This is a genomic window from Streptomyces sp. SID8352, assembly GCF_009862265.1.
Taxonomy (GTDB): Bacteria; Actinomycetota; Actinomycetes; order Streptomycetales; family Streptomycetaceae; genus Streptomyces.
Genome location: NZ_WWGX01000096.1, coordinates 1 through 57,671, shown reverse-complemented (window position 1 = coordinate 57,671; position 57,671 = coordinate 1). Strand labels below are relative to the sequence as shown.

Below are 57,671 nucleotides of genomic sequence, written 5' to 3'. Positions count from 1 at the left end.
AGGCGGGAGCGGCGGATACGCAGCGGTGCATGCGTGGCCAGGAAGACCGCTCGGGAAGGGCTGACTGCTTCGGTGTTGATCGTCGCAGCTGCCGTTTCAGGCTTCCAGCACAAAAAGCCGCGAAGGTCAGCCATTCTGGTCCTCCGAGATGACGATGTCGGACACGTAGTGCGAGGGGCGGTCGGGGTCGTGAAGGCTCAGGATGCGCTGCGCATCGGCATCTTGCTGCAGAACGAGCCAGCCCTCGTCTTCACCGCGCAGGAGAGCAAAGGACAAGGCAGGGCCAGCTGATCGTGCTCCTGGGTCGGGGATTCCCAAGGCCGTGGCGTACTCACCGCCGGGAAGCACCGGTAGGGCTGTGCGCAGGGCCTGGGCGGCGTCAACGGCGTTGACGCGTTCCCCGATCCCCCACATCGTCAGCATGGTCTGTTTGATGGCTGCCGTGCAGTCCGGCGACAGGGGCCCCTTGCCCGAGGTGGGCAGCAAGGGAGTCGCTCCGAAGCCCAGGGCGGGGGCCCAGTGCACGAAGCGATTCCAGCGGGTGTCATTTTTGGAAGCGGTGCCCGCTTCGGGGTTGAGGTCGACAGACTGCTCAAGCTGAGCGATATCCCAAGTGGCGGCTTCGCCCAGGGGGTCTCGGGACAAGAACCACACGAGCGTACGGGTCAGGTCCCGCGGACCGGTCTGCGAAGGATCCTGGGCCAGTCCCGCATTGAGGTCACTGTCCAAGACAGCACGGCGAAGGCAGGCAGCGAACGCGGCGAAGTCCGTGCCGTCCACGCTCACAGCATGTCCAGCGAGCCGGATGTGGTTGTCTTCCTCTGCGATCAGCCCCAGGTCCCTCAGGGTGCGTACGGTTTGATCGAAGGTCTTGTTCTCCTTTCCCTCGGTGAGCGAGGGCGGAGCCAAGAACGACCGTGCCCGGTCGACGGGCAGTGGTTTGCCTTCTGCGGCAAGCAGTCGAACCACGGCCCACATAAAGGGTGGTACCGAGGCTTCCACATTCAGCAGGGCCATCAGAAAGACTCCAGGGCAGTACGTACCCACAGGTGGGCGCGGTGGATGGCAATGAGAGGGGCTTGGGGGCGGTCCGGATGCGTCAGGGACCGGGGATGCAGCAGGTACGTCACATCCTGGGACTCAAAACGCATCGCCGCTTCCGGCCCCATGACGGAATCCTCCGGGTCCATGAGCCAGACCAGGGGGTTGGTGTAGCGGTCGAGGAGGTCTCCATCGGAGTCCACGATGAGGGGATGCGGGCGCACGTCGCGCTGCAGTCGTCGGGTGGAAAGGCGGCTGATTCCCGGACCGCCCACGGCCGACATCCCCCGTGCCGCCAACCGCTCGAGCAGTTCGGGTATGAGGTCGTTGAACTCTTGTTGGGTTTCCCAGTAGATGGAAAGACACGAAAGGTCTGTCCTGAAGCGCTGCAGGGGATCTGCGCTGCTGGTGGGCCAGGACGGCACCGGGGGCCGGGGTTCCACGGCCAGTCGGTAGTAGCCGGCAGCACTCCCGCGCGCGGGGCCGTTCTTACGGCAGTGCGGGCACCCGCGGCAGGTGACTGCAGTGGGCAAGGTGCCCCCCTGGTACGGCACGCGATAATGCTCTGCCAGTGCCTCGCCCCAGCAGCGTTCACTGCGCAAAATGGTGCGCAGTCGCCCGCCCGCACTGTGCTGGTCGGCGATGATCTGCTGACGCACCTGGTTGAAGTGGGCGCCAAAGTAGTCAAGGTCATTGGTTTGGCCGTCGGCGAGGATGATGTCGAACTGCTTGCCCAGTGCGGCATAGAACGCATCGGATCGCTGCTGCCAGGCTGCGTCGGTTTCCTCAGGTGCGCGCACAGGCGGCTCAGGGATGGTCACCGTGATCAGGCCGGCTCTGACCATCAGGTTGAGGATGCGTTCGTTCCAGGTGCGATGTTGGTTGAAGCCTTCGTGCATATCGGCGGGCAGGGAATCAAGGCTGATCCGGTAGGCGCCGCTGGGGGTGCGAATGCGGTCGCGCCACATGGCCCGCCATCGTTTCCAGGCACGCTTGGTCGTCAGTTGCGGATCGCGGTTGAGGCGTTCGGCCAACTCCTCATCGCCGGGGGCGGTGGCCATGTAGGCGATGCAGGGGTTGCCGTCGCGCCCTGCGCGGCCGACTTCCTGGTAGTAGCGATCGGTGGTTTCCGGCAGGCAGGCGTGAACGACGGTGCGTACGTCGGCGAGGTCGACTCCCAGACCAAAGGCTGAGGTGCCGACGACCACGTCAAACCGGGTCGGGCTGGGCCCGGCAGGCGTGGAGCCCGCCCAGCCTTCCAGGGCAGCACGACGATCATCGTCCTTGGAGTCGCCGGTCACCTGGGTCACGCGGCGGAAGCCCACTGAGCGAAGCCGCTCAGCCCAGGCTTCGGCGTCCTTGACGCGCGTCGTGTACAGCGCCAGCGGCTTGGGCAGCATGGCGACGGCCTCGATGACGGCTTCCTGCCGCGTTTCCGGGTCCGGGCAGGTGTCGACGTAGTAACTGGGCTCGTGGCGCAGTTGCGCCGCCCAGACCACCTGCGCCTGTCCTGGTTCGGCAAACAGTTGTTCCAGCAGGATGACCTGGCGGCTGGTGAGGGTGGCGCTCATGGCCACGGTCACCGGGGCCTGCCCTGCGGGGGCCTTGTGCAGCCAGGTGCGCCGGTGGCTGGCCATGGTTTGAAAATCGGGCCGAAAGCCTGTGCCCCACTGCTCGACCAGGTGTGCTTCATCGATGATGAAGTACTGCAGCAGTCCCGCCTCGGCAGCATCCTCCAGCGGTTTCTTCAGCGCCGTCACCACTGCTTCGGGCGAGGTGAACAGCAGGCGCTGGCGGCCGGTGCGGACGTCGTCGCAGATCTGCTGCTTGACCTCCTGCGGCAGGCCGCTGGTGTAGGCGTAGCGTCCGGTCGGGCTTCGTTTGCCTTGCCGTTCAAGGGTGGCTTGCGTTCTGGCTTCCATGTCCAGGGCCAGGATGACGGTGGGCACGACCACAACGGACACGCCCCCGCGGGCACCGGCCAGCAGGGCTGAAGCCTGTGCGACCGCGGTCTTGCCGTGTCCGGTGGGCAGGCACGCGATCGTCGTGGTGCCGGCGGGGGCGAGTGCGACCGCTCGGGCCGCCTGCTGCTGTCCGACGGAGACGTACTCCTGGTATCCCAAGGCCTCGTGCCAAAAGGGATCGGCAGGCTGAGGTTCAAGGTGTCGCCGGAGCGGCGAGTCCTCTCCGAGGTAGACCTGTTCCAGATCCTTTTGAGCGCTGTCTTGTGCTTCGGGCGTCAGCGCTCGCGGGTGCCACGGTTGGGCGAAGACCCGCAGGCCTCGCGCGGTTGGAAGGGTCCGGCAGGCCATCTGTTCCCACTGCTCGCGGCTGGGCAGTGCCGGATCCAGGGGGACGGCGAGTCCGGTGTGGTTTCCCCTGACGGCAGCCTCCAGCAGCACCTGGCGGGTCAGCGCCGCAATGTCGCGCCAGGCGACCGCCTGGGTGTGCTCTGCCGCCTGGTCGGCCAGGGCGTCCTGCAGCCGTCGCAGGGTGCCGGCAGCCGGCTTCGACGGTATCTGGGGCCATGCGGCAAACAATTCCTGGGCCTGCGCCCACGCATCACTCATGGTGCTCCGCCTTCCGGAAGCCGCCGCGCACGATGCAGGTGGCAGCCACCACGCGCACCGAGGGGCGGATGAGCCCCTCCACGAGATCGCCTGCCACGGCAACATCCAGCAGATAGCTCTCGGTATCCCCCAGCAGATGACCGGCTGCCTGGCGCGCCTGGGCCTGGGCGGTTGCGACGGCGAGTTGCTGACGTGCCTGCTCCTGCGCCGTGGTGCACCTGCTCACGAGGTCGGTCGCCTGGAACAGGTGGGCCCGGGCCGCGCCCTCGGCCGCTTGTGCCGCATGCCGGTACTCCTGCCAGCCACCGAACACAGCCAGCAGTTGGCCCTGGTTGGTGACGTTGTAGTTCTGATCTCTCTTCGTTTCCTTGCCGTCCTTGTCCTTGCCGTAGGGGGCATTCAGCCAGGCGCAGACCGCCGGGTCGGCCAGAGCCGTGGGGTGCCCCGCGCGCGTCCACACCTTGAGGGTGAACGGGGGCATGAGGCGATCAGCCTGACGCCTCAGCGCGCGCCGGGCCTCCGGTACGTCTTCGAGGCGGCGCAGTGCGGCACTGATGTCCGCTTCCACGAGATACTCGAGTCCGAAGTAGGCCTCATCGGCTCCGCGACAGGCGGGGTCGAAGCGGCGGAAAGCTGTGGCCTGACCGCATTCATCGGTGAAGACGATGTCGGCGAGCAGGTCCACGAAGGGGTTGCCCGCGCGAAACAGCCTGGTTCCCGGGGCCCGCAACGCGGTGGACCGGTTGAAGACTCCCTGTGTCATGTCGGCATGCATGCGCTCGGCAGCTGCTTTGTAGCGGCGTGGGTCGATCAGCGGGCGTGAGGAAGCAACGTCGAAGTAATCGCGCTGGTGGCCTGCGACGGTACGCGTGCCGTGCCGGAAGCCCAGGCCGCCGTTGTTTCGGTCGGCGTAGTGCACCAGGTCCGTCCGCAGACGTGGCCAGTCTTGTTCCAGGCGATCCAGGGCGGCAGCAATCTGCCGTGTCTGCTCCGACGCCTCATGTACGGACTCCAGCATGTCCATGGTGTCGATATCCCGCTTGGCCTGGCGCAGTTCTTCGCGGATGCTGGGCGACAGCGAGGTCAGCCGCCCCGGACCGTCGACGAGGGCTTGCCCCCACACACCGGGCAGCCCATCAGCAATGATGTCCTGCAGGGTAGAGACAGATGCGGTGAACAGGTCGTATCCCTCGTGCAGCACACGCGCCCACGCGCCGCAAAACGCCTCATCGCCTTCGCGGTCGCCCACGCGGAACTGCTGCGCCGGCCGGTTTTGGCGCAGCGATTCCACCCCGCGGTAGCGGTCCACGCGTCCGATCCGCTGCTCCAACCGGTTGGGAGACCACGGCAGTCGCACGTGCACCACCGTGTCGGCGAGTTGCAGGTTCAGCCCGTCCTCGGCGGATGCGTCAACGACAAGGATCTGGGACTTCGTGGTGTCGCCTGCCGTGCGCCAAGCCAGCACGGCCTGCTCGCAGGCGTCCGATCCGACGTCGAGGGTGTGCAGGCCCACGACGGCCGCGGGTGCCTGCTCGCGCAGCGCATCGGCGACCTGCCCGGCCAGGCTTCCAGGGCCGCAGAAGATCACCGCCCTGGTTCCGGGGCGGACCACCGACAGCAGCGCCTTAGCCAGGACCGTACGGGCCGATACACCGGAGTGGTCGGCGTACTCCTGAATGTAGGCGTCCAGCAGGTCACTCTCGCCGGGCACCGGGGCCGGCGCGGCAAGGTAGCCGCGTTCCTGATCGGTGAGTCCTGCCTGGTCGGCGGCTCGACTGTCGTGGTGCACGCGCCAGCGCAAGGTAGAGAGCACGTCCTTGAACAGGGCCCCGGCCCGTGAGGCGAGTACCGCCAGCGCCATGCCGTAGGCGGTCTGCTGGGTTTCGTCGGCTTCGGTGTCCAGCAGGTGATCAGCGATCAGGGTGCGCCATTGCAGCAGCAGCGCCTGGGCCAACTGGTGTTCCCCGGATTCCACCGCGAGCAGGCGCGGGCGGGTACGTCCCCGCACTTCGTAGGGCACCAGGTCCGATGCTTCGTCGTCGCGCAGCACGGAGGCGCGGCGGTGGCGGATCACTCGTCGGTGCAGGCGGTAGGTCTCACTGAGGTGAGCCCTCAGCGCCTCGACGCGCACTTCCAGTTCCGGGGCCTGCTCCTCGTCCGCCAGTTCGTCGTCGTCGGTGAGCAGCGCCAGCACCTCGGTGGCCAGACCGTCGAAGTGGCCATCGTGGGGCACCAACTCACGCAGGTTGTGGATGGTCATCGGCAGCAGTGCCGGGAAGTAGGCATCCAACTGGAAGGCGCCGTCGGCGAAGTCTTTGCGCCGCCGGTAGCGCTCTTCGAAGGCGGCACGGTCGTCCCAGCGGTACAGGTGTTTATCCAGGAGGTGCAGCAGGCCCAGGTGGGTGACGTAATGCGAGGTCACCGGGGTGGCCGACAACAGCAGCAGGCGCGTGGCCGAGTGGGCGATGCCGCACAGTTCGCGGTAGGGCGACTGCGTCGGCTCGGTGATCGTCTGGACGAGAAGGTGCGCCTCATCGACGATCAGCAGGTCAGCGTCGCGGTAGGTAGCCCACTTGTCGGGGGTGTCGTGAGCGGTGAAGGTGATGCGTGCTTCGGGGAAGTCATCGATGAAGAACTTCTCCAGCATTTCGCTGCGCCATTGCCTGACCAGGGGCGCCGGCGCGAGCACGACAACTCGCGCGCGAGGGTTGTCGATCAGCGTCTGGCGAAAGATGTAGCCGGCTTGGACGGTTTTGCCCAGGCCCACCTCATCGGCCAGCAGGTAGCGCTGCACGGGGTCGGAAAGGACGGTCAGCGCGGCCTGGATCTGATGGGGGTAGATCTCGGCAGCAGAAGACAGCAGGGCCGGGATACTTCCGCTGGCGCCGCGCTGGGCGATGAGGCCGTGCAGCATCGGCAGGCGGGCATCGTGGAAGTAGCCGGATTCGTTGCCTCCCGCGCCCAGTGTTGCCACCGGGTTCCTCACGGGCTGGTCCCAGCGCACGTGCAACTCTGTCGTGCGCACCGGCGGATGCACGTTCGGATGATTGGGGAACCGGACGTAGTACACGCCTGGGTCGCTCCCCTGAACCCGCCCCACGAACCAGACGCCCGTGCTCGGGTCACGCCGATACACGCGGGTCTGGTCGGGCAGGCTGACCGGCGTGCACAGGTGCGCAGCCACCCACTGCGTGTGAACAACCGGTTCCGCTATCGACTCGAAGAAGTCGACCTTGACGTTGTCGCCCTCGACTGCCGTGACACGCCCAACCCCCGGAGAACCGACAAACCGAACAAAATTCCCCACCCTTGGCCTTGACATCACACTTCCTTCAGGGGGCGCTCACATCCGGCAGGCTGAAGCGTAAACGGCACCTCTGACAGTCACCCCGCCCGGGTATGCCAATCCGGTCTGCGATCACGAGAGTAGGGTCTCCGCCTTAGGGTGATTTGTGCCGTCTCACGCCGCCCCTCCCCTGTGTCGACGTTCACTCACGCTAGCGGTGATCACGCCATTCGTGGTCTCTCTGATCGGGTTGGCCGCTCGTAACGTGCCGCAGGACGCCGGGCGGGCCGACTCGAGTACTTCCTGCCGCCCGCAAAAGCTGGCTCTCTTTGGGTGTGTCGACCTGCCCGGTGTCCGTTCGCGGCTTGACTCAACAGAGGCATGAGCATCGGCCACCCCACGCTTCTCGAAGTCGGGATGTCACCTGCGGATTCCACTGACCCGACGTCCGAGAGAGAGGACCGCCGATGATGCTGATCGGTATCGATCCGCACAAGTCGACCCACACGGCCACGGCCGTGGATCCCGAGACCAACCGCGATCTGGCATCGATCCGCATCGACGTGACGCTCTAGGAGTACCAGCACATGCTGGACTGGGATGCCAGTGGCTCGAGCGGCGATGGGCCGTCGAGAACGCCAGGGGCCTGGGACGCCATCTGACTTCATGGCTGCTTGCCCGGGGGCAATGCACCAGAACGACTGGTCGCGCGCCGAGTCGTTCGCCGAACGGGCCGTTAACCTGCTGGACGACGCGTTCACCCGGGCCGCCTGCGGCACCATCCTGATCAACAAGGCCGATTTCTTCGCTAGCCAGAGCGACAACCGGCGGCAGGAATTCCTCCAGCGCGGGAATAAGCACTTCGAGGTGGCCTCCCTCGGACCGGGCGATGTCGCTGGCGGAGAGCGTCACGGAGTGCGACGTCCCGGAATAGTCCACGCCGATCGCCGAGTTGCTTCACGAGCGGAAGCTGATCTACAGCGGCCTGCGCCTGGACCTCCGATACGACCTGGCACTGGACTCGGTCCGCCGAGCCGACGTGCTGTCCCGCCGATGGAGAAACCTGTCGGAGTAGGGCCTCCCCGCTGAAGGTCCAAGGGGCCGACTCCCGACGGAGTCGGCCCCTTGGGTCTGAGTTGGAGCGCCCTCATCACTCCCGGCTCCGCTCACCATCCATGCGCCGAGCGTGGAATACCGGCATTGCCATGCTCGTGACGGCCGCAATCAATAGGGTTGCCCGCGGAAGGCTGGTTCGCGAAGGACGTGGATCGCCTCCCTGTGGCACCCCCGCCCCACCGATCTGATCGATGCGGCATCCTCCTACCGGGACCTCACAATGAGGCTCCGTAAGGACCCCGAGACCGGCGTCCCGCACTACTGGGTGCATCGAGGAGGACAGGGCCCACCGTGCGGAAAGGCGCATGCAACGCAGCGCACATGACGGCCAGCGCAGCGCGAACTGCTATCGATTGGTGCATGGCACGACGGTGTCCTGTACTGATGCCTTGGAGCCGGTCCCCGCAGCGGGCACCCCAGCGCTGGGTCGCGTGCGTACAAGCCGGGGGCGTTTTGAAATCCCGGGTGGCCCGTTTCGGAGGCGTCCGCGTTAAGGCGCTGACCTGGGCCTGGAGCGTTTTCGGCAGATCCCACGGAGGCGAGGGCCTGGAGGGACCTTGTCGGGGGTCCAGGGTGTGGATCCTCGGCCAGGTTGGCAAGCCCGCTGGGCAGGATCCGGTGGGTGCCCGGTGGTGCCTGTGGGCGTTGGTTCCTGACCAGGGACAGCGTAGCGGATGGTGTTGGGGCGGGGGTCTGCCCCGGGGGACGTGCGGTGTGTGAGATGCGCGGTGGCGGGGCGGCGCGGGCGGTGGGTGTCGTCGGGGCGGCTCGGGGAGCCCAGGACTTCGCTGCTGTGATGCGGCCCGGTCGGGGTGGGGCCGGGCCTGGGGAGCTGAGGGACCGGTGGGCGTCCGGGGCGTGTGTGCTCCGGGAGTGGGGGCGCTGCCCCTCGTGGCCGTGGCCGTGGCCGTGGGCCCGGAGCCGGGCGGCCCGGCTCCGGGGGTGTGGGGGGTCAGGCTCGGGGGGTGAGCCTGTCGCGGCCCTCGCCGTGCACCTCGGGCAGTGCCGTTTCGCGGCCCGTGAGCGCGAGGAGCAGGGCGAGGGCCGGGCCGCTCGCCTCCGGGCCCTCGCCGAGGACGAGGTCGGTGTCCGTCGCCCTGAGGCTGAGCGTGGTCAGGAGTTCCCTCGCGCCGCCGAAGGACGCCGGGGTGCCCGCCTGGTGGCGGAGTGCCCGGACCACGGCCTCCCGGGGATAGGCGCGGGTGAGGCCCAGCGGGCGGCGGATGTCCTCGCCGTGGACGATCTCCTCGACGACGCGGCTGTCCAGGGGGCCCGGAGGGGCCGTCGTCCGCGCGGCCACCGCGCGCAGCCGTGCCAGCGTCTCCCGTGGCGTCGCTCCGCGCTCGCGGGTCACCCCGCGGGCGTTCTGGCGGTGGAAGTCGAACCGCGCGCGGACGAGGCCGGCCACGAAGCCCGGACGGGTCGTGCGCGCCGAGTCGACCAGATGGGCGGCGACGTCGTGGACCGTCCACCCCTCGCAGAGCGACGGCCGCTCCCAGCACGCGTCGTCGAGGCCCTCCAGGTCCCGGATCAGCGCCGCGCGCTCCGTGTGGACGATCTCCCAGACTTCCCTCACGCGTTCTTCCCTGACACGTTCCGGATGCCGCATGGCCGTCGCTCCTCGGTGGTCGTTCCCTGCCCTTGCGGTAGGGGTGACTCCGGATCGGCGGCGAACTCATCGCTCGGGGCAGGCCCCGTTCCGGCGGGCCCCGTTCCAGCAGGCCCCGTTCCGGCTGGCTCCCCGTGCCCTGCGCCGCGGTTCCGTCCGGCGGGTGCGGGGATTCTCCTCCGAACCCCGTCCGGTCGCGGCCCCCGTCCCGTCGCGGCGGGGGCCGGGGGCGCTTCCCGGGGTCAGCCGGCCGAGGTGTCGTGGGGAGTGCCGGACGCGGCTGCCCCGGGGGCCTTGGTGCTCGTCAGGAGCATGGCCAACCGCGTACCCAGCGGGCCGAGTTCCGTTTCGTAGCGGCGGAAGACGGCGTTCTCGCGGGCGAGTTCCGTGCGTGGCGCCCTGCCGTTCCGGCGCTGGTCCTCCAGTTCGGTCATGGCGGTCAGGCGCTCCCGCACGAGGGTGATGATGGCGGCGTCGATCTCTTCCATGCGCGTGTGCTGCGCGGTGGACGGGGACGCGGTGCTCTGCTGTCGCGGCAGGGACAAGGGGATGCTCCTTCGCTGACGGTGGGGACGTGGGAGTGGGGAGGGGAGGGGCACGATGAGCGGGGGCGGGCGCGGCGCTACGGCAGTGGTGTCCGGAGGGCCTCCAGCCAGGTCCGCCATCCGGCCGCCCGTGCCGGCGCGCCGGTGCCGAGGGTGCTCTCCGTCCAGGCCGTGACCGGCGTCAGCCCGTGCAGGGCGTTGGTCACCCAGACCTCGCGGCCCGCCAGGGCGGGCAGCCGGCACCGGCGGGGCGCCACCTCGACGCCCCTTCGCCGGACCTCCTCGATGATCAGCCGTGCGGTGACGCCGGGCAGGGTGGGCAGCTCCGCCGCCGGGTGGCACAGCACGTCCCCCTCCCACCACAGCAGGGAGGAGTTGACGGCCTCGTGCACGACTCCGTCGGCGGAGACCAGGAGCGCCTCGTCGGCTCCCGCCGCCGCTGCCCTGCCCCGTACGGCGGCCAGGGTGCCCAGGTCGGGCCCCTTGTGCCGGGGGTTCCCGCGGGGGTCGGGGACGGTCGTCCCCCAGACCCGGGTCGTCTCCCGCAGCGGCGGCGCCGGTCGCTGCCGGTACAGCAGGCGGACGCCGCCGGGGTGGACGGTGTCCGGGTGGGCGTCCCCGGCCGCCCGCTCCAGTTCGACGCGGGGGAACCATGTGCCGGGGCCCCGCGGCAGCAGCCCCGTCATGGCGGCCCAGAAGGCGCCGAGAAGCGGTGCGGGGAGCCCGGCGAGTGCGGCGCAGGAGGCGGCGAAGCGCTGTTGGTGCCGGGCAAGGGCGCGTACGGCCCCGTCGGCGACCAGCCAGGAGTCCGCCGCGAGCAGTTCCGGGAGCGCGGCCGGGGCGAGGAGTCTGGTGGGCCCGGGAAGCCCCGGGGGCACTGATGGCGCCGGAGCGGCGGGGCCGCCTGCACGGAGCCCCGCGCCGTCCCGGTCCCGTACGCCGTCCCGGTCCCGCGTACCGCCACCGTTCCGCGCACCGTCCCGGTCCCACGCACCACCCGCGTGCCGCGTACCGTCCCGGTCCCGCGCACCGCCGCCGTCCCGCGCACCGTCCGGGCGGCGCGGTCCGTCGGCCCCGGCCCGGTCCCCCGGACCGCCTCCCGGTGAGCCGGAGACGGACCGCGAACCCGAAAGCCCCAGGGAGCCCGGAACCCCGGGGCCTCCCGGAGCCCCCGGAGACCTGAGCGACCCGGGCACCCCCGGCGACCCTGGCGACCCGGGCAACCCCGGCCACCCGGGCGACCCCGGCGAACCCGAAGGGCCCCCCTCCCCGCCCTCCACCTCGCGCAGCTCTCCCGCCCGGGTGAACACATGGAGCCGTTCCCCGGCCCCCCGCGCCGGTGCCGTGCTCAAGGGGACACCGTGCCCGCGACCGGGCGGGCGGCGGTGGGCAGTCCGCGGGGTTCCCGGCCGGGGAAGCCGGTGTCCAGGAGCCGCAGCAGTGGGGCCGTCTTGGTGATCGTCTCCTCGTACTCCGCGTCGGGGTCGGAGAGGGCGACGATGGCCCCGCCGACGCCGTAGCGGATGCCCGTGGGGGTGATGACGGCGGTGCGGATCACGATGCTCAGGTCGGCGGCGCCGGACAGGGAGAAGTAGCCGATCGCTCCGGAGTAGACGCCCCGGGGGCCCTCCTCCAGGGCGTCGATGATCTGCATGGTGCGGATCTTGGGGGCGCCGGTCATCGAGCCGCCGGGGAAGGCCGCGCGGACGCACTCCACGGCCGTCGTGTCCTTCCGCAGCCGGGCACGCACGGTGCTGACGAGCTGGTGGACGGTGGCGTAGGTCTCCACGTCGAACAGCTTGTGCACATGGACCGAGCCGACCTCCGCGCACCGGCCGAGGTCGTTGCGGACCAGGTCGACGATCATGAGGTTCTCGGAGCGGTCCTTCTCGTTGCTCCGCAGGTCCGCCCGGAGCGCCTCGTCCTCCTGGGTGGTGGCGCCGCGCGGGCGCGTGCCCTTGATCGGCTTGGACTCGGCCAGCCCGTCGGCGCCGATCCGCAGGAACCGCTCCGGGGAGGTGCTGAGGACGGACAGGTCCCCGAAGAGGAGGAGCGAGGCGAAGGGGGCGGGGCTGGCGCGGCGGAGGAAGCGGTAGCCGTCCCAGGGGTCGATCTTGGTCTCGCTGTGCACCATGTTGGTGAGGCAGACCTCGTAGGTCTCGCCCGCGGTGATGTCCTCCTGGCTGCGCCGGATGCGCTCCAGATAGGCCTCCCGGTCGTGGCGCAGCCGCAGGTCGTCCGCGTGGACGGACTGCGGGGGGACGACCGGGGCGGGATCCTGGCCCGCGAGGGCGCGCAGCCGCTCGGCCGTGGTGCGCAGCCAGCCGCGCGCCTCCGCCGCCGCCCCGCCCGCGCCGGGGGCGGCCTCAGCCCCGCCCGCGCCGGACCCCGCGTCCGTCCCGCCCGCGTCAGCTCCCGCGTCCGTCCCGCCCGCGCCCTCCGTACGGCCCGAGCCGCCCGGGGCACCCGCGCCACCGGCGTCCGCGCCGCCCGGACCACCGGCGGGACCCGTACCGCCCAGGTCATCCGCGCCACCGGCGTCCGCGCCGCCCGCACCACCGACGGCACCCGCACCCCCCAGGTCACCGGCGGCGTCCGTGGCGTCGTCCCCCGGCGCCAGCGCGAGCAGATGCGTCGTGCCGGTCAGATGGTCGAAGACCAGGGCCCGCGCGGCGAACACCATCGTGGCGTCGGGCTCCTCCGGGTGGTGGACGACGGGTCCGGCGCCGCACTGCGCCTTGAGTTCGTAGCCCAGGTACCCGACCCAGCCGAGGGCGAAGTCGCAGGGGAGCGGGGGGACGTCGACCCGGAGGGAGCGCAGGTCGTCGTCGATCCAGTCCAGGAAGTCCCGCCGGGTCGCGAACGGCTCCCCGGTGGAGCGGTTGCCCGTCATCACCGTGACGGTGCCCGAGGCCACGTCCGCCGAGGCGACGCGGGCCAGTTCGCCGGAGGCGTCGCCCATGATGGAGAACCGCCCCAGGCCGCCGTCGGCGCGGCTGCTGTCAAGCCAGAACGCATGGTTTCCGCCACGCAGCAGCTCCTCGAAGACCACCTCGGGGTCCCACGCGGTCGGCAGTTCCTCGGTGAGCACCCGCAGCCGTCTCGGCGGCGCGGCGGTTTCCCCGACGGTGGCGCGGGCGGGCCCGGCCGGGGCGGCCGAACTGCGTGCGCCGTGCTTCTCCTGCCAGCGGGCGGTGAGGTCGCGGAAGTTCCGGACCAGGCGTAATCCGTGCTCGCTGGAGATCGACTCGGGGTGGAACTGCACGCCCCACAGCGGCAGGCGGCGGTGGCGCAGGCCCATCAGGATGCCGTCCGGCGTCCAGGCGGTGGCCTCCAGGGTGTCCGCCGGCAGGTCGCCGACGGTCAGGGAGTGGTAGCGGACGACGTCGAAGGGGGAGGGGATTCCGGCGAAGAGGTCCGTACCGAGGTGCTCCACCGGGGAGACGCGGCCGTGCCGGGGCTCGGGGGCGAGGAGCACGGGGGCGCCGTTGAGCAGGGCGATTCCCTGGTGGCCGAGGCACACGCCGAGGACCGGGCGGTCCGCGGCGCGCACGATGTCGGTGCAGATGCCGAAGTCCTCGGGGCGCCCCGGGGTTCCGGGGCCGGGGGACAGGACGACATTGTCGAAATCCTGGAGTTGGCCGGTTCTCCACCCTGGCTCATCATTGCGGATCACGACTGGCTCCTGCCCGTTCGCCTCCGCGAGGAGATGGAACAGATTGAAGGTGAAGGAGTCGTAGTTATCCACCAGGAGAGTGCGCATACTCACCTCACGAGATCGCGGCAGGGACGAATTCGAGCCAGGATGTCGAAGTCTGGCCATGCCAGGCCGGCGCGCGATGGCGCGCGGGGAAACAGACGGGGTTCAAGCCAAAAGGGAACGGGGGGACCGAACGGGGTGAACTCCATCGGGTCCTGACGCGATCCTGGCGTGAACGGGGTGGCGGCGGTCCGCGGGACGGGAGGGCGGGTGACCGTCAGGTCGACAGTCCGTAACCCCGGGCATATCGGAGGGAATCGGCCATTCCTGGGCGTGCGAAGAGCATGATACTTCGCAAAATATCCGACATTTCCCCCCGATTCTGTGCGGCCAGGGAGTGCGGGAGCGGGCCCCGTCCCCTTTTCGACATTGGGAGACCGTACCGGGCTTACACGTTCTGTCAAATGCCATCTGCCCGGATCGCGACGGGTGTATATGCGCGTTGCACGGGAATCGACGGAGAGGGGAATTGGCCATTCCGTGAGATGGCCGTCACGTCGTGCCGCCGGTCTTGACAGTGTGCGCGTGATCGCTTTTAGGATGCGGAGCTGCTGAACCGACAGAGGTGAATCAGCCGTACGCCGGGGGGATGTCCGTTTCGTGATCAGCGATTTCGCAGAGTTCGGTGTCGAGGCAAACGAGCCGAATCCTGACAGGCCGGATACCGACGGCGGTAACTGGGTCGACGAGTTACTTCTCGGCGCCACCGCCGGCGACTCCGCTCCCGCGGTCCACCTGGGCGAAAGCCTGGACCGCGCCGCTCTCCGCCGCGAGGTCGACGCCCACCGGGCGGTCCTGGCCGGCGCCGGCCTCGGCCCCGGCGGCTCCGTCGCGCTCCAGCTCCCCCCCTCGCTCCCCCTGATCACCGGGATGCTCGCCGCCTGGCGCCTCGGCGCCCAGGTGATCCTGCTCGACCACCGGCTGACCGGCCATGAGACCGGCAGGGCGCTCGGCCGGGTCGCCCCGCAGTTCGTCGTCCGCCCGGCGGGCCCCGTACGACAGGGCAGCCTGCGCGGTTACCACGTGGTCGACGCCGTCGTCGATCCGTATCCCGACGGCCGCCCGGCCGCTACCGGACACGCCCTCGTCCAGCTCAGCTCCGGCTCGACCGGCCCCTCCAAGGTGATCGGGCGCACGGCCGCCGAACTGGCCGAGGAGGTCCGCCGCTACACCTGCATCGAGGGCATGCCCGGCCCCGGCGACCGCGTCGTCGTCCTCAACTCCCTGATCCACGCGATGGGCCTGATGGCCGGTCTGCTGCACAGCCTGCACGCGGGCATCGAGATCGTGCTGCCCGAGCGGGCGACCGCCGACGGCATCCTTGACGCCGTGGCGGCCCGCAGCGCCCCCACCGTCATCATGGGCGTGCCCTTCCACGCCCAGCTCCTCGGCTCGGTCTCCGCCCCGCCGCCGCTGCCCCAGCTGGTCCGCGCGATCACGGCGGGCGAACTGGCCCGGCCCGGCGTCGCCGAGACCTTCGCCGCCCGCTACGGCGTGCCGCTCGGCGAGGTGTACGGGATGACGGAGATGGGCGTCATCGCCACCGACCTCTCCGGCGAGCACCGCCCGGCCGCCGGCTGGCCGGCCCCCGGCATCGGCGTCAAGGTCGTCGACGGCCAACTCCTGGTGCGCCGCGCCACCAACCCGTACCTCGGGCTCAGCGACCCGGACCGCTGGTCCGACGGCTGGCTCCGCACCCGCGACGCGGCCCGCATCGACCCGGACACCGGGCTGCTCACCATCCTCGGCCGGCTCGACTCCCAGGTCTCCGTCGGCGGCCTCAAGGTCGACCTCACCGAGGTCGAGTGGGCCCTGTCCGGCCTGCCCGGTGTCCGCGAGGCCGTGGTCGTGCACGACGGCGCCATCGAGGCGTACGCCGTGCTGGACGACGGTGTCACCGCCGCCGCCGTGGAGGGGCTGCTGGCCGAGCGGGTCGCCGGCTTCAAGCGGCCGCGCCGGATCCACGCCGTCACCGCCCTGCCCCGGACCACCACGGGCAAGCCGGTGCGCGACCCGGCGGCCCTGCGCGCCGCGCCGGAGCGGGCATGAGCCGGGCGGCGGCGCGCCGGGGCTCAGCCGTCCACGCGGCGCACCGACACGGGCAGCCCCCCGGTCCCCGAACCCCCGGCGACGCAGAGCAGATGACCGGCGGGCACCGCCGGGGCGGCGCTGGTGAGTCCGGCGCCCGGGGCGGTCTCCCGCAGCACGGGGTGCTCCGCGCCCCGGTCCGGCACCCCGGAGGCGGGCAGCGGCACCGGCCGCAGCAGCCCGCCGCGGGACAGCCCGTTGCCGGTCACCTTGCCCAGCGCCTCCTTGTGCGTCCACACCCACAGCAGGGCGCGGGGCCGCGCGGCCGGGGCGTGCTCCTCGATCCAGCGCACCTCCCCGTCGCTGAACCAGCGGCGGGCGATCCCCAGCGCGGGCAGTCCGCGCACCGCCTCCACGTCCACCCCGACCTCGCCGCCCGTGCTGACCGCGACCGCGGTGAGCCCGCGGGTGTGGCTCACGCTGACGTGGACCGCCGGCGCGGGGCGGGCTCGTGACCCGCCGGGTGCCGCCGCCCAGGGGCGCCCGCCGGGCTCCCTTCCGACCAGCACCGCGGCGGCGCTGACCCCGAGCACCTCCGCGACGGCGCGCCTCAACAGGGCGCGGGCCTGCGGCCGTTGGTCCCCGACCGGGGCCGTGAGCCACACCTCGACCCGAGACACCGTCGTTCCCCCTCCCGTTTCCGTGGCCGGCGACAGCCGTGTGCCGAACACATAGGCGAACATCGAACAAGGAGTTCTGTCATGAGTGCCCCTGTGCGCGAATTCGTAGTGAACACCCTGGAAGCCATGCACATCGACGTCTCCGGGGTGACGGACGCCACCCCGATCGGCGACGGCGGCATGGAGCTGGAGTCGCTCACCACGGCCGAGCTGGTCATGCAGGTCGAGGAGGAGTTCGGCGTCAAGTTCTCCGACGACGACGTCGAGGGCATGCAGGACATGACCGTCGGAGGCTTCGTCGCCGATGTCGAGGGCCGCATGGCCGCGACGGGCGCGGCATGAGCGGCCCCCTCGTCGCCCCCGGCCGGGAGGACGTGATCGCCCTGCTGGCCCAGCAGGGCGAATGCGCCCCCGAGGACGTGGGCGAGCGCATCGACTCCCTGCAACTGGCCTGGCTGGTGCACGCGGTGGAGGAGCGCTACGGGGTCCGGCTCGACCTGGACGACGACGCCCTGGAGGCGATGGACAGCGTGGCCGGTGCCGTGGACGTGCTGGAGCGCGCCCTCGCCGCCGTCCCCCCGGGCGGGAGCGGGTCATGAGCGCCGGGGACCGGGAGGTCGTCGTCACCGGCCTCGGCGTCACCAGTGCCTTCGGCCGCGGCGAGGACGCCCTCTGGGCCGGACTCGCCGCGGGCCGGGCCGCGTTCGCCCCGGTGACCCGCTTCGCCGCCGACCGGTACCGCACCGACGCCGCCGCCACCCTGCCCGACGCGGCCGACCTCGACGCGGAACTCGCCCGCGTCGTCGACCACGCCTGCGCACAGGCCGGGCTCGGCGCCCCGGAACGGTCCCGGGCGCCACTGCTGCTCGGCCGGCACGCCGACCCCGCCGTCGCCCGCCGCCCACTGGCCGCGCAGGGCAGGACGGCGATCTCCGACACGGCCGCCGAACTGGCCCGCTCCCAGGGCCTGCGCGGCCCCGCCCGGACCTACACCAACGCCTGCGTCGCGGCGGCGACCGCCCTCGCGGAGGGCGCCGCGCGCGTCCGCGGCGGCCTGGAGGAACGGGTCGTCGTGGCCGCCGGCTACCTGGTCGACGAGGACAACTTCGCCCTGTTCTCCGCCGGACGGGCACTCGCCCCGGACGGCGCCCTGCGCTCCTTCAGCGCCGGACGGCGCGGACTGCTGCTGGGCGACGGCGTGGGAGCCGTGGTCCTGGAGTCCCGGGCCACCGCCGCCGCGCGCGGCGCCCGCCCGCTCGGCGTCCTCGCCGGCTGGGGACTGGCCGGCGACGCCCACCACGTGTGCCAGCCCCACCCCGGGGGCCGCGGCATGGCCCGCGCCATCACGGCCGCCCTGGACAAGGCCGGGCTCACCCCCGCCGACATCGGATACGTCAACGCCCACGGCACCGGCACCCCGCACAACGACGCCGCCGAGACCGCCGCGCTGCGCCGCGCCCTCGGCGACGACGTCGACCGCGTCCCCGTCAGCTCCACCAAGTCCCTCCACGGACACGCGCTGGAGGCGTCCGGGATGCTCGAACTCGCCGTCACCCTGCTGGCGCTGCGCCACGGGACGCTCCCGGTGAACGCCGGATACCGGGGCCCGGACGACGACTGCCGCCTCGACCTCGTCGTCGGCGAGCCCCGCCGGGCCGAGCCCCGGCACGCCCTCAGCCTGAACGCCGCCTTCGGCGGAGCCAACACCGCATGGGTGGTGAGTGCGCCATGACCCCCAGCCCGCACCCGCGGGACGCCGAGATCCTGGCCCGGGCCTCCTGGCCCGGCGCGGACGACACCGGACCGCCGCCGCCGCTCACCGGCTTCGTCGTCTCCGACTTCGGCCCCATGGCCGCCGAGGCCGCCGACCGCTGCCTCCGGGCGTCCTACGGGGACCGCGAGGAGCTGGACGCGGCCCGGCGGCTGCGCGCCGGGCGCACCGCCGTCGTCCTGGGCAGCCGGGGCGGCGACCTGGAGACCCACACCGCGACCGCCGCCGCGGTGGACGCGGGCCGCCCCGCCGCGCCCCTGCTGTTCTTCCAGTCCGTGCCCAACGCGATCGTCGGGCACATCGCCAAGCGCTGGGGACTGGCGGGCCCCGTCATCTGCTTCAGCCCGGACGGCGCCACCGGCGACCCGCTGGGCGAGGCCCTGGACATCGCCCGCTTCCTGGTCTCCGGGGGCGACGCCGACGAGGCGCTCGTCCTGCTGGTGGAGCAGGTCGGGGCCGACGGCGGACCGGGCGGCGCCGAGGCGCTCCTCGTCCGCCCCGCAGCACAGCCGATGGAGGCCGCGTCATGAGCCGTGAAGAGGTCTGGGTCACCGGCATGGGCCTGGTCACGCCCCTCGGCGTCGGCGTGCCCGCCTTCCGCGACGGACTGGCCGCCGGCCGCTCCGGGCTGCGTCGGCTGGAGGGCGAGGAGTGGGCCGCGACCGGCGCCGACGTCGCCGGTGTCGCCCCGGTCATCGACCCCCTGGACGTCCTGCCGCGCAACGAGGCCCGCTCCGTCGACCGCTTCATCCTGATGGCCCTCCTGGCCGCCGAAGAGGCCCTGGAGGCAAGCAAGCTGACGGTCGGGCAGAATGTCGACGCCGAGCGCGTCGCGGTGATCGTCTCCTCCGGCGCGGGCGGCCTCAGCACCTACGAGGAGCAGGCCGTCGCCCGGAGCGCCCGGGGCCGGATCGCGGTCAGCCCGGCGCTGCTGCCCGGCATGCTGCCCAACATGCCGTCGGCCCGCATCGCCATCCGCCACGGCATCCGCGGCCTCAGCAGCTCCATCGCCATCGCCTGCGCCGCCGGGGCGATGTCGGTGGCCGAGGGGCTGCGGCTGATCCGCGAGGGCTCCGCCGACGTGGTGGTCTGCGGCGGCACCGAGGCCTCGCTGGCGCCCTCCGCCGTCACCGCCTTCGGCAACGCCCGCGCGCTCGCCCGCGCCGGCACCGGGGACCCGGAGGCCGCCAGCCGGCCCTTCGACCGGAACCGGTCCGGCTTCGTCCTGGCCGAGGGCGCCGGAGTCCTCGTCCTGGAACGCGCCGCCCACGCCCGGGCCCGCTCCGCCACCCCCTGCGGCCGGGTGCTCGGCTGGGGCGCGACCAGCGACGCCCACCACCCGACCGCCCCGCGGCCCGACGGTGCCGGAGCGGCGGCGGCGATGCGCCTGGCCCTGGCCGACGCGGGCCTGGCGCCCGGCGACATCGGCTACCTCAACGCGCACGGCACCGGCACCAGGACCGGCGACCTGGCCGAGGCGCGGGCCGTCCGCTCCGTCTTCGGCGACGACGGGCCCGCGGTCAGCTCGATCAAGGGCCACATCGGCCATCCGCTCGGCGCGGCCGGGGCGGTCGAGGCCGTCGCGACCCTGCTCGCCCTGCGCGAGGGACGGCTCCCGGCGACCGCGAACCTCGACGACCCGGACCCGGAGTGCGCCCTGGACCACGTCCGCGGCGCCCCCCGGGAGGCCGCCGTCCGGGCCGCCGTCTCCAATTCCTTCGCCTTCGGCGGACACAACGTCAGCCTCGTCCTCGGTGCGGCGGGGGCGCCGGACTGAGGNCCCGCCCCGACCCCGCCCGCGCAGCAGAAGGAACGACACGTTGACCAGCTCCCCACCCCCGCCCCCCGGACCGGGAGGCTCCGGCGCCCCCGTCGGCACCCCTTCCCCCGGAACCCCTTCCCCCCGGGCCCCCGCCGGCACCCCCTCCGACGACCTGCTCCGCCGGTTCTGGTGGCTGCACGACGCCCGCTGGTACCAGGGCGTCGCCAAGCGCTTCGGCCAGGACGCGGCGAACGAGGTCAACGCCGAGGCCATCCGGTTCGTCGCCCGCCGGGTCGCGGCCGCCTACGCCCGGGAACGGGGGCTGCGGCCCGGCCTGTCCGCCGAGGAGCTGGCCACCGCCCTGCACGGCATCTCCCGGCTGATGACCGGCGACAGCGTCGAGGCGGCCACCGAGGTCACCGGCGAGGACACCTGGGAGACCTCGGTCACCCGCAACTTCGCCCTGGAGATGCTGGCCGGCGCGGGCACCCTGGAGGGCTACGACTGCCCCTGCCCGCAGATGCGGCAGGGCTGGTTCGAGGGGCTGCGGACCCGGGTCGGCGAGGACCGGGTGTCGTGCCTGCGCACCGGCGCGTCCGAGTGCCGGTTCCGGTCCCGCGTCACCCCCTCGGCCGCACCGGCCACCCCCTCGGCCACCCCGGCGCCCGCCACTCCGGCCCCGGCCACCCCGGCGCCGCCCACCACCCCGGCCGGAACGGCGCCCGCCAACCCCGCGCCCGCGTCCCCCGCTCCGGGGGCCGGGACCGGGGGCGCCATCGCCCCGGCGGCCGGGACCGGGACCGCCACCGCTCCGGCGGCCGGGACCGGGACCGGGACCGCCCCGGCCCCCGCCGCCGCCCCCGCACCCGCCCCCGGGGCGCCCGCCGCCCCCGGGACACCGGCCGCCACGGCCACCACCGCACCCGTCACCACCGCACCGGAAGAGGAGGGCGCATGACGGAGCACGGCAGCGGCGCGCCCGCCGCGTATGTCACCAGCGCCCTGGAGCAGTTCGGGCACTGGGGCGACCGCACCGCACTGATCCACGGCGAGCGCAGCACGACCTTCCGGGAACTGCTCTCCCTCGCCCACCGCATCACCCGCGTCCTGTGCGACGACGGGCTGGAACGGGGCGACGGACTGGTCCTCCTCGCGGCCAACCCGCTGGAGATGACCGCCGTCGGCCTGGCCGCGCACATCCTCGGCCTGCGCTACACCCCCGTCCACGCCGGCGGCGGCGACCGGACCGTCCGGCACATCCTCGACGACGCGGCGCCCGCCGCCGTCGTCCTCGCCGACGCCGGACCCGCCCAGCCGGCCCACCGGACGGCCCTGGCCGCCCGCGAGGCCGGGGTGAAGCGGCTCTTCTCCCTCGGCCCCGGCCCGGACCCGGACGTCACCGACCTGCTGGCGGCCGCCGCCGCGCAGCCGGACACCCCCGTCCCGGTCGCCGCCCGGGAGGACGACATCGCCCGGGTGATGTACACCGGGGGCACCACCGGACTGCCCAAGGGCGTCGCCTACACCTTCCACGCGCTGACCGCCGCCGCCGGGGCCTGGGCGGGCCCGCCCCCGCCGCCGGGACTGCGCTTCGTCGCCATGACCCCGATGGCCCACGCCGCGGGGGCCCTCGCCTTCGGGCTGCTGCGCCACGGCGTGCCCACCGAGCTGTTCGACGCCTTCGACGCCGGCACCCTGCTGGGCCGCGTCGGCGCGGCCGCCGCCGAAGGGCGGCTGGTCACCACCTACCTCTACCCGCCCTACCTCTACCGGCTCCTCGACCACCCCGGGCTGTCCGCCACCGACCTGCGCGGCCTCGCCGCCGTCAGCTACGGCAGCTCCCCCATGGCACCGCACCGGCTCGCCGAGGCCGTCCGGGTCCTGGGACCGAGACTGCGGCAGAGCTACGCGCTGACCGAGGCCATCGCCATCACCGGAATGGGCCCCGAGGACCACGCGCGGGCCGCCGCCGCCCGCCCGGAGCTGTTCACCTCCGTCGGCCGCCCCGTGCCCGGCGCCACGGTGCGGATCACCGGACCGGACGGCGCCCCGCGCGGGCCCGGCGAGGAGGGCGCCGTCGAGGTGTCCGGCCCCACCGTCATGGCCGGCTACTGGCAGCGGCCCGAGCAGACCGCGCGGGTCCTGCGCGAGGGCTGGCTGCGCACCGGCGACCTGGGCCGCCTCGACGAGGAGGGCTACCTCCACCTCACCGGCCGCGAGAGCGACCTCGTCATCGTGGACGGCACCAACTGCCACCCCAGGGCCGTCGAGGACGTCCTGAGCACCCACCCGGCCGTCCGCCAGGCCGCCGTCGTCGGCGTGCCCGACGCGCGCACCGGAGAGGCCCTCCTCGCCGTCTGCGCCGCCGGTCCCGAGGACCCGGCGGCGCTCGCCGGTGAACTGCGCGGCCTCGTGCGGGACGGCCTCGGCCCCGGCCACGTGCCGGCCCGGATCGAGTTCGTGGCGGACATCCCCACCGCCTCGTACGGCAAGCCCGACAAGGCGGCGCTGCGCGGGATGTTCACCCCCGCCGGCGGCGCGTCCCCCGAGAGCGGCCCCTCCCACAGGAGCGAAGGATGAACACGCACGCCGAACCCTGGATCCGTCCCCGGGAGCCCCAGGGCAGGGAGGGCTGGCTGGCCTCCCTGCGCAACCTGCTGCTGATCCCCGAGGACCTGCGCGACGAGAGCATCCCCAGGGCCGTCGCCCTGGAACTGCTGCAGTGCGGGCCGGAGATCCTCGACGAACTGCTCGCCGAGGGGCTGCCGCACGGCGGAGAGAAGGGCGACGAGCGCTTCGAGCGGTACGACCTGGTCAATCTCGCGCTCTACTCGGGCTCCGGCGAGTCCGTCCCCGAGAAGACCATGGCCTACGCCCTGCGCTGGATGCACGCCGACCCGGCCACCCTGTTCCGGCCCCGCCGCTGGGACTACTCCGTGGTGCTCTCGCCGCCCGCCGCCGACGACGGCGCGGACCCCGCGGGCATGGCGTGGAACCTGGCCACGCCCCGGCCCGAACTGCACGGCGGCTGGACCGAGTCGCTCACCATCGGCCCCGAGGCGGCCGTCCTCGGGGACAAGGACATCACCGTCGGCGGCACCACCGGGCTGACCGCCTCGGGCGTCCTGGTCACCTCGGGCGAGCGCCGCGAGATCCGCTCGCCCCGGCTGCGCGAGATCGTCACCTCGTTCGGCCCCGACCGGTACCGCTGGGGGCGCATGCCCGAGGAGTTCCAGTGGCGCGGCGGCGAGGTCCTCGCCCAGGGGTACGCCCCCTGCATCGCGGTCTGCCTCGAACTGGCCGAGCGCTGCCGGGCCGCCGGATTCGAGGCCCGCACCCGGCGCGGCTGGATCATGGGCATGCTCGACCTGGCCCACTCGTGGCTGGAGGTCGTGGACGAGGACGGCGTCGTCAAGACCGTCGACCCCGCCTTCGTGATCCTCGCCGCGCACCACGCCGAGGCCGCCCACCCGGCCGCCGCGGACGCCTTCACCGGCTCCCTGCTCAACCGCCTGATGCCCACGGAGCACCACGCCGACGAGCCGGTCAACGGGTACCGGCGCGACGGCCGGTTCGCCCACCCGCGCCACCAGACGGACATCCAGCTCTCGGCAGAGCAGCCCGCCCCGCACGAGACCGACGGAGCCGCCCGCGGCTCCGACAACGACTGAGAGGACGATCCATGGCCGTGTTGCAGGCCGACGAACAGCTGCAGACCATTCTCGACCGCCTGGTGGCGATGTCCGAGCGCGACTACTACGACCCCTACAAGCTGTTCCAGTGGCCCGACTCGCTGCCCGAGAACGAGTACTGGATGTCCCCCGAGCTGATGTCCGTCCACGGCACCAAGGTGGCGGAGTCGTTCACGGAGGAGCAGCTCTGGGCGATCAGCAAGTGGGAGAGCGTCAACTTCTACAGCCTGAACGTGGACGGCATCCGCGAGCTGATCACCGAGATCATCGCGCGCATCCACACCAAGGACTTCGCCGTCTCCTCCGAGTACTTCCACCACATGATCGGCGAAGAGAACGAGCACATGTGGTTCTTCGCCACCTTCTGCCTGAAGTACGGCGGAAAGGTCTACCCGGACAAGGGTGTCCAGCTGGAGATGAGCTCCGAGGGCGAGTCGGCGCACTTCCTCGTCTTCGCGCGCCTCCTCCTCTTCGAGGAGATCGTCGACTTCTTCAACAAGCGGATGGGCGACGACGAGCGGCTGCACCCCACCATCCGCCAGATCAACGCCATCCACCACCAGGACGAGTCCCGGCACGTCGCCTTCGGCCGGCAGATCGTCTCCCACCTCCACAAGCAGCTCCGCGAGAAGCTGAGCGCCGAGGAACTGGCCGGGCTGGAGCTGTACCTCAAGCGGTACCTGCGCAAGTCCGTGGACGGCCTGGTCAACCCGGCGGCCTTCCGCGACGCCGGCATAGAGAACCCCTACCAGGTGCGCAACGAGGTGCTGGCCGACCCGGCCTTCCACGACCTGGAGACCAGGATGCTCAAGCGCTCCATGAACTTCCTGGTGAGCGAGGGCATCTTCACCGACGACGTCCTGCCCGCCTCATGAGCGCCACCGACGAGAGGGCCGCGGACGGGGTCGACGCCGTCGTCCGCTACCTGCTGACCAAGCGCCCCGACCTGACCTCCATCGACCCGGACCTCGACCTCGTCGAGAACCGCATCCTGGACTCCCTGGGATTCGTCAACTTCCTTTATGTGCTTGAGGAACAGACGGGACAGGAAATCCTGATGGAGAACGTCAAGCCCTCCGACTTCCGTACTATCAACGCCATCCGAAGGAGGTTCTTCCATGAGCCCGACGAGTCCCGGGACTGACGCGGGCGCGGCCTCGACCCGGGGCGGCCTCGCCACGCTGGGTCCCGGCGCGCTGCGGCTGCGCGCGGCCCTCGACGGCGTGTTCACCGGCTGGGCGGCGGAGGTCGGCGCCACGGCCGTCCAGTACCCGCCCCTGATGCGCGTCGAGGACCTGCACCGGCTGGACTACTTCCAGAACTTCCCGCATCTGGCGATCCTCGGCGCGGCCCTGACGGAGGAGGCCGCGCCCGCGTACGCCACGGGCGAGCCGCGGCCGGACACGGTCCCGGCCTCTCACCTGACCGAGGCGGGGTACGCGCTGCCGTCCGCCGCCTGCTACAACGTCTACCTGGACGCGGCCGGCCGGGACCTCTCCGACGGCCCGCACAAGGTGACCACGGTGGCGACCTGCTTCCGCCGCGAGAGCCACTACGACGGGCTGCGGCGGCTGCTGGGCTTCACCATGCGGGAGATCGTCTGCGTCGGCACCCGGGACGACGTCCTGGAGCACCTCCGGCTCTTCCGCAAGAAGGTCTCGGAGCACCTGGCCGCACTCGACCTGCCGGTCGAGATCCAGGCGGCCTCCGACCCGTTCTTCGACGCGAGCGCGGGACGTGCCCTGATGGCCCAGCTCTTCCCGGTGAAGGAGGAGTTCGTCTTCGACGGGTCGCTGGCCATCGGATCGCTCAACTTCCACCGCAACTTCTTCGGGGAGCGCTGCGACATCAGCACCGGCGGGGGCGAACCGGCCTTCACCGGCTGCGTGGCCTTCGGCCTGGAGCGCTGGATCAGCGCCCTCACCGCCCGGTTCGGACTCTCCGAGGACGAACTGGCCGACCGGGTAGAGGCGGTCGGCGGTCGGTGACCCGGGTCGGACCGGTCCCGGTGGCGCATCCCGCTCTGGCGGAGCGGGTCCCCGCCGGGACCGGGACCATCGAGGCGTGGTGGGCCGACGGACGCGGCCTGCCCGCCCCGGCGGTGGACGCCCTCGCCTCCACCGCGCTCGCGGCGGCCGAACGCCGCCGCTACGGGGCGATGGCCGATCCGCTGGCGCGGACCGAGTTCGTCCTCGCCCGCTCCGTGCTGCGCGGCGCCCTCGGGCGGGCCCGCGGCTGCCCGCCCGCCGAGGTGCCCCTGGACACCGACGGCGGCGGACGGCCCCTGGTGCCGGACGCCCCGGACACGGACGTGAGCATCACGCACAGCGGCGGCGTGGTGGCCGTCGCCCTCGGCACCGGCCTGCCGCCGGGCACCCGGATCGGCGTGGACATCGAGCGCGTCCGCCCGGTGGCCCGGGACGGCGCGCTGGCCCGCCGCTACTTCTCCGCCGCCGAACGCGCCTGGCTGGACTCGCACTCCGGCCCGGACCGGCAGCGGGCCTGGCTGGACATCTGGACCCGCCGCGAGGCCTGGGCGAAGGCGCTCGGCACCGGCCTTCGCGGTCTCTCCGGCGTCCCGGACACCCATCTCGTCCCGGACACCCGTCCCGGCCACGGCCGGTGCCCCCTGCGGCTGCCGCGGGGGTTCATCGGCTCCCTGGTGGCCCTGATCCCGGGGAGGACCGTCCGGTCCTCCCTCCCACCCCCACCCAAACCCCTCACACCGAAGGAGCTCCCATGACCAACGGGAACGCCGAAGAGCAGCAGCTGTCCGTCACCGTGGTGGGCGGCCCCACCGTGGTCATCGACCTGGGCGGGCTGCGCTTCGTCACCGACCCCACCTTCGACGCCGCCGACTCGTCCTACAGCATGGGCCCGGTGGAGCTGCGCAAGCTGGAGGCCCCGGCGCTGACCCCGGACGAGCTGGGCCCGGTCGCGGCCGTGCTGCTCTCGCACGACCAGCACCCGGACAACCTCGACGGCGCGGGCCGCGCGTTCCTGAAGACGGTCCCGCTGGTGCTCACCACCGAGCAGTCCGCGGAGCGCGTCGGCGGCACCGGCCTGGCCCCCTGGGCCGAGCACGTCCTGGAGCGTCCGGGCGGCGGCCAGGTCGTGGTGACCGCCGTCCCCGCGCAGCACGGCCCGGCGGGCACCGAGCAGATGCTGGGCGCCGTCACCGGGTTCTTCCTCAGCGGCGAGGGCCTGCCGACCGTGTACGTCAGCGGGGACAACGTCTCCCTGGACCCCGTGCGCGAGCTGGCCCAGCGCGTCGACCACGACGGCATCGACCTGGCCGTGCTGCACGTCGGTGCCGCCCAGCTCGCCCCCTTCGGGCCGACGCTGCTGTCGATGACCGCCGAGCAGGGCGCCGAGGCCGCGGAGCTGCTGGGCGCGCGCCGGGTCCTCGCCGTGCACACCGAGGGCTGGGCCCACTTCACGGAGGGCGCGGACGCGGTCGCCGAGTCGTTCACCAAGGCCGGTTCGATCCGCCGCCTGGTGGTCGGGGACGAGGGCGCCCGGCTGGCGGTCTGACCCGCGGACGCCGGACGGCCGGTGCCCCCGACCCGGTGCGACGGGTCGGGGGCACCGGCCGTCCGGCGCGCGGGAACGGTCCCGCCACCGCGGGTGTGCGGCGGCGGGAACCGGCTTCGGTGTTCAGGCCCCCATCGCGTGGTAGCCGCCGTCGACGTGGACGATCTCGCCGGTGGTCGACGGGAACCAGTCGGACAGCAGGGCCGCGCAGGCGCGCGCGGTGGCCTCGGTGTCGGTGACGTTCCAGCCGAGCGGCGCGCGGGCGGCCCAGTCGTCCTGGGTCCGCGCGAGCCCCGGGATGGCCCGGCCCGCGGTGGTGCGCAGCGGGCCCGCGGCCACCAGGTTGGAGCGGACGCCGTGCGGCCCCAGCTCCCGGGCGAGGTAGCGGTTGGCCGACTCCAGCGCGGCCTTGGCCACGCCCATCCAGTCGTAGGCCGGCCAGGCCTGCGAGGCGTCGAAGGTGAGGCCGACGACCGAGCCGCCGGGGCCCATCATCGGCAGCAGGGCCGTGGCGAGCGCCGAGTAGGAGTACGCGGAGGTGTGGACCGCGGTGGCGACGTCCTCCCAGGGCGCGGTGAGGAACCCGCCGAGGCAGCTCGGTGGGGCGAAGGCGATGGAGTGCAGCACGCCGTCGACGCCGTCGAGGTGCTCGCCCACGGCCCCGGGGAGCGCCGCGAGCGCCTCCGGGTCGGTGACGTCCAGCTCCACGACCGGCGGCGGCTCGGGAAGCCGCCGGGCGACGAGTTCGACGAGGGACATCCGGCCGTAGCCGGTGAGCACGATCCGCGCGCCCTGCTCCTGGGCGACCCGGGCCGCGGCGAAGGCGATGGACCGATTGGTGATCACCCCGGTGATCACCAGGCGCTTGCCCGCGAGCAGTCCGCCGCCGGGAGCCCGCTCCCCGGCGGCGGGCGCCGGGGGAGTGCCGGGTGTGGTGGTGGTCATCGGTTCAGTGCCCCATTCCCAGGCCGCCGTCGACGGGGATGACCGCGCCGGTCACGTATCCGGCGCGCTCCCCGGCGAGCCAGGCGACCGCGTCGGCCACGTCCCGGCCGTCGCCGGGGCGCCCGGAGGGTATCTCGGCCAGATGCGCGGACCTGCGGTTCTCGGGGAGCCCCGCGGTCATGTCGGTGTCGATGAAGCCGGGGGCCACCACGTTCACGGTGATCCCGGCGGAGGCGCACTCCCGTGCCAGGGAGCGCGCCATGCCGACCATGCCGGCCTTGCTGGCCGCGTAGTTGACCTGGCCCGGGTTGCCGCGCAGTCCGGCGACGGAGGAGACGAAGACGATCCGTCCCCACCGGCCCCGGAGCATCTTCGGCAGGGCCCGGCCGGCGCAGCGCCAGCCACCGGTGAGATTGGTGTCGAGGACCCGGGAGAACTGCTCCTCCCGCATGCGCAGCATGGGCCGGTCCTCGGTGATCCCGGCATTGGAGACCAGAATCTCCACGGGGCCGAGTTCCTGCTCGACGGTGCTGAACGCGGCGTCGATCTGCGCCGGGTCGGCGACATCACAGGGAACGGCGAGTGCCTTTCCCGTCGGAGGGGTGCTGCGATAGGTCACGGCGACCCGGTCGCCGCGGTCGAGGAATTCCTCGGCAATGGCGAGACCGATTCCCCTGTTTCCTCCGGTGACCAGAACTGTGCGCGGCAAATCGGTCCTCCGATTACTGGTTGATTAAGGGCCCCGGCCGGCGGGTCAGCTCTGCACGTTCGTGCTCTGGAATTCCTTCATGTAGTACACGTTGTCGATCCGCACGGCGGTCCAGGAGACGATGATGCGCTGGCCGATCGGCACGTCCTCGGGGTCCGTGTAGGTGTCGCCCGGCCTGAGGATGCCGCCGAGGCCGTCGATCACGGCGATGTCGTCGGTCAGGCAGCGCACGCTGCTGGGCTTGCCGATCATGCGGGTGCCGTTGTACGGACCGGCGAAGGCGCCGGTGAAGTACGTGGCGATCTGGCTCCTGCTGGTGAGGTAGGCGCCGTTGCTCGGGATCATGTGGCCGTCGGTGGTGAACTGGGCGGCGAAGGTGTTCGCGTCGGCCGCGTCCCAGGCGGCGAAGAGCCGGTGCGGCACATCCAGAATGGCCTGCTGGGTGGGGGAGCACTTCGTCTTCTTCTTGGCGATGGCCGCGGCCTCGGTGTCCGAGTCGGTGGCGTTGGCCACGGTCGCGGCGCCGCTGACGAGCACCAGGGAAAGGGCGGCGAGCAGGATGCTGCGCGTACGTCTCATATGGAATCCCCCCGTAGTTCAGGCGAGTTGTTGTGCGAGCAGTCTAGGGGCAGCCGGAAAGAATGCAAAGTATTCGGCCAGGGCCCGTGGGGGTTTGCTGAAAATTTGCCCGCGGTGGCCGGGGACAAACAGTGTTCAGTATTCGGAATTCACTTTTCCGCTTGTTTCGCCGATACCGGTTCGACATGTACGGGAACTCCGTTGAATACGGCGGTCCCGGACAGCGGGTCGACCACGGTGCCGTCGGTGAGCGCGTTGATGCTCACGCCCGGTTCGGCCGCCGCCCGGGGGAGCCGGGTGCGGTCGCGGCCGTGGCCCCAGCCGTAGGGCATGCTCACCACGCCCGGCCGCAGCCGGTCGGTCGGCTCCGCCGGGACCACGACCTCGCCGGTGCGGGAGCGGACCCGCACCGGGTCGCCGGCGGTGACGCCGAGCCGCCGGGCGTCCTCCTCGCTCAGCTCCAGGGTGCAGCGGTTGGACCCGCCGGAGAGCGAGGCGATGTTGTGGGACCAGCTGTTGACGGACTTGAGCTGGCGGCGGGAGATCAGCACGAGCCGGCCGTCGTCCAGGTCGCGCATCCGGGCGGCGAGCCGCGGCAGGTCCGCGGTGATGGCGGGCGGGCACAGCTCGACCAGCCCGGAGGCGGTCATCACCACCTCGCGGCGGCGGGGCCGCAGCGGGCCGATGTCCACGCCGTTCGGCGCCTCCTTGAGCCGGGCCAGGTTCAGCCCGCCGGGGCGCACCCCGAACAGGTCGCCGACGGGGCCGAGGCGCAGCATCAGGTCGAGCCGCCGCTCCAGCGCGTCCGCGCCGGTCAGCGCGGCCTTCAGGTCGGCGGCCTCGCGGCGGGCGAGCGGGGAGCCGGGGCGGCCCCGGGCGGCCCGCAGCATCAGGTCGGTGAGCTGCTCGTCCACCCGTTCCCAGTCCCCGCCGGGGCCCTTGCCGGAGGCGATGAGCACCAGCCGGGCGAGGATCTCCGCCTCGGCGGGGCGCCCGGGCTCCAGGGCCCGCGCGGGCGGGGAGAAGCGGGCGTTGCGCCGCACCGAGCGGCCGGCCAGGACGACGTCGTAGTGCGGCGACTGGAGCGGCGACGGGGGCGGGAGGATCACCGAGGCGTGCCGGGTGGTCTCGTTGAGGTAGGGGTCCACGCAGACCATGAAGTCGAGTCCGGGCAGGACCTCGTCCAGCCGCTCGCCCTGGGGGGTCGCGAGCACCAGGTTGCCCGCGACGCACAGCAGCGCCCGCACCTGCCCCGGGCCCGGGGTGGCGATCTCGTCGGCGAGGGTGGCGGTCGGCAACTCGCCGTTGACCTCGGGGAGTTCGCGGACCCTGCTGTGCCAGCGCCCGGTGCGGAACGGCTCGGCGGGGCGGCGGGCCGCGTGCGGGGCCTCCCCGAAGAGCACCCCGCCGGGGCGGTCGAAGTTGCCGGTGACGATGTTGACGACGTCCACCAGCCAGCTCGTGAGGGTGCCGAACTCGGTGGTGCTGGTGCCCAGTCGCCCGTAGACGGCGGCGGTCGGCGCCGCGGCCAGGTCCCGGGCGAGCCCGCGCACGGTGTCCGCCGGGACCCCGCAGGCGGGGGCGATGTCGTCGGGCCCGAACTCCTTGACGAGGTCGGCCAGTTCGCCGAATCCCGCGAAGCCCTCCCCGGGGTCGGTGGCCAGCCCCTCGCCGAGCAGGGTGTGCAGGATGCCGAGCAGCAGCAGGGGGTCGGTGCCGGGCCGGACGGCTATGTGCTGGTCCGCGAGGTCCGCGGTGCGGGTGCGGCGGGGGTCGACGACGACGAGGCGTCCGCCCCGGGCCCGGAGGGCCTTGAGCCGCCCCGGGAGGTTGGCGACGGTCCAGAGGCTGCCGTTGGACTCGGCCGGGTTGGCGCCCAGGACCAGCAGGTGGTCGGTGCGGTCGATGTCCGGCAGCGGGAAGGCGAGCGGGTCGCCGTACATCCAGCCGCAGGCCGTGCTCTTGGGCATGGTGTCGAGCGTCGTCGACGAGTAGATGTTGCGGGTGCCGAGCCGCTCCCGCAGCACCAGCATGTACAGGGGGAGGGCCAGGGTGTGGATGACGGGGTTGCCCATGTACAGGGCCACCGCGTCCTTGCCGTGCCGCTCCGCCGCCGCGCGTAACCCCCGGTCGACGGCGGCGAAGGCCTCCGCCCACCCGACCTCGTCGAAGCCGCCGTCGGGGCGGCGTACCAGAGGTGCGGTGAGCCGGTCGGGATCGTCGTCGAACCGGCCGAGGGAGGCACCCTTCGGACAGAGGTAGCCCTGGCTGAAAACGTCGTCGGGGTTGCCCCGGACACGGGTAACGGTCTCGCCCGACAAGGTGATGCTGAGGCCGCACGTCGCCTCGCATAACGGGCACACGCGCAGTGCCGTCCGATCCATCCCAGCCCCCGAACCCATTGATCGACTGCGCGTGCAGTTTAACCGGAAGAGTGAACGTGCCGCCCTGGTTTCGGGCACGGAACGGCCCCGGTCCTCCGGGCGGACGGGCCCACCGCCCGGCCCGTCCGCCGCATCCCGCGGGCGCCGCCGCGAAGGGCGCGCCCGACCCGTCCGCGACCGCCGCGGGCGACGGGACGCATCCGGGCGCGGGCCCGGCCGGGGCGTTCCGGCGGCCGGAACCGGTCGCCGCCGGGCGGCCCGTGACGGGGTGCGGATGTCCGATAACCCTCCCCCCCCCGCCGGTCCGCCCCGGAGGGGGAGAGCGGGTGTCCGGCGATCCTTCCGCGACCGCCCCCGGCGTCCCCGGTCGTCGTCCCCGGGGATCTTCGCCTTCCGCCCCGGCCCGGTGGCCGCCCCGCTCGACCGGCGGGTCACCGCCGACCGCACGGGGCTGCGGCCGACCGGGGCCGACGGACCCGGCACGCTCCCCGGACGCGTCGCGCGCGGCGCGGGTCGGCGGGGAGGGCACCGCCGGGATGCCGGCCGACGACGGGACCTGGGGTCTCTCGTTTGGATCATGCCGGGCTCGCGGGGTCACCGGCCCCGGGGCCGAACGGTGGCCGCCCGGGGCGCCCCGGGCACCTCCGCGTGGCCGAGGGGGTCGCCACCCTGCACCACGACCCCGGATCACGACCCCGGACCGCGCCCCGGGAGCCGGTCCCGCCGGCAGCCACGGACTGTCGGCCGGTCCCGTCCCGTCAGACGAGCGGCACCTCGGTGAACCGGGCCGCCACCCGCAGCTCCGCCCCGACGCGCTCCGCCGTGCGCAGCAGCTCCGGGAGGATGTCCGTCAGGCACTCCTTTGGGGTGCGGCGGGCGGCGTGCGCGGTCACGGACACCGCGGCCACGGGCCGTCCGGCGCGGTCCCGCACCGGGGCGGCCAGGGTGCGCAGGCCGGGCTCCAGTTCACCGTCCACCAGGGCGTGCCCGGCGGCGTCCGGCCCCGGCAGCAGCACCAGTCCGGCGGCGGTCGCGGCTGCCGGGAAGCGGCTGCCGAGGGTGACGTGGGCGCTCATCACGCGGGGCGTGCCCGCCCGTGCCGTGTACTGGATCTCACCGCCGGAGTCCGCGAGCACCGCCAGCGCCACCGGCTCGCGGACCCGCTCGGCCAGCGCCGCCAGGTGCGGGTGCGCGATCCCGGGCAGTGAGCTGCGGGAGAGCGGCGGGAAACCCAGGGAGAGCACGCGCGGGGTGAGGACGAAGGCCCGGCCGCTCCGGGCCACCAGGCCCGCGTGGACATGGGTGATCAGGGCCCGCCGGACCGTCGCCCGGGGCAGCCCGGTCGCCTTCGCCGCCTCGGCGAGGGTGAGCGCGGGCCGCGCCTCGTCGAAGGCCGTGAGCACGGTCAGACCGCGTGCCAGGGACTCCACGAACCCCCGGCCGAGTTCCTGCTTGGACGCCCCCGTCCAGGCGGCCAGCCCCGCCGGGGCGGGGCCGGGGGCCGCGGGCGGTGCGGTGCGCAGCTCGTCCTCCATGGCCGCGACCGCCGTGCGCAGCCGGGGGAGGAGGGTCCGGCGCAGGTCCCCGGCGGTGTGCCGGCTGGTGTGGCTCACCACGCTGGCCACGCACGCCACCCGGCCGGTCCCCGGGTCCCGCACCGGCACCGAGACCGCGACCAGGCCGGCTTCGATCAACTGGTCGTCGAGCGCGTACCCGCGGGCCGCGGCCGTCGCCGCCCGTTCCTCGAAGTCGGCGTCGCCGGTGGGGTGTTCGCGCGGCGGTACGGCGGGGAAGCCGAGGTCGCGCGGGTCCCCGGAGCGGCGCAGGCGCCAGCGGAGCCAGGTGTCCTCGTCCCACTCGGCCGCGAACAGGGGCCCGGGGGCGGTGCGTTCGGCGGGGAGCAGATCGCCGATGCGGAAGCTCAGGGACATCGCCCGGCGGCGGGTGGCCTGATGGATGAAGCGCACGCCGTCACGGTCCGCGACCGCCAGCGAGACCGACTCGTCGAGCGCGTCCGCCAGCCGGTCCGCGCGGGCGCCCAGCAGGGCGGGGAGGCGCAGCGAGGCGAGGTAGGCGTTGCCCAGTTCCATCAGCCCCGGCGCCAGGGTGACCTCCCGGCCGTCCAGGCGGACGTACTCCATGTGCGCCAGCGTCGCGGCGACGCGGTCGACCGTGGAGCGGGCCAGCCCGGTGGCCCGCTCCAGCGCGCTGAGGCCGAGGGTGCCCCCGTCGGCGTCGGTCAGCCGTCGCAGCACGGCGATGCCGCGCAGCAGGGGTGCCACGGCCTCGGCCGGCGCGTCCGCCTCCGGCGGCGTCCCCGCCGGTCCGTCCGCGGCGGGGACGACGTCGTCGGTGGGGTGTGCGGGAAGGGTGGGCATCGGTTCTCCGGTACGGCGGGCGCGGCAGCCCTACCGTAATGCGACGGCGTCCGGAGGGTGCTCCGGCCCGGCGGCCGGGAGCGGGGCGCCGGGGCCGGGCCCTTCCGCCACGGGTGGGACCGTCCGCCGTGGGTGACCGCCGTACCCGGCGTCCGCGAGCGGTGCCGGGGCCCGATCGTCCGGCCCCACGACGGCGCGTTCGGCACGCCCCTGCCCGGCCCGTGCACGGGGCGGTGACGCGGCGCGCGTACCCGCGGCGGTGTTCGGCGCCGGTGGCCCGGGGCGGTGCGCCGGTGGTCGGGGCCTCCCTCAGGGTGGGGCCGGTACGGGTGGGACCGGCCGCCGTGGGGGCCGGTGCTCCCGGTGTCCGTGAACGGTGCCGGGGCCGTGCCTACGGCTGCGCGTCGGGGTGCCCGTGCCCGGCCCGTGCGCCCGGCGCGTGCCGTGGCGCCCGTACCCCGACCGCGTACGGGGACCGCCCGCCGTGGTGACCGCCGTACCCGGTGTCCGCGAGTGGTGCCGGGGCCGGTGGCCCGGTCCTCCGCGGCAACGTGGGCGGTGTGCCCGTGCGCTCGGCGCCCGCCCTGGGCGCCCGTACTCTGACCGCGTGCCCGGCACCGGATCCCCGGATCCCCGGATCCCCGGATCCCCGGATCCCCGGATCCCCGGATCCCCGGATCCCCGGATCCCCGGCACCCCGGCACCCCGGGATCGGCGCGGTTTCCGGCGGTCCCGCACCACCCGCACGCGGGGGCACGCTCCCGCACGCGGCCCCCGTCACCGCCGGGTGATCCGTATCCGGTGGTCGCCCTTCAGGTCGGCGGAGGCGACGGCGATGGTGATGCCCCGGCGCGGGTCCCGGAACGTCTCGCCGGGGGTGAACGCGGCGTCCGACAGCTCGGCGTGGACGTTGGGGCTGCGGGTGCACCCCCCGCTGTCCCGGCGGGAGTCGAAGACCCTCACCGGGCCCATCCCGGTGTCCACGCCCGCGTCGATCCGGTAGATCAGGACGCCCGGACGGCACACCACCTCGTCGTTGCCCTCGCGGGTGCGCAGCTCCACCGCGTAGCCGCTGCGTCCGTCCAGCGGGACGACCACCAGCTTGTCGCCGCCGTCCTTGCGGGCCAGCGGCGTCAGCGTGTACTCGGTCGTCCCCGGCGCCGACGCGCAGTGCACCTGGGAGGCGTCCAGCCAGCCCAGCTTCCACTTGTGCCAGCCGAGCAGGTCGTTGTCGGCGCCCCAGTCCTCGCTCATGATGTCCCAGTGGCCGACCGCGCCACCGCCGTCCTGGGTGTAGAGGTCGGGGAGCCCGAAGACATGGCCGTTCTCGTGCGGGAGCACCCGGTAGCCGGTGCGGTCGTAGGAGCCGGAGCCGTCGTCCTGGCGGGAGTAGACGAAGGACGCGTTGGTCACGGGCACCCCGTCGGCCACCGGCGCCTCGGCGTTGCCCGCGAAGGTCACCGACAGGACCGTGTCCAGGGCGGACGGGCCCGCGTTCGGGGTGACCAGCACGTTCAGCAGGTCGTACGCGCCGAAGTCCACCTTCTCGTCGGCCGCCGCCACCAGGTCCTGGACCAGCTTGCGGTACCCGGGCTCGAAGGGCGCCCCGCGCTCTATGCCGTACTCGGCGAACGGCTTCGGCATGCGCAGCCAGTCGTGGACGGGGGCCTCGGGGCGGTAGTCCAGCCGGCCGTAGGAACTGGTGCGGAACCACTCCTGGGTCTGCGGGAAGAACTCGGCGTAGCGGTCGAGGGCCTTGCCCTCGCCGGGCGCGTCGGAGAAGTCGATCATCAGGGTGAGGGCGCGGACCGTGCCCGTGGAGCGGGCGTAGCCGGAGGAGGTGGGGACGCCCTCCGACATCTGGATCTCGGGGCCGCCGGTGATCGCGCAGGGGGCCTGCCCGGAGACCCGGGGGAGGACCGCCGGGCCGGGCCCCGCCGACGTGGTGGCGCCCGGCACGAGTCCGCCGGTGCCCGCCGAGGTGCTGACCGCGAGGGTGAGGACGCCCACCGCGGCCAGCGAGACCCGCCGGCGGCGGCGTATGCGGCGGGCCGACGGCGCCACCGGGGGCTGCGGCACCGGGGGCACCTGCGGCTGCGGTGACACTGGCACCTCCCGGGACCCCGGCAGCCGCCCGTCGCCGGCCGCCCTTGGGCCCACCCTGTGCCGGGGCGGGCGCGGGCGCGCGCTGGGGAGACCGATCGTGGGTTTCTCACCGGTAGCCGCCGGACGGGTGAAGGGCCCGGGTGGCGCCGGGCCGCCCGGACCGGGCGGCGCCGCGCGGTTTGGGGCGGGCGGCGCCGCGCGGTCCGAGGGGCGCGACCGGGGGCGGGCAAGGGGCCGTGGCCCCCGGCCGGCGGGGGCGTCCCGCGCAGGCGGGCCCCGCGCCGCCGTCAGGCGAGGGAGCGCCCCTGGGGGAGCGGCGGGTTGAAGGGGGAGGTGGCGGCGAGGGCCCACCGCTGGGGGACCGCGTGGCGGATCTCGACCACGCGCTCGATGTCGAAGTCGACGAACTTCAGGGCCCCCGGCAGCTCCTCCGCGCGCCGCCGGTCCCAGTCGACGCTCGCCCTGCCGGTGAGCTGGAGGGTGTGGCCCCGATCCCAGTCCAGGAAGAGCAGCCCGCAGGCCGGGTTGAGATGGAGGTTGCCCAGGGTCATGTAGAAGGAGTTGCCGACGTAGTCCGGCCAGGACAGCCGGCGCTCCCCGGCGGTCACGAACCCCGGGGCGCCGCCCCGGTGCGAGGCGTCGGCGCCGTGGTCCGGGGAGTGGCTGGCGATGAAGAAGGTGTCCGCCGCGCCGATCAGGCGCCGCTGCTCCGGTGAAAGCACGTCCCCGGTCACGGCGGGCTCCGGGGCCGGGGGCGGAGTGCCCCCGGGCTCCAGGAGGATCCGGCGCTGGATGTACTTGGGGCAGTTGCCCAGCACCTGACCGGCGCGGAACAGCAGCACGTCGCCGTCCCGCCGGGCCGCCCCGTTCAGCCTGATCCGGCGGGCGGTGTGCGGGTCGACGGCGACCATGCCGATGTCCCGCGCGGTGCCGAGGGCGTCCCCCAGCGGATCGCCCGGCGCGGGCAGTGCGCCGACCAGCAGCCGGTGCCGGTCGACGGGGGCGATGAAACCGGCGTCCCCGGCGACGACGGACGCCCAGACGGCGCCCCCGGCGTCGGCACCGCCCAGGAAGAGCAGGTGCTGCCGCGCCAGGAAGTGCGCGAACGGCGGCTCGATCACATCGCGGAACATCGGCGTGCCCCAGCCCGGGTGGCCCTCGCCCGCCCGCCGCTGCACGGCCTGCTCGCCCTCGTGGTGCGGCGCGCTCGTCATACCCGTCTCCTCGTGTCCCGCCGTGCCACCGGGACGCGCCGGCCCCGGTGGATGTCCGTGTGGTGCGCGGTGTCCACGCCGTGCGTGCTCCCACCGCTCGTGCCGGCTGTGCTACCCATGCCCGGGCCGCCATCCCCACGGTGCCTGATGGAATGTCAACTCGCTTGTGAACGGGGGTGGTTCACTTGCCCGACGCTCCCTCCGGGCGGACCCCCGCCCCGGCATCCGGCCCGGCCTCCCCGCGCCCTCCCGCCCGGTCCGGCGGTCCTTCGCGGCCCCCGCGGGCCACCGACGGGTGTCGGCCACCCGGCGGCCACTCGGTCCCGTCGCGCGCCGGGCAGGCCGGGGGCCGGGCGGCGGTCGAGGCGCCGGGGGAGCGCGCCGTCCTCCCGATTGACGAATCGCGCACGGCCCATGAACGAGTTGCGTCCTGTCCATGGCCCGATCGGAACGGGTCGCGACCATGGCCGGGGAGCACGTCCGCGCAGCCAGGGGCCGGTGCGGGGGCAGCGGAACGTGTCCGACGGGCCACCCTGCGTACGAATCTCTCTGTAGAAAACCAGCAGCCTGGTATGTTCCAATGAACCCGGCTAGCGGATGCAAGGGGTGACATCCGCGCCCACCAGGGCGCGGCGGCCGCAAGGGCGCGGCCAGTTGGTCGGAATACCCCTGAGTCCTCGTCAGACGGGGGGTTTGGTCAATGACGCGTGTGGGCGTTCGGACTGAGAGCCAGACCGTTGTCCGATTCAGTGTGGCCGCGCAGTCCCACGACTGCGTGCAGATTGTCCGTGACCACGACGAAGAGCCGAGCGGTACGACCGTGAGCAATCGCTTCGGTGAAGTGCGGGCGCTGCTCATCGAGGGCGGTCCGCGCGAAATGATCAGACCGAGCCGTCTGCTGCAGACCCACAAGGAGGGCTATCTGAGCATATGCCGGCCCCTGGTCGGCGAGATACTGGTGTTCCAGGACGGGAAGCACGCCACCGCCTGCGGGGCGCAGCTCGTCTGCTACGACAGCTCCCGTCCGTACAAGGTCGTCATGCCGGAGCGGTTCCGCGCGGTGACCCTCATGATGCCGCGGCGCCTGATGGGCCTGACGGCCAAGGACACCGAGATGCTCACCGCCCGGGCGTGGCCCGGATCGCATGGTCTCGGGGCGCTCCTGTCCAATCTGCTGGTCGGCCTGGAGGAGCACGGCGAGTACGTCGACACCGGCATTGACCTGCTGGGGGGCTGTGTGGCCGGGCTGGCGGCGGCGCTCTTCGCGGAGCGGCTGCGCTCGATGGCCGAGGAGTCCGGGAACGGTCGCCCGACGCTGATGCTGAGCATGCAGGCGTTCATCCGGGAGCGGCTCTCCGACCCCGATCTCTGTCCCACCGCCGTGGCCCAGCGGCACAACGTCTCCCTGCGCTACCTCCAGAAGATGTTCCACCAGCACAACACCAGCCCGGCCCGGTGGATCAGGGACGAAAGGCTGGCCCGCTGCCGCGCCGAACTGGTCGACCCGCGTTTCGACCACCTCTCCATAGCGGCGATCGGCGAACGGTCGGGATTCTACGGGGCGTCGCACCTCAGCCGCCTTTTCAGGGACCGGTACGGAGTCACTCCCCGGGAATTCCGGAAGAGCCGCGGCGCGGTTCTCGCCGAATGACGCACGATGCGCTGTTTCCCTTCAAGGTTGTTCTCGATCTTACGGAAAGGCAAGGCATTGTCCAGCTTTGAATTCCCCGGAGAGTACTACGAGATCATGCGGGGGGATTTCCGTGATCTCGCTGCCGAGACGGAGTTCCTGTCCTCCCTCGCACCGGCCGGCGGGCGCGTGCTCGACCTCGGCTGCGGGACCGGTACCAACCTCCGGGAGCTGGGTGCGCGGGGCTTCTCCTGCCTGGGAGCAGACCAGAGTGCATGTTTTATCGAGTACGCGCGCGGCAGGGGCGGCGAGGGCGTCGAGTACGTCCACGGGCGGGCCGAGGACTTCGTCACCGATGACCGGTTCGATCTGGTCTACAGCCTCTTCATGACGCTCAACTACCTCCCCCGGGCGGAGCTGCGCGGGGTGCTGCGGAAGGTCCGGGGGCTCCTGCGGCCCGGCGGCCACGTGGTGCTGGAGTTCGGCCATCTGCTCAACTTCGTCGAGGGTTTCCAGCAGCACACGGTGGGCCACCACCGGGGCGACGACGGGGTGCTCATCACCCGCCTCGCCCGCCAGGCGATCAACCCGCACGCCGCGAACTGGCGCAACGAGGAGACGCTCCTCGTCCGCGACCGCGAGGGCCGGGTCTCCCTGTACGACAACTTCTTCGACCAGGCGGTCCTGACCGGCCCGGAGGTGCGGGACCTGCTGGACGACGCGGGGCTGCGGACCGTCGCGGAGTACGGCGGCTTCCGCAAGGAGCCCGCCCCCTTCCACGGGCGCGGCCCGCTGGTGATCGTGGCGACCGCGAAGGACGGTGACTCGGAATGACGAACTCCGGCAACGCGACGTCCTTCGGCGGGGGGATGGCTTCCCGCGACGGGACGGCCCCCGGCACCCCGACGCCCCCCGGCGTCTCGGTCCTCGACGGCGGGCCCCCCGTCCCCCTGGACGTCGCCGACCTCGGCGAGACCCTCGTACGCGCCGCCGCCCGCGAGCGGCCCGGTGAGCAGCGCCTCCGGTTCGTCCGGGCCGACGGCTCCGAGGAGGGCCGGTCGTACGGCCGGCTGCTCGACGACGCCGCCCGGATCCTCGGCGGTCTCCGCGCGGCGGGCGTGCGGCCCGGGGAGACCGTGGTCCTCCAGGTGGCCGACGACCCCGAGCTGCTGACCGCCTTCTGGGCCTGTGTGCTGGGCGGCTTCGTCCCCATGCCGGTCAACGCCGGCGCCACCGCCGAGCAGCGCGCGGCGGCCCCCGGGCTGCTGCACCGGGTCTGGGACGGCTACGGCGCCCCCCGCGTCGTCACCGGCCCCGGCCAGGAGCCGGCCCCCGCGATCACGGCCGACCCGCGCTGGGCGGGGGCGTGGCTCGGGAGCACCCGCGACCTGCTGGCGCACGCCCCCGACCGGGACCGGTACCGGGCGGACACCGACGCCCCGGCCGTGCGGCTGCTGACCTCCGGCAGCACCGGTGTGCCCAAGGCCGTCGAGCTGACCCACCGCAACGTGCTGAGCCGCACCGCGGCCACCGCGCGGGTCAACCGGCTGCACCACGGGACGCACAGCTTCAACTGGATGCCCCTGGACCACGTCGGCGGCCTGGTCATGTTCCACGCCCGGGACGTGTACCTGGGCTGCCACCAGGTGCACGCCCGCTTCGATTGGGTGCTCGGGGACCCGCTGCGCTGGCTCGCCGCGATGGACCGGCACCGCTCCGACACCACCTGGGCGCCGAACTTCGCCTTCGGGCTGATCAACGACCAGGCGGACCGGCTCGCCGGGCGCGCCTGGGACCTCTCCCGGGTGCGCTACATCATGAACGGAGGTGAGGCCGTCCGCAGCGGCGTCGTCCGCCGCTTCCTGGAGGTGCTCGCCCCGTTCGGGCTGCCCTCGGACGCCATGCACCCGGGCTGGGGCATGTCGGAGACCAGCGCCGGGGTGGCCGACTGCGAGTTCTCCGCGGTCGGTGCCGGGGACGAGCGCCACGTCCCCGTGGGCCGTCCGCAGCCCGGCACCGTGCTGCGGGTGGTCGACGACCGCGACGAGCCGGTGCCGCTCGGCGACACCGGCCACCTCCAGGTCTCCGGCACCGCCGTGACCTCCGGCTACTACCGCAACGAGGAGCAGAACCGGGCCTCGTTCACCGCCGACGGCTGGTTCCGCTCCGGCGACCTCGCCTACGTCCGCGACGGCATCCTCACGGTGACGGGCCGGGCCTCCGACGTCATTCTGCTGGACGGCGTCCCCCACCAGGGCCACGAGATCGAGGCCCGGGTGGAGGAACTCGACTGCGTCGTGCCCTCGTACACGGTGGCCTGCGGGGTGAGCGCGGCGGACGGCGCGGGCGAGGAGCTGGCGGTCGCCTTCCACCCGCGCGAGGGCGTGGACCCGGCCGAGGCCCGGGAACGGGTGCGCGCCCGGGTGGCGGACTCCTTCGGGGTGCGGCTCGTCCACGCCGTGCCGGTCACCCGGGAGGACGTGCCCAAGACCGGCATCGGCAAGCTGCGCAGGGCCCAACTGCGCCAGTGGCTGGAGGAGTCGGGGGCCGTCGGACGCTCCGTCGCGGAGCCGGCGTCGGCCTGATCCGCGCCGGACGGGAGCGACCCGCGCGGTGGTGCCGGGGCCGGGCCCCCGGTGCCACCGCCCGGTCCGGGAAGGGGGACGCGTGTCCGCGATGACCGCGCTGATCGACACCACGGAGATGTATCTCCGCACCGTCTACGAACTGGAGGAGGAGGGGGTGCCGCCGCTGCGGGCCAGGATCGCGGAGCGACTGGGCCACAGCGGGCCGACGGTCAGCCAGACCGTGGCGCGCCTGCGGCGCGACGGGCTGGTCCGGATCGCCGGCGACCGCCGGGTGGAACTGACCGCCGAGGGAGGGCTGCTGGCGACGCGGGTGATGCGCCGCCACCGGCTGGCCGAGTGCCTGCTGGTCGAGGTGATCGGCCTGGAGTGGGAGCTGGCGCACGTCGAGGCGTGCCGTTGGGAGCACGTGATCACGGACGCGGCCGAGCGCCGCATCGCGGAGCTGCTGCGGCACCCGGAGCGCTCCCCGTACGGCAATCCGATCCCGGCCCCCGACGGTCCGGGGGCCCGGGCCGTGCCCCGGGAGACGGGGCTGGTGAGCCTGGCCGAGGTGGACCCGGGGCCGCGCGGCAGGACCGTGGTCGTGCGCCGCCTAGGCGAACCCCTCCAGTCGGACCCGGGGCTGATGCACGCGCTGCGCGGCGCCGGGGTGGAACCGGGCGCCGAGGTGACGGTGACGGCGGCCCGCGCGGGCCTGCTGGTCGGCGCCCGGGGCGGCACCGGCCCGGTGAACCTGTCCGACGACGACGCCCCGCACGTCCTGGTCGTCCGGCCGACCGCGCGCGTGGGGCCGTTGGGCGGCGGGGAGCCGGTCCGGTCCGGATGACCCGGGCGCCGCCGGGGCCCCGCTACCGTCCGCGCCGGAGCCCTGCGGCTGTCCGCGCCGGAGCCCCGCGGCCGTCCGTTTGCCGCAGCCCCGCGGCCGTCCGTGCCGGAGCAAGCCGCCGAGAAGGCCGGAGCCCGCCGGTGCCGTCCCGCCCCCGTGACCGGGAGGCGGCACGGCACCGGCGGGCTCGTGCGTCGCGCGGGGCCGACGCCCGCCGTGTGCCGTCGGGGTGGAGGCGCGGGGGCCGTACTCCCCGAGCGGGCCCGTGTGTTGCCAGGCTCCTGCCGTGCTCCCGCCGCCGCTCCCGTCTTCCTGCGGCTCCTTCCCCGGGCCGGCCCGCCGCCGCACCCGTTCCTCTCCGCACCCGTTCCTCTCCGTACCCGCGTTCCTCTCCGTACCCGCGGTCTCCGTTCCCGCCCGGTATCCGTTCCCGCCCGGGCGCGGGCAGGCCGCGGGCCCGCCCGCGCCCAGGCCCGCGGTCACCCGTGGGTGCCGCGGCTCCTCGCGTAGTGGCGTGCGGCCTTGGCGCGGTTGCCGCAGAGGGCCATCGAGCACCAGCGGCGGGTGCCGTTGCGGGAGGTGTCGAGGAAGTACCGGATGCAGTCGGGCTGGTCGCAGAGCCGGATGCGGTCCGCGGCCGTGGTCAGCAGCCGGAGGTAGTCGTGGGCGGCCGTCCAGGCCGCGCCCCAGACCGGGTCCGTGACCTCGGCGCGCTCGCCGGGTCCCGCGCCGGTCAGGACGGGTCTGATGCGGCCGTGGTCCAGGATCGCGTCGACCGGCCGGGCGGCCTCGTCGCTGCCCGGCCGGTCGACGGCGGCGTACAGCGCCGCGCGGGTCGCGCGCACCGCCTCCAGTGACGCCCCGTCGGCGGGGAAACGCTCCGCCAGTCCATGGCCCGACAGCCATACCCGCAGGCCGTCGGGGGTTTCGAGCAGATCGTGCAGTTGTCCGTGCTCCTGCCACCGCGTGTTCAGGAGATCGAGGGCGAGTGGCTCGCCGACGAACGGACGTGGGTCGATCTCGGTCATCGCACCATCCTCCATCCGAATCCATTTCTAACCCCTCAAGCGTACGTGACCGGTTGCAAGAGGCATGCCTAACCTTTAAAGTCGCTTTCGTTGGTTAGTCCGGCCGGTGTGTGCGGACGGACCAAAGTGCGTGCGCGTTCGCGCGAGAGGGGAGGGTCCGCCGTCCCTAGCGTGAGGACTGCGCGAGACCGGCCGGACCGCTCGTCCACCGCCGCCCGGGGTCGCCCGTCCGGCTGCCCCGTGGGGCGGCTGGCCGGTCGTCGCGCCCTAAGAGAGCGAGTACGCAGCTATCAGGAGGGGTTTCAATGACTGTGACGGAGACTCTCAATCCCATGACCGACGAGGACCGCGGCCCCGCCACCGCGGCGGAGATCCTGGCCCGCGCCCGGGCCCTGGCCCCGCTGCTGCGCGAGCGTTCCGAGGAGATCGCGCGCAATCGGCGCCTTCCCGAGGACGTGGTCCAACTGGTCCGCGACACGGGCGTCTTCCGTATCGGCATGACCAAGGACTGGGGCGGCCCCGAGCTGACCTTCGCCGAGCAGACCGAGGTGATCGAGGCGCTCTCCTACGGCGACCCGGCCGCCGGCTGGTGCGCCATGATCGGCATGGACACCTGGATCTACGCGGGCTACCTGGACGAGACCGTCGTCAAGGAGATGCTCGCCAACCCCGATGCGATCACCGCCGGTCTGATCTTCCCCGTCGGCCGCGCCGAGCGGGTGCCCGGCGGTTACCGGGTCAACGGCCGCTGGCCCTTCGGCAGCGGGATCAGCCACGCCGACTGGGTCGTCGGCGGCTGTGTGGTGCACTCCGACGGCGAGCCGGAGCCGGGCGCTGACGGCGCCCCGGTGAACTGGCGGCTGATCGTGGCCCCCCGCGAGCAGTTCGAGCTGGTGGACACCTGGCACACCACCGGACTGGCCGGCAGCGGCAGCATGGACTACCGGGCCAACGACCTGTTCGTGCCGGAGGAGCGCTCCTTCGACTTCACCACCCCGCGCGGCGACGGTCCCCTCTCCGCCCCCGACGCCTTCCTCGGCAACGTGCCCGGCGTGCCGCTGGGCATCGCCCGCGCCGCCCTGGACCACGTGCGCGAACTGGCCGCCGGCAAGGTCGAGAAGGGCACCGGCGTCCCGTGGGCCGAGAGCTACCGGGTGCAGACGGCCATCGGCCAGGCCGAGATGGAGCTGTCCGCGGCCCGCTACGCGGTCTACGGCACCCTCGACGAACTCTGGGACCGGCTGGAGGCGGGACAGCAGCCGACGCCGGACCAGCAGGTCTCCTCGGCGCTGGCCCGCGTCAACGCCTTCCGGACCGCGCGGTCGATCGTCACCCGCCTCGCCGACCTCGTCGGCACGGCGTCGATCTACCGCAGCTCCCCGCTCGACCGCTGGGTCCGCGACCTGCACACGATGTGCCAGCACATCCTCGCGCAGGAACAGATCGTGCAGTCCGCCGGAGCCCACCTCCTCGGTGGCACGCCTCTGGCGCCCTTCCCCCTCGGGCTCAAGGGATAACCCCGGGCACGGTGCTCGCCGGCCGGTGGGACGGGCCCGTTCCGCCCATCGGCCGCACCGCCGGCAACGGACGCAATGACCGGCAACTGACTAGATGAGGACAGGACATGGCAACTTCCAGTGAAGTGAGAGTCGACGTCGCACCCCCCGAGGCGGGAAAGCCCGGCGGGGACAGGTGGGGCGTCCGCGAGTGGGGTCTGCTCGTCAGCGTGTGCGCGGCATTCTTCCTGGACGCCCTCGACAACATCATGGTCGGCATCGCGGTCCCGCCGATCCAGGCGGACCTGGGCATGAGCACCGCGTCCGTCCAGTGGGTGGTCAGCTCCTACGTCCTGGGCTTCGGCGGCTTCCTCCTGCTCGGCGGGCGCATGGCCGACCTGCTGGGACGGCGCCGCATGTTCCTCATGGGTGTCGCCGTCTTCGCCGTGGGCTCCCTGGTCGGCGGACTGACCAACGACGGACTCGTCGTTATCGTCGCCCGCTTCGTGATGGGCATCGGCGCCGCGTTCACCGCGCCCGCCAGCCTGTCCATCATCATCACCAACTTCCGCGAGGGCCCCCAGCGCAACCGCGCGGTCGGCATCTACACCGCCTGCGGCGCGGTCGGCTACTCCACCGGCGTCATCGTCGGCGGCGCCCTGACCGAGATCAGCTGGCGCTGGACCTTCCTCCTCCCGGTCGTCGTCGCGCTCGTCGCCTTCGCCGGGGCCGTCGTCCTCGTCCCCCGCGACGTGCGCAGCACCCTGGGCTCCGGCAAGTTCGACGTCGCCGGCGCCGTCAGCGTCACCGCCGCCATGCTGCTCTTCGTCTACAGCATCGTCGAGGCCCCCAACGCCGGCTGGACCTCCGCCCGCACCCTGGGCACCTTCGCCGCCGCCGTCGTCCTGCTCGCCGTCTTCGTCGCCGTCGAGCGCCGCGCCGAGCAGCCGCTGCTCCGCCTCGGCCTGCTGCGCAACCGCGCCCTGGTGGGCGCCAGCCTGGTCGCCGCGGCCATCCTCGGCACCTACATGAGCTTCCAGTTCATCGGCGGCCTCTACCTCCAGTCGCTGCGCGGCTGGTCGCCGATGGAGATGGCCCTCGCCTTCCTCCCCGTCGGCCTCCTGATCATGACGATCGCCCCCCGGGCCGGGAAGCTCATCGCCCGCTTCGGCATCCACTGGATGATCTTCGCGGGCTTCGTCGCCTACACCGCCTCCTACCTGCTCTTCCTGCGCATCGACGAGACCTCCTCCTACCTCTGGGTCATCCTGCCCAGCGTCGTCCTCATCGGCATCGCCTTCCCCTTCTCCTTCCCCGCCGCCAACGTCCAGGCCACCAACGGCGTCGCCGACTCCGAGCAGGGCCTGGCGGCCGGTGTCCTCCAGACCGGGTACCAGGTCGGCGCGGCCGTCGTCCTCGCGATCGTCACCGCCACCATGGCCGCCGACGGCGACGGCGGCACCTCCGCCACCCTGTCCGGCTACCACTCCGGCCTCTACGTGGTCACCGGCATCTCCGTGATCACCATGGTCCTCACCCTCGTCGCCGCCCTCCGCGCCTCCTCGCGGCGCCGCGCCGAGGCCGCCCGCAGCGGTTCCTAGGGCCTCTCGTCCGGATCACGCCGGGCTCGCGGGGTCCGGCCCGATCCAGACGAAGGACCCCGGGCGGGCCCGTCCCACCGCCCGTCGCGGCCTGACCGCACCGCCCACCGAGCCCGGCCGGCGTCCCGCCCCCTCCTCCCCTCCCGGGGAGCGGGCGGGACGCCGGCCTCTTCCCCGAATGCCGGATGCGCGGTGACCGCGGTCCGGCATAGTCGGCTTGCCCGGGCGGCACCGACCGACCCGGCGGGACCTGGAGATGAGCAGATGGACCGCAGCGGGCAGTGCCCCTTCGTCATGGACCCCGACGGGAGCGACATCCACGGCGAGATCGCCCGGTTACGCGACCGGGGACCGGTGACACAGGTCGAACTCCCCGGCGGAGTGGTCGTCTGGTCGGTCACCGACGACGCCCTGATCCGCGCGCTCCTGCTCGACCCGAGGGTCTCCAAGGACGCCTACCGGCACTGGCCGGACTGGAACGACGGCACGGTCCCCGCGGACTGGCCGCTGGCCATCTGGGTCTCCGTGCGGAACATGGTCACCGCCCACGGCGAGGACCACACCCGGATGCGCAGGCCGGTCGCCTCGGCCTTCACCCGGCGCCGGATCGCCGCCCTGCGCCCCCGCATCCAGCGCACGGCCGACGACCTCCTCGACGCCATGGCCGCCGAACCGCCGGGCCGGCCGCTCGACCTGCGCGAGCGGTTCGCCCACCCGCTGCCCCACCTCGTGATGTGCGACCTGTTCGGCATCCCCGAGGAGTACCGCGCCGGACTGCACCGGATCATCAAGGGCTTCTTCCGCACCTCCGCCTCCGCCGAGGAGGCGCGGGCCAACGCGGAGGCCCTGCACACCACGATCGCGGACTTCCTCGCCCACAAGCGCGGGAACCCGGGCGACGACCTCACCTGCGACCTCATCGCCGTCCGCGACGAGAACGGCGCCGCCCTCACCGAGGAGGAACTCGCCGACAACCTCATCCTGCTGTACACGGCCGGGTACGAGACCACCGTCAACCTCCTCGACCACGCCGCCCACGCCCTGCTGCGCGACCCGGAACAACGCGAGCTGGTCCGGCGGGGGGAGGCCGGCTGGGACGACGTGACCGAGGAGGCGCTGCGCCACGAACCGCCGGGCGCCCACGCGATCCTGCGCTACGCCGTCGAGGACATCGACACCGGCGGGACGGTGATCCGCCGGGGCGACCCGATCATGATCTCCTACGCGGCGGCCGGACGGGACCCCGCGCGGCACGGGGAGAGCGCGGACCGCTTCGACGTCACCCGGCCCACCCGCCGGGAGCACCTCTCCTTCGGCCACGGCGCCCACCACTGCCTGGGCGCGCCGCTGGCCCGGCTGGAGGCGTCCATCGCCCTCGGCTCCCTCTTCGCGCGGTTCCCGCGGCTGGCGCTCGCCGATCCGGACCGGCCGCCCGCGCCGCAGCGGTCGTTCATCTCCAACGGGCACCGGGAGCTGATGGTCGTCCTGGACCACGAGGCCGTCGAGGACTGACGGACGGCCACCGGCCGAGGCGGCCCCGTGCGGGGCGGCGTGCGGCGTGCGGCGTGCGGTGGGTGAGGGCGGGTGGCGGGGAGGGGCGAGGGGCGGCGCGGTCACGGCCCCGTGCCGCCCGGCCCGCCGGCCTCGGCGGCCCCGGGGGCCCGCGCCGGGGCCGCCGGGAACACCGCGCCGCCGGGAACACCGCGCCGCCGGGAACACCGCGCCGCCGGGAACACCGCGCCGCCGGGAACACCGGGCCGGACCGCGCCTCCGGGGGCGCCCTCCGCCCGGCGGCGCCGTGCCGGGCGTGCCACCCCGGCCGGGGGACCGGCCGGGGGAGCCGCCGTGCGCCGTCCCGGGAGCGCGCGGTCCCGCCCGGCGTGTGTCACGGCGCGCTCCCCGCGAAGGCGCGCGGGAGCCCATGACGCCCCCGCGCGGGGCCCGTTGTGTCCGCGTACGGGTGGCGGACCCGTGCCGCGCCCGGCCCGCGGGCCGTCCCCGCCTGACGGCGCTCCCCGCCTGACGGCGCTCCCCGCCTGACGGCGCTCCCCGTCCCGCGCGCGTCCCGGGGCCCGGAAGATGTCCGGTTCGGTACCCCTCCGGTCCCCGCGAAAGGGCCAGGGGGTCCATGGTGGGGAAGGATACGTGCACAGAGGTATGGTTTCCGGGAACCGGAGGGGTTGATGCACAGTGGCCCAGCAGGAACGTGCCATCAGGACAAGGGAGTTGATTCTCAAGGCGGCGGGCGCGGTCTTCGCCGAACGGGGATACGACGGCGCGACCATCTCCGACGTCTACTCACGGGCCGGGCTGACCAAAGGGGCGTTCTACTTCCACTTCTCCTCCAAGGAGGACCTCGCCGAGGCCATCCTGGAGGTGCAGGTGGTGCCGGGCACGTACCCCATCGTGCGGCGCTCGCTGAAGCTCCAGGAGCTGGTGGACGCCGGGCTCGTGTTCGGCCACCGCCTCATGCACGACCAGATGCTCCAGGGCAGCGTCAGCCTCTCGCTGGAGCGCGGCGCGCACCAACTGGACCGCAGGAGGCCCTTCCTGGCCTGGGCCGACCACAACCTCGTGGGCCTGACCGAGGCGAGCGAACAGGGTGAGCTGTACCAGTGCGTGGACCTGCGGGCCACGGCCGAACTGCTGGTCGGAGCCTTCTCGGGGGTCCAGATGCTCTCCCATGTGCTCAGCGACCGCCGGGACCTGACGCAGCGGCTGTCGGTGCTCCTCACCCAACTGCTGCCCACCATCACGGTGCCCGGCGTGCTGGCCCGGCTCGACCTGACCGCCGACCGGGGCGAGCGGGTGGTGGCGGAGGCGGAGGCGCTGGCCGGGGCGGGCGCCCTGCCCGGGGCCGGCGGTCGGGCCGTCGCGCCCGTGGAGGCGCCCACCGGGGAGGCGGGGCCGGGCGGGCCGCCGCCGGGGCCCGGGACGGCGGCCCCGCTGGGCGGGGCGCACGCGCGGCAGTGCCGCAGCGGCTGCCGGTAGGACACCACTCACCGGCCCCCGTGGAGCGCGGACTCCGCCCGCGCCGGGGGACACCGCCCGCCGGGAGAAGGGGAGCCCGGAACCGCCCAGGGCCACGCGCCCGCCGCCCCCGCACCGGGCGCCCGAGGCCCCGGCCCGGCCCGTGACGTGGCCCCCGAGCCCTCGCCTACGGGTCTTTTCTCGCCCCGCGCGCCCGAGAAACATGCACGCCGGTCTGTTTTCGACAGGCGTGCGACGGCCATGACGCCGCACCCCGCCGCCGCGGCCCCTGCACCCCGCTCCCCTGCCGCTTTCCCTCCCGCCGCCCCGCCTCCCGCCGCCCCGCGCGGGCCGCTCCCCCCGGGCGCGGCGGCGGCCACCGCCCCCGCGCCGGGGGCGAGTTCACGACAGGCGTGGACGGAACAGTTCTCGTGCGCTCCCCCGCAAAATCGCCACCCACGCGCTCTGTAACGTCACCGGAGCCGAACCGGGTTTCGCCATTCTCCGAGGTTTTCGACCTCCGGCCCCGGAACGCTCACGTATGTGCGCACATTCGGCCTTTCCCGGAGAGGATCATTCATGGGCGAGTTGTCAGCGGCCGGCCGTCCCGCGGTCGCCGTGAAAGACGATCTGCGTTCCGTCATGCGTCATTTCGCCACCGGTGTCTGCGTGGTCAGCACGTATTCGGACGCGGAACCCGCGCGCCGGCACAACGCGCTGACGATCAATTCCCTGACCTCCCTCTCGCTGGAACCCCAGCTGGTGTCGCTGAGCATCCGCCGCGATTCCACGTTCCTGGACGACCTGATGGAATCCGGGGTCTGGGCCCTGTCCATCCTGGACGGCGGCGGCGAGGACCTCGCCCGGATCTTCGCGCGCCCCGCCGAGGAGCGCGGCAAGGCGCTGCGCAGCCTGCCCGCGGAGCCCGGCGCCGAGACCGGGGCGCTCGTCCTCGACTCCGCGGCCTGGATGGAGTGCCGCTACCGGGACCACCTGGAGGCCGGCGACCACCTGCTGGTGGTCGGCGAGGTGGTCGGCGCCGGGGTGCGCCGCTCCCGGTCCTCCCTGGTCTTCCTGCACGGCGCGTTCCACCGCGTCGACCAGCACGCGATATGAGCGGTCCGAAATAGCCGCGGACGAGGAACTCCACGTACTTCATATACCGATGGGTGGCTGACACATGTCTGGAATATCGATCGCTGTGGTCGGGGGTGGCGCGTCCGCGGTCTGCCTCGTCGACGCGCTGGCCCAGGCGCAGGGCCCCACGGGCAGTATCACGGTGTTCGAGCCGTCGCCGAATCTCTGGCGGGGCCGTGCCTATCAGGTCGACATCGACACCATCAAGGTGAACGCACCACCGGAGGACATGTCCGTGCGCGTCGGCGACATGGGCCACTTCCGGCGCTGGCTGGAGGACCGGGAACGCGTCGTCGACGACTTCGACAGCGCCGACCCGTATTCCGGCATGAATTTCCCGCCGCGCACCGTGTACGGCGAATACCTGGAGCAGTCGGCGTACGCGGCCCTCGGGAGACTCCGCCGGAAGGGCTGGCGGGTGGACCTCGTCGGCGCGGCGGTCACCGGCGCCCGGCGCACCACCGACCAGGTCCGGCTGACCACCGGCAACGGCAGCGCCGGCGACTTCGACTACGTCGTGCTCTGCGTCGGCGGCGACGGCCCCAAGGACGCCTACGGGCTCGCGGGCACCCCCGGGTTCATCGCGGACCCGTACCCGATGTCCCAGCGGCTGCGCGAGATCGGCCCGCAGGAGGACGTGGCGGTCATCGGCAGCGGGCTCACCGCCGTCGACATCATCCTCGCCCTCTCCGCCCAGAACCACCGGGGACGGATCAGCCTGCTCTCGCGGCGGGGCGTGCTCCCCGGCGTCCGGCAGTGCCCGATCGCCTTCGAGCCCCGCCACCTCACCAAGGAGCGGATGCGGGCCCTGGCCCGCAGCGGGCGCGAGCTGACCCTGGAGGACTTCGCGCGGCTCGTCGCGGCCGAACTGCGGGACGCCGGGGCGGACGTGGCCGCGGTCCACGCCGAGGTCACCCACCTCGGCGACGAGAGCCCGGCGGAGCGGCTGCGCCGGCAGTTCGCCGCCGTCAACTCGCCGGACCCGGGACTGCGCATCCTCCAGCACGCCGTCCCCGACATCGGCCCCGACGTGTGGCCGCAGCTGCGGGAGACGGACCGGACCGAGCTGATCCGCACCCACTACCGCACCATCATGAGCCTGTGCTGCCCCATGCCGCCCGCCAGCGCGGCGGCCCTGCTGAAGCTGGTCGACTCCGGCCGGCTGCGCATCCGCCCCGGACTCCGCGGCGTCGCCGAACGCCCCGGCGGCGGCTTCGAGATCGCCCTCGACGGCGAGCCGTCCTTCGCCGCCGACCGGGTCGTCAACGCGGTCAGCGCCTCCGAGAGCCGCGTCCCGGCCGGAGCACGGCCGCTGGTGACCACCCTCACCCGGAAGGGCACCGCGAGCCTCCACCCGCACGGCGGTCTCCACCTCTCCCGCACCACCAGCAGCCTGCTCACCGGCAAGAGCGAGGACCCGCGCCTGTACGGCCTGGGCACCATCGGCGCCGGGTCGCTCTTCTTCACCTTCGGGCTCCCGTCCCTGGTGGACCGGGCCGAGGACATCGTCGCCGCGATCCTGCGGCACGCCGGGGCCGGTCTCGCGGCCCGCGCCGCGGACGTCCTGCTGCCCGCGTGAGTCCCGCCCGGGACCGCCCGCCGCCGTCCCGCGACCCCGTCCGTCCCGCACCGCCCGCTCCCCGTACCCGCCCGTCCACGGCCGTCCGGCCCGTCCGCGGCCCGTCCAGAGAGAGGCAGCCCCGCATGACCACGATGACCGACCCGACCACCGAGCCCCGGGCGGAGTTCCTCGCCGACACCGCGACGGGACTCCCCATCCCCGGCGAGCCGGTCTTCGCCACCCACGAGGAGACCCGCCGGCACCGCCGGCAGCGCCTGGCCGCCGCCCTGCGCCTGTTCGGCAAGTACGGCTTCGGTGAGGGGATTTCCGGTCACATATCGGTCCGTGACCCGGAGTACCCCGACCAGTTCTGGGTCAACCCCTTCGGCGTCTCCTTCAAGCACGTCAGGGTGGCCGACCTGATCTGCGTCGACGCCCGGGGCCGGGTGGTCCACGGCAGGCACCGGGTGAACCCCAGCGCCTTCGTCATCCACTCCCAGATCCACGAGCTCCAGCCCGGCGCCACCGCCGCCGCGCACGGCCACACCGCGCACTCCCGCGCCCTCGGCGCCCTCGGCCGCCTGCTGGACCCCATCGACCAGGAGTCCGCCGCGTTCTACGGGCGGCAGGTCCTCTACGAGGCCTACGAGGGCCCGTCCGTCTCGCTGGAACAGGGCCGCGACATCGCGGAGCACCTCGGCGACAACCGGGCCATCCTGCTGCGCCACCACGGCCTGATCACCGTCGGCGGCTCCCTGGACGAGGCCGTCCACTGGTTCTTCACCTACGACGGCTGCGCCCAGGTCCAGTTGCTCGCCCGCGCCGCCGGCAACCCGAAGAAGTTCACCCACGAGCAGGCCGTGGCGGCGGGCGACGGCTTCGGCGACGCCCAGCTCGGCTGGTTCAGCTTCCAGTTGCTCTGGGACGAGATCGTCCGTGAGGAGCCCGACCTGCTGGACGAGTGAGCGCCCGCCGCCGCCCGCGGCCCGGCGGCCCGCCGCCCCGCCGCCCGCGCCCCGCCGCCCGCGGTCCGGCGCCCCGCCGGCCCGGCGGCACGGGGAGCACGGCCGCGGGAGGCCGCCCACCGGCCCCGCCGGGAGCGGCCCCCGCGCGGCGCTCCCGCCCCGCGCTCCCCCCCCCGTACGTCCCGCCCCGCACCATCCCGCACCGCCATGCAACCGGCCCGCACCGTCCCGCGACCGGCCCCCACCGCTCCGCACCGCCCGTGTCCGGCGCACCGCTCCGCACCCTCCCGCCCGAGCCTCCGCGCGGTGACCCGCGCGGCATCCCCTGTGAGACCGACGAAGGAGCCCTCCCATGAACGCACCCCAGGACACGCCACCGCGCTCCTGGCGCGACCTGCCCGCCGCGCAGCAGCCCACCTGGCCCGACGGACCGGCGCTCACCGCCGTGCTCGATGACCTCGCCACCGCCCCGCCCCTGGTCTTCGCCGGGGAGTGCGACCGGCTCCGGTCCAGGCTGGCCGCCGTGGCCCGCGGCGAGGCGTTCCTCCTCCAGGGCGGCGACTGCGCAGAGAGCTTCGACGCCGTCTCCGCCGACCAGGTCCGCGACAAGGTCAAGACGCTGCTCCAGATGGCCGCCGTGCTCACCTACGCCACCTCCGTCCCGGTGGTCAAGGTCGGCCGCATCGCCGGCCAGTACTCCAAGCCGCGCTCCCAGCCCACCGAGACCCGCGACGGCGTCGAACTCCCCGCCTACCGCGGCGACGCGGTCAACGGCCTGGACTTCACCCCGGAGAGCCGCGTCCCCGATCCCGAGCGGCTGCGCCGGATGTACCACGCCTCCGCCGCCACCCTGAACATCGTGCGCGCCTTCACCACCGGCGGATACGCCGACCTGCGCCAACTGCACCACTGGAACCGCGACTTCGTGGCCGGCTCGCCCGTCGGCGAGCGCTACGAGCGGCTCGCCCGGGAGATCGACCGGGCGCTCGCCTTCCTCGACGCCTGCGGCGCCCGGACCTCCGAACTGGACACCACCGAGTTCTACTCCAGCCACGAGGCGCTGATCCTGGACTACGAGGCGGCCCTCACCCGCCGCGACTCCCGCACCGGCGACTGGTACGACGTCTCCGGCCACCTGGTGTGGATCGGCGAACGGACCCGCCAACTGGACGGCGCGCACGTCGAGTTCGCCTCGAAGGTGCGCAACCCCGTCGCCGTGAAGCTGGGGCCGACGGCCACCGCCGACGAGGCACTGGCCCTCATCGACCGCCTCGACCCCGACCAGGAGCCCGGCCGGCTGTCCTTCATCGTCCGGATGGGCGCGGGCCGGGTCCGCGACGCCCTGCCCGGACTCGTGGAGAAGGTCACCGCCTCCGGCGCGCGGGTCGCCTGGATCTGCGACCCCATGCACGGCAACACCTTCACCGCCCCCAGCGGCCACAAGACCCGCCGCTTCGACGACGTGGTCGACGAGGTGCGGGGCTTCTTCGAGGTCCACCGCGAACTCGGCACCCATCCCGGCGGCATCCACGTCGAACTGACCGGCGAGGACGTCACCGAGTGCGTCGGCGGCGGCACCGAGGTCGGCCTCGACGACCTCGCCCACCGCTACGAGTCCTCCTGCGACCCGCGCCTGAACCGCTACCAGTCCCTCGACCTGGCCTTCCGGACCGCCGAGCTGTACCAGGACCGCGCCCCCGCCCCCACCGCCGCCGACCGGTCCGCCCACCCCCTCGCCGGAGCGTGGGGATGACCGTGCGCGCGGTACGCGGCGCCGTCCAGCTCGACCGGGACGACCGGGCCCACCTGGTGGACAGCACCAAGGGCCTGCTGAAGGAGATCCTGGACGCCAACGGGCTGGAACAGGCGGACCTGATCAGCCTGCTGTTCACCGCCACCCCGGATCTGAGCAGCGAGTTCCCGGCGGTCGCCGCCCGGGAGCTGGGCATCACCGACACCCCGCTGCTCTGCGCCCGGGAGCTGGACGTCGCGGGGAGCCTGCCGCGCGTCGTGCGCGTCCTGTTGCACGCGGAGACCGACCGGCCCAAGCACGAGGTCCGCCACGTCTACCGGGGCGGCGCCGCGCGGCTGCGCGCCGACCTCGGCGCCCCCCTGGAGGAGACCCGATGATCCGTACGGCGGCCGTGGTGGGAACCGGCCTGATCGGCACCTCGGTGGCGCTGGCCCTGGCCCGCAGGGGAGTGGCCGTCCACCTGCTGGACGTGGACGAGTCGGCGGCCCGTACCGCCGCCGCGCTCGGCGCGGGCACCGTCGGCCCGCCCCCGGCCCCCGTGGACATCGCCGTGCTGGCGGTGCCGCCCGGCGCGGTCGGCGGGGTGCTCGCCGCCCAGCAGGCCCGGGGCCTGGCCCGCAGCTACACCGACGTGGCCAGCGTGAAGAGCGGGCCGGAGCGGGACGTCCGGAGGATGGCCGACCCCTCCTGCCACATCGGCGGCCACCCCATGGCCGGGCGGGAGCTGTCGGGACCGCTCGCCTCCTCGGCCGACCTCTTCGAGGGGCGCTCCTGGGTGCTCACCCCCACCCCCGAGACCGGGACGGAGACCCTGAACCGGGCCCTGACGGTGGTGGCCCTGTGCGGCGCGGTGCCGGTGGTCATGGACAGCGCCGCCCACGACCGCGCGGTCGCCCTCGTCTCCCACACCCCGCACCTCGTGGCGTCGCTGATGGCGGCGCGGCTGGAGCAACTCCCCGACGAGGCCTCGCGGCTGGCCGGTCAGGGGCTGCGGGACGTCACCCGGATCGCCGGGGGCGACCCCCGGCTGTGGGGCGACATCCTGGGCGCCAACGCGGCGGCCGTCGCGGACGTCCTGGCGTCGATCGCCGTGGACCTCACCACCGCGGTGGGCGCGCTGCGGGGGCTGGCCACCGACGAGGCGGACGCCCGCGAGGAGGGCGCGCTGCTGGTCGCGGACCTGCTGGGCCGGGGCCGCGAGGGCCGGAGCCGGGTGCCCGGCAAACACGGCCAGAAGCCGTCGCGGTGCGTGCCGGTGCATGTGCTGATCGGCGACCAGGCGGGCGAACTGGCCCGGCTGCTGGCGACGGTGGCGGGACTGGACGTCAACGTCGAGGAGGTGTCCATCGACCACTCCCCGGCCGAGCGCAGCGGACTGGTGGAACTGGTCGTCGAGGCGTCCGCCGCCCCGGGGATGACCCGGCGGCTCATGGAGTACGGCTGGGCGGTGCGGCTGCCCGAGCCGTCCGGTCCGGACGGCCCCGACGGGACCGGGCCCGCGCGGGACACCGGCGGCGGCCCCTTCCGGGTCCCCCTGGCCGCCGCGAGCGCCTGACTGGCCCTCCCGGACCGCCCGGTGCGAGGACCGGCCCCCGCCGGGGCCGGTCCCGCCGGGGCGTCCCGGGCACCACCGAGAACCGAGAGACGGCGGATCTTTCCCGCCCACCCCATCGAGGAGCGATGAGAACGTGTTGAGCAGGTTGCGCTGGCTGACGGCGGGGGAGTCGCACGGTCCCGCACTGGTGGCGACGTTGGAGGGGCTTCCGGCCGGGGTGCCGGTGACCACGGAGCTGGTCGCGGGTCATCTGGCGCGGCGGCGGCTGGGGTACGGGCGTGGTGCGCGGATGAAGTTCGAGCGGGACGAGGTGACGTTCCTGGGGGGTGTGCGGCACGGGTTGTCGCTGGGGTCGCCGGTGGCGGTGATGGTGGGGAACACGGAGTGGCCGAAGTGGGAGCTGGTGATGTCGGCGGATCCGGTGGACCCGGAGGTGCTGGCGGCGTCGGCCCGCAATGCTCCGCTGACCCGGCCGCGTCCGGGTCACGCCGATCTCGCGGGGATGCAGAAGTACGGGTTCGGTGAGGCGCGTCCGGTGCTGGAGCGGGCTTCGGCGCGGGAGACGGCGGCGCGGGTGGCGCTGGGTGCGGTGGCGCGGTCGTTCCTGTGGGAGGTGGCGGGTGCGGAGGTGGTGTCGCACGTGGTGGAGCTGGCGGGTGCGCGGGCTCCGTACGGTGTGGTGCCGGTGCCGGGTGATGTGGAGCGGCTGGACGCGGATCCGGTGCGCTGTCTGGACCCGGACGCGTCGGGGGCGATGGTCGAGGAGATCGACCGGGCGCACAAGGACGGCGACACCCTGGGCGGTGTGGTGGAGGTGCTGGCCTACGGGCTTCCGGTGGGCCTGGGCTCGCA

At 73.5% G+C, this 57,671-nt stretch carries 47 protein-coding genes (1 of these 47 running past the window's edge); 30 read left to right on the top strand and 17 right to left on the bottom strand.

All coding sequences use genetic code 11. The annotated features are described in order from the left end of the window. The 4 genes in view from dpdH to dpdE are tightly spaced (each overlapping or abutting the next) and all read right to left on the bottom strand, a layout consistent with a single transcriptional unit that may run on beyond the window. A protein-coding gene (dpdH, locus tag GTY84_RS29195; RefSeq protein WP_161229407.1) for a protein DpdH crosses the window boundary here: on the bottom strand, positions 1-134 show its 5' portion. Its footprint begins 2,944 nt before the window's first position; 134 of the gene's 3,078 nt are visible here — the first part of the coding sequence; its start codon is at positions 132-134; the stop codon falls past the left edge of the window. Continuing rightward, positions 127-1,017: a protein DpdG gene (gene dpdG, locus GTY84_RS29190; RefSeq protein ID WP_161229406.1), complete on the bottom strand. Its 891-nt coding sequence runs from the start codon at positions 1,015-1,017 to the stop codon at positions 127-129. Before dpdG ends, dpdH begins: the two co-directional genes overlap by 8 nt. Next, positions 1,017-3,611: a protein DpdF gene (dpdF, locus tag GTY84_RS29185; RefSeq protein ID WP_161229405.1), complete on the bottom strand. Its 2,595-nt coding sequence runs from the start codon at positions 3,609-3,611 to the stop codon at positions 1,017-1,019. Before dpdF ends, dpdG begins: the two co-directional genes overlap by 1 nt. Next, a complete protein-coding gene (dpdE, locus tag GTY84_RS29180; RefSeq protein ID WP_161229404.1) occupies positions 3,604-6,933 on the bottom strand; it encodes a protein DpdE in 3,330 nt (1,109 codons plus the stop codon). The genes dpdF and dpdE overlap by 8 nt, the downstream gene beginning before the upstream one ends. Positions 6,934-7,849: 916 nt before the next feature. On the opposite strand from dpdE, the gene GTY84_RS34795 reads away from it, so the two are divergent. Beyond that, positions 7,850-7,972 carry a hypothetical protein gene (locus GTY84_RS34795; RefSeq protein WP_272919295.1) on the top strand — a complete coding sequence of 41 codons (123 nt, stop codon included), beginning with the start codon at positions 7,850-7,852 and terminating at the stop codon, positions 7,970-7,972. 993 nt (positions 7,973-8,965) lie between these two features. Here GTY84_RS34795 and GTY84_RS29170 read toward each other — a convergent pair. The 4 genes from GTY84_RS29170 to pabB all read right to left on the bottom strand — a co-directional run bounded on the left by GTY84_RS29170 (position 8,966) and on the right by pabB (position 13,930). Further along, positions 8,966-9,622, bottom strand: coding sequence for a maleylpyruvate isomerase family mycothiol-dependent enzyme (locus GTY84_RS29170; protein ID WP_161229403.1), 657 nt, complete (start codon positions 9,620-9,622; stop codon positions 8,966-8,968). 242 nt (positions 9,623-9,864) lie between these two features. Further along, positions 9,865-10,167, bottom strand: coding sequence for a hypothetical protein (locus tag GTY84_RS33210; RefSeq protein ID WP_202551961.1), 303 nt, complete (start codon positions 10,165-10,167; stop codon positions 9,865-9,867). Positions 10,168-10,244: 77 nt separating this feature from the next. Beyond that, entirely contained in the window at positions 10,245-11,045 is an 801-nt protein-coding gene (locus GTY84_RS29160) for an aminotransferase class IV (protein ID WP_161229402.1), read from the bottom strand. 470 nt (positions 11,046-11,515) lie between these two features. Further along, positions 11,516-13,930 (bottom strand): aminodeoxychorismate synthase component I, encoded by a 2,415-nt coding sequence (gene pabB, locus GTY84_RS34290; protein ID WP_161229401.1) that lies wholly within the window; start codon positions 13,928-13,930, stop codon positions 11,516-11,518. Positions 13,931-14,527: 597 nt separating this feature from the next. Here pabB and GTY84_RS29150 point away from each other — a divergent pair. Beyond that, positions 14,528-15,976: a long-chain fatty acid--CoA ligase gene (locus tag GTY84_RS29150; RefSeq protein WP_202551960.1), complete on the top strand. Its 1,449-nt coding sequence runs from the start codon at positions 14,528-14,530 to the stop codon at positions 15,974-15,976. Positions 15,977-15,999: 23 nt separating this feature from the next. On the opposite strand, the gene GTY84_RS34285 is transcribed toward GTY84_RS29150, so the two are convergent. Further along, on the bottom strand, positions 16,000-16,635 hold the full coding sequence (locus GTY84_RS34285) for a 4'-phosphopantetheinyl transferase superfamily protein (protein WP_345943554.1): 636 nt from the start codon (positions 16,633-16,635) through the stop codon (positions 16,000-16,002). Between the two features lie 81 nt (positions 16,636-16,716). On the opposite strand from GTY84_RS34285, the gene GTY84_RS29140 reads away from it, so the two are divergent. From GTY84_RS29140 to GTY84_RS29080, 13 genes are all read left to right on the top strand, one after another. Beyond that, on the top strand, positions 16,717-16,977 hold the full coding sequence (locus GTY84_RS29140; RefSeq protein ID WP_161229399.1) for an acyl carrier protein: 261 nt from the start codon (positions 16,717-16,719) through the stop codon (positions 16,975-16,977). Next, positions 16,974-17,234 (top strand): acyl carrier protein, encoded by a 261-nt coding sequence (locus GTY84_RS29135; RefSeq protein WP_161229398.1) that lies wholly within the window; start codon positions 16,974-16,976, stop codon positions 17,232-17,234. Before GTY84_RS29140 ends, GTY84_RS29135 begins: the two co-directional genes overlap by 4 nt. Then, complete coding sequence (locus GTY84_RS29130) at positions 17,231-18,367, top strand: beta-ketoacyl synthase N-terminal-like domain-containing protein (protein ID WP_161229397.1); 1,137 nt, start codon at positions 17,231-17,233, stop codon at positions 18,365-18,367. Before GTY84_RS29135 ends, GTY84_RS29130 begins: the two co-directional genes overlap by 4 nt. Beyond that, positions 18,364-18,936 (top strand): beta-ketoacyl synthase N-terminal-like domain-containing protein, encoded by a 573-nt coding sequence (locus tag GTY84_RS29125; protein ID WP_202551959.1) that lies wholly within the window; start codon positions 18,364-18,366, stop codon positions 18,934-18,936. Before GTY84_RS29130 ends, GTY84_RS29125 begins: the two co-directional genes overlap by 4 nt. Beyond that, entirely contained in the window at positions 18,933-20,183 is a 1,251-nt protein-coding gene (locus GTY84_RS29120) for a beta-ketoacyl-[acyl-carrier-protein] synthase family protein (RefSeq protein ID WP_161229396.1), read from the top strand. The genes GTY84_RS29125 and GTY84_RS29120 overlap by 4 nt, the downstream gene beginning before the upstream one ends. A 43-nt stretch (positions 20,184-20,226) precedes the next feature. After that, positions 20,227-21,126: a hypothetical protein gene (locus tag GTY84_RS34790; protein WP_202551958.1), complete on the top strand. Its 900-nt coding sequence runs from the start codon at positions 20,227-20,229 to the stop codon at positions 21,124-21,126. After that, positions 21,123-22,748: an AMP-binding protein gene (locus GTY84_RS29110; protein WP_161229395.1), complete on the top strand. Its 1,626-nt coding sequence runs from the start codon at positions 21,123-21,125 to the stop codon at positions 22,746-22,748. Before GTY84_RS34790 ends, GTY84_RS29110 begins: the two co-directional genes overlap by 4 nt. Further along, a complete protein-coding gene (locus tag GTY84_RS29105) occupies positions 22,745-23,839 on the top strand; it encodes a hypothetical protein (protein WP_161229394.1) in 1,095 nt (364 codons plus the stop codon). The genes GTY84_RS29110 and GTY84_RS29105 overlap by 4 nt, the downstream gene beginning before the upstream one ends. 11 nt (positions 23,840-23,850) lie before the next feature. Continuing rightward, positions 23,851-24,735, top strand: coding sequence for a diiron oxygenase (locus GTY84_RS29100; RefSeq protein ID WP_161229393.1), 885 nt, complete (start codon positions 23,851-23,853; stop codon positions 24,733-24,735). Then, on the top strand, positions 24,732-25,004 hold the full coding sequence (locus GTY84_RS29095; protein WP_202551957.1) for an acyl carrier protein: 273 nt from the start codon (positions 24,732-24,734) through the stop codon (positions 25,002-25,004). Before GTY84_RS29100 ends, GTY84_RS29095 begins: the two co-directional genes overlap by 4 nt. Then, entirely contained in the window at positions 24,979-25,848 is an 870-nt protein-coding gene (locus tag GTY84_RS29090) for an aminoacyl--tRNA ligase-related protein (protein ID WP_161229392.1), read from the top strand. Before GTY84_RS29095 ends, GTY84_RS29090 begins: the two co-directional genes overlap by 26 nt. 20 nt (positions 25,849-25,868) lie before the next feature. After that, positions 25,869-26,603: a 4'-phosphopantetheinyl transferase superfamily protein gene (locus GTY84_RS29085; protein ID WP_161229391.1), complete on the top strand. Its 735-nt coding sequence runs from the start codon at positions 25,869-25,871 to the stop codon at positions 26,601-26,603. Continuing rightward, entirely contained in the window at positions 26,600-27,394 is a 795-nt protein-coding gene (locus GTY84_RS29080) for an MBL fold metallo-hydrolase (RefSeq protein WP_161229390.1), read from the top strand. Before GTY84_RS29085 ends, GTY84_RS29080 begins: the two co-directional genes overlap by 4 nt. 123 nt (positions 27,395-27,517) lie before the next feature. On the opposite strand, the gene fabI is transcribed toward GTY84_RS29080, so the two are convergent. The 7 genes from fabI to GTY84_RS29045 form a co-directional block, all read right to left on the bottom strand. Continuing rightward, positions 27,518-28,339: an enoyl-ACP reductase FabI gene (gene fabI, locus GTY84_RS29075; RefSeq protein ID WP_161229389.1), complete on the bottom strand. Its 822-nt coding sequence runs from the start codon at positions 28,337-28,339 to the stop codon at positions 27,518-27,520. Positions 28,340-28,343: 4 nt separating this feature from the next. Further along, positions 28,344-29,048, bottom strand: coding sequence for a 3-oxoacyl-ACP reductase family protein (locus GTY84_RS29070; protein ID WP_161229388.1), 705 nt, complete (start codon positions 29,046-29,048; stop codon positions 28,344-28,346). A 45-nt stretch (positions 29,049-29,093) separates the two neighbouring features. Further along, positions 29,094-29,627, bottom strand: coding sequence for an SgcJ/EcaC family oxidoreductase (locus tag GTY84_RS29065; protein ID WP_161229387.1), 534 nt, complete (start codon positions 29,625-29,627; stop codon positions 29,094-29,096). A gap of 149 nt (positions 29,628-29,776) precedes the next feature. Next, positions 29,777-32,011 carry a molybdopterin dinucleotide binding domain-containing protein gene (locus GTY84_RS29060; protein WP_161229386.1) on the bottom strand — a complete coding sequence of 745 codons (2,235 nt, stop codon included), beginning with the start codon at positions 32,009-32,011 and terminating at the stop codon, positions 29,777-29,779. Between the two features lie 758 nt (positions 32,012-32,769). Next, positions 32,770-34,389: a helix-turn-helix domain-containing protein gene (locus GTY84_RS29055; RefSeq protein WP_161229385.1), complete on the bottom strand. Its 1,620-nt coding sequence runs from the start codon at positions 34,387-34,389 to the stop codon at positions 32,770-32,772. 777 nt (positions 34,390-35,166) lie between these two features. Then, positions 35,167-36,468, bottom strand: coding sequence for a M6 family metalloprotease domain-containing protein (locus GTY84_RS29050; protein WP_345943553.1), 1,302 nt, complete (start codon positions 36,466-36,468; stop codon positions 35,167-35,169). A 314-nt stretch (positions 36,469-36,782) separates the two neighbouring features. After that, positions 36,783-37,709, bottom strand: coding sequence for a pyridoxamine 5'-phosphate oxidase family protein (locus tag GTY84_RS29045; RefSeq protein ID WP_161229384.1), 927 nt, complete (start codon positions 37,707-37,709; stop codon positions 36,783-36,785). Positions 37,710-38,409: 700 nt separating this feature from the next. On the opposite strand from GTY84_RS29045, the gene GTY84_RS29040 reads away from it, so the two are divergent. From GTY84_RS29040 to GTY84_RS29025, 4 genes are all read left to right on the top strand, one after another. After that, positions 38,410-39,360 carry a helix-turn-helix domain-containing protein gene (locus GTY84_RS29040; protein ID WP_237532769.1) on the top strand — a complete coding sequence of 317 codons (951 nt, stop codon included), beginning with the start codon at positions 38,410-38,412 and terminating at the stop codon, positions 39,358-39,360. A gap of 57 nt (positions 39,361-39,417) precedes the next feature. After that, on the top strand, positions 39,418-40,173 hold the full coding sequence (locus GTY84_RS29035; protein ID WP_161229382.1) for a class I SAM-dependent methyltransferase: 756 nt from the start codon (positions 39,418-39,420) through the stop codon (positions 40,171-40,173). Further along, the gene (locus GTY84_RS29030) at positions 40,170-41,924 is read left to right on the top strand and encodes an AMP-binding protein (protein ID WP_161229381.1); all 1,755 of its coding nucleotides are present in this window, start codon (positions 40,170-40,172) and stop codon (positions 41,922-41,924) included. Before GTY84_RS29035 ends, GTY84_RS29030 begins: the two co-directional genes overlap by 4 nt. 91 nt (positions 41,925-42,015) lie before the next feature. Beyond that, positions 42,016-42,753, top strand: coding sequence for a metal-dependent transcriptional regulator (locus tag GTY84_RS29025; protein WP_161229422.1), 738 nt, complete (start codon positions 42,016-42,018; stop codon positions 42,751-42,753). A gap of 479 nt (positions 42,754-43,232) precedes the next feature. Here GTY84_RS29025 and GTY84_RS29020 read toward each other — a convergent pair whose 3' ends face one another. Next, positions 43,233-43,781, bottom strand: coding sequence for a CGNR zinc finger domain-containing protein (locus tag GTY84_RS29020; RefSeq protein WP_161229380.1), 549 nt, complete (start codon positions 43,779-43,781; stop codon positions 43,233-43,235). A gap of 332 nt (positions 43,782-44,113) precedes the next feature. Here GTY84_RS29020 and GTY84_RS29015 point away from each other — a divergent pair, with 332 nt between their 5' ends. The 11 genes from GTY84_RS29015 to aroC all read left to right on the top strand — a co-directional run. Then, on the top strand, positions 44,114-45,298 hold the full coding sequence (locus GTY84_RS29015) for an acyl-CoA dehydrogenase family protein (protein WP_161229379.1): 1,185 nt from the start codon (positions 44,114-44,116) through the stop codon (positions 45,296-45,298). Between the two features lie 107 nt (positions 45,299-45,405). Continuing rightward, positions 45,406-46,878 (top strand): MFS transporter, encoded by a 1,473-nt coding sequence (locus tag GTY84_RS29010; protein WP_161229378.1) that lies wholly within the window; start codon positions 45,406-45,408, stop codon positions 46,876-46,878. A gap of 264 nt (positions 46,879-47,142) precedes the next feature. Further along, entirely contained in the window at positions 47,143-48,390 is a 1,248-nt protein-coding gene (locus GTY84_RS29005; RefSeq protein WP_161229377.1) for a cytochrome P450, read from the top strand. A gap of 678 nt (positions 48,391-49,068) precedes the next feature. Continuing rightward, a complete protein-coding gene (locus GTY84_RS29000; protein WP_161229376.1) occupies positions 49,069-49,869 on the top strand; it encodes a ScbR family autoregulator-binding transcription factor in 801 nt (266 codons plus the stop codon). A 558-nt stretch (positions 49,870-50,427) separates the two neighbouring features. Further along, on the top strand, positions 50,428-50,964 hold the full coding sequence (locus GTY84_RS28995) for a flavin reductase family protein (RefSeq protein ID WP_202551956.1): 537 nt from the start codon (positions 50,428-50,430) through the stop codon (positions 50,962-50,964). Positions 50,965-51,028: 64 nt separating this feature from the next. Beyond that, complete coding sequence (locus GTY84_RS28990) at positions 51,029-52,564, top strand: FAD/NAD(P)-binding protein (RefSeq protein ID WP_161229375.1); 1,536 nt, start codon at positions 51,029-51,031, stop codon at positions 52,562-52,564. Positions 52,565-52,689: 125 nt separating this feature from the next. Further along, positions 52,690-53,511 (top strand): class II aldolase/adducin family protein, encoded by an 822-nt coding sequence (locus tag GTY84_RS28985; RefSeq protein WP_237532768.1) that lies wholly within the window; start codon positions 52,690-52,692, stop codon positions 53,509-53,511. Positions 53,512-53,863: 352 nt separating this feature from the next. Further along, the gene (locus GTY84_RS28980; RefSeq protein ID WP_161229374.1) at positions 53,864-55,264 is read left to right on the top strand and encodes a 3-deoxy-7-phosphoheptulonate synthase class II; all 1,401 of its coding nucleotides are present in this window, start codon (positions 53,864-53,866) and stop codon (positions 55,262-55,264) included. After that, a complete protein-coding gene (aroH, locus tag GTY84_RS28975) occupies positions 55,261-55,641 on the top strand; it encodes a chorismate mutase (RefSeq protein WP_161229373.1) in 381 nt (126 codons plus the stop codon). Before GTY84_RS28980 ends, aroH begins: the two co-directional genes overlap by 4 nt. Then, entirely contained in the window at positions 55,641-56,819 is a 1,179-nt protein-coding gene (locus GTY84_RS28970) for a prephenate dehydrogenase (protein WP_161229419.1), read from the top strand. Before aroH ends, GTY84_RS28970 begins: the two co-directional genes overlap by 1 nt. Before the next feature lie 136 nt (positions 56,820-56,955). After that, a partial coding sequence (gene aroC / locus GTY84_RS28965) for a chorismate synthase (protein WP_161228230.1) occupies positions 56,956-57,671 on the top strand: 716 nt, incomplete at its 3' end.

What these genes read in the sequence shown, in the direction of transcription:
- GTY84_RS29125 (WP_202551959.1), top strand. Translation starts at nt 18,364, where the DNA reads ATGACCCCCAGCCCGCACCCGCGGGACGCCGAGATCCTGGCCCGGGCC.
- GTY84_RS29065 (WP_161229387.1), bottom strand. Translation starts at nt 29,627, where the DNA reads ATGAGACGTACGCGCAGCATCCTGCTCGCCGCCCTTTCCCTGGTGCTC.
- GTY84_RS29010 (WP_161229378.1), top strand. Translation starts at nt 45,406, where the DNA reads ATGGCAACTTCCAGTGAAGTGAGAGTCGACGTCGCACCCCCCGAGGCG.
- GTY84_RS29095 (WP_202551957.1), top strand. Translation starts at nt 24,732, where the DNA reads ATGAGCGCCACCGACGAGAGGGCCGCGGACGGGGTCGACGCCGTCGTC.
- GTY84_RS29030 (WP_161229381.1), top strand. Translation starts at nt 40,170, where the DNA reads ATGACGAACTCCGGCAACGCGACGTCCTTCGGCGGGGGGATGGCTTCC.
- fabI (WP_161229389.1), bottom strand. Translation starts at nt 28,339, where the DNA reads ATGACCACCACCACACCCGGCACTCCCCCGGCGCCCGCCGCCGGGGAG.
- GTY84_RS29135 (WP_161229398.1), top strand. Translation starts at nt 16,974, where the DNA reads ATGAGCGGCCCCCTCGTCGCCCCCGGCCGGGAGGACGTGATCGCCCTG.
- GTY84_RS28990 (WP_161229375.1), top strand. Translation starts at nt 51,029, where the DNA reads ATGTCTGGAATATCGATCGCTGTGGTCGGGGGTGGCGCGTCCGCGGTC.
- GTY84_RS28985 (WP_237532768.1), top strand. Translation starts at nt 52,690, where the DNA reads ATGACCACGATGACCGACCCGACCACCGAGCCCCGGGCGGAGTTCCTC.
- GTY84_RS29120 (WP_161229396.1), top strand. Translation starts at nt 18,933, where the DNA reads ATGAGCCGTGAAGAGGTCTGGGTCACCGGCATGGGCCTGGTCACGCCC.
- GTY84_RS28980 (WP_161229374.1), top strand. Translation starts at nt 53,864, where the DNA reads ATGAACGCACCCCAGGACACGCCACCGCGCTCCTGGCGCGACCTGCCC.
- GTY84_RS29045 (WP_161229384.1), bottom strand. Translation starts at nt 37,709, where the DNA reads ATGACGAGCGCGCCGCACCACGAGGGCGAGCAGGCCGTGCAGCGGCGG.
- GTY84_RS29040 (WP_237532769.1), top strand. Translation starts at nt 38,410, where the DNA reads ATGACGCGTGTGGGCGTTCGGACTGAGAGCCAGACCGTTGTCCGATTC.
- GTY84_RS29080 (WP_161229390.1), top strand. Translation starts at nt 26,600, where the DNA reads ATGACCAACGGGAACGCCGAAGAGCAGCAGCTGTCCGTCACCGTGGTG.
- pabB (WP_161229401.1), bottom strand. Translation starts at nt 13,930, where the DNA reads ATGCGCACTCTCCTGGTGGATAACTACGACTCCTTCACCTTCAATCTG.
- dpdG (WP_161229406.1), bottom strand. Translation starts at nt 1,017, where the DNA reads ATGGCCCTGCTGAATGTGGAAGCCTCGGTACCACCCTTTATGTGGGCC.
- aroH (WP_161229373.1), top strand. Translation starts at nt 55,261, where the DNA reads ATGACCGTGCGCGCGGTACGCGGCGCCGTCCAGCTCGACCGGGACGAC.
- GTY84_RS28995 (WP_202551956.1), top strand. Translation starts at nt 50,428, where the DNA reads ATGGGCGAGTTGTCAGCGGCCGGCCGTCCCGCGGTCGCCGTGAAAGAC.
- GTY84_RS29025 (WP_161229422.1), top strand. Translation starts at nt 42,016, where the DNA reads ATGACCGCGCTGATCGACACCACGGAGATGTATCTCCGCACCGTCTAC.
- GTY84_RS29090 (WP_161229392.1), top strand. Translation starts at nt 24,979, where the DNA reads ATGAGCCCGACGAGTCCCGGGACTGACGCGGGCGCGGCCTCGACCCGG.
- GTY84_RS29020 (WP_161229380.1), bottom strand. Translation starts at nt 43,781, where the DNA reads ATGACCGAGATCGACCCACGTCCGTTCGTCGGCGAGCCACTCGCCCTC.
- GTY84_RS29170 (WP_161229403.1), bottom strand. Translation starts at nt 9,622, where the DNA reads ATGCGGCATCCGGAACGTGTCAGGGAAGAACGCGTGAGGGAAGTCTGG.
- GTY84_RS29015 (WP_161229379.1), top strand. Translation starts at nt 44,114, where the DNA reads ATGACCGACGAGGACCGCGGCCCCGCCACCGCGGCGGAGATCCTGGCC.
- GTY84_RS29060 (WP_161229386.1), bottom strand. Translation starts at nt 32,011, where the DNA reads ATGGATCGGACGGCACTGCGCGTGTGCCCGTTATGCGAGGCGACGTGC.
- dpdF (WP_161229405.1), bottom strand. Translation starts at nt 3,611, where the DNA reads ATGAGTGATGCGTGGGCGCAGGCCCAGGAATTGTTTGCCGCATGGCCC.
- GTY84_RS29005 (WP_161229377.1), top strand. Translation starts at nt 47,143, where the DNA reads ATGGACCGCAGCGGGCAGTGCCCCTTCGTCATGGACCCCGACGGGAGC.
- GTY84_RS29140 (WP_161229399.1), top strand. Translation starts at nt 16,717, where the DNA reads ATGAGTGCCCCTGTGCGCGAATTCGTAGTGAACACCCTGGAAGCCATG.
- GTY84_RS29130 (WP_161229397.1), top strand. Translation starts at nt 17,231, where the DNA reads ATGAGCGCCGGGGACCGGGAGGTCGTCGTCACCGGCCTCGGCGTCACC.
- GTY84_RS29100 (WP_161229393.1), top strand. Translation starts at nt 23,851, where the DNA reads ATGGCCGTGTTGCAGGCCGACGAACAGCTGCAGACCATTCTCGACCGC.
- GTY84_RS29055 (WP_161229385.1), bottom strand. Translation starts at nt 34,389, where the DNA reads ATGCCCACCCTTCCCGCACACCCCACCGACGACGTCGTCCCCGCCGCG.
- GTY84_RS29105 (WP_161229394.1), top strand. Translation starts at nt 22,745, where the DNA reads ATGAACACGCACGCCGAACCCTGGATCCGTCCCCGGGAGCCCCAGGGC.
- dpdE (WP_161229404.1), bottom strand. Translation starts at nt 6,933, where the DNA reads ATGTCAAGGCCAAGGGTGGGGAATTTTGTTCGGTTTGTCGGTTCTCCG.
- GTY84_RS29110 (WP_161229395.1), top strand. Translation starts at nt 21,123, where the DNA reads ATGACGGAGCACGGCAGCGGCGCGCCCGCCGCGTATGTCACCAGCGCC.